The 57,671-nt window shown below is 71.4% G+C and carries 44 protein-coding genes (1 of these 44 only partly in view); 27 read left to right on the top strand and 17 right to left on the bottom strand.

Annotated features, from left to right (window positions below; genetic code table 11):
* The 5 genes from ACZ6O2_RS25210 to ligA all read left to right on the top strand — a co-directional run.
* On the top strand, positions 1-146 hold the end of the coding sequence (locus ACZ6O2_RS25210; protein WP_466024528.1) for a tryptophan 7-halogenase. It extends 1,387 nt beyond the left edge of the window; only the last 146 of its 1,533 coding nucleotides appear in the window; its start codon lies off the left edge, out of view; it ends in the stop codon at positions 144-146.
* Positions 133-1,548, top strand: coding sequence for a condensation domain-containing protein (locus ACZ6O2_RS25205; RefSeq protein WP_466024527.1), 1,416 nt, complete (start codon positions 133-135; stop codon positions 1,546-1,548). The genes ACZ6O2_RS25210 and ACZ6O2_RS25205 overlap by 14 nt, the downstream gene beginning before the upstream one ends.
* Before the next feature lie 61 nt (positions 1,549-1,609).
* The gene (locus ACZ6O2_RS25200) at positions 1,610-2,377 is read left to right on the top strand and encodes a class I SAM-dependent methyltransferase (protein WP_466024526.1); all 768 of its coding nucleotides are present in this window, start codon (positions 1,610-1,612) and stop codon (positions 2,375-2,377) included.
* Positions 2,378-2,445: 68 nt separating this feature from the next.
* A complete protein-coding gene (locus ACZ6O2_RS25195) occupies positions 2,446-3,861 on the top strand; it encodes a nucleotide disphospho-sugar-binding domain-containing protein (RefSeq protein WP_466024525.1) in 1,416 nt (471 codons plus the stop codon).
* Between the two features lie 92 nt (positions 3,862-3,953).
* A complete protein-coding gene (gene ligA, locus ACZ6O2_RS25190) occupies positions 3,954-6,101 on the top strand; it encodes an NAD-dependent DNA ligase LigA (protein WP_466024524.1) in 2,148 nt (715 codons plus the stop codon).
* Positions 6,102-6,175: 74 nt separating this feature from the next.
* On the opposite strand, the gene ACZ6O2_RS25185 is transcribed toward ligA, so the two are convergent.
* Genes ACZ6O2_RS25185 through ACZ6O2_RS25175 form a run of 3 tightly spaced genes read right to left on the bottom strand, consistent with a single transcriptional unit; the run spans position 6,176 to position 10,034 of the window.
* On the bottom strand, positions 6,176-7,714 hold the full coding sequence (locus ACZ6O2_RS25185) for a 4-hydroxyphenylacetate 3-hydroxylase family protein (RefSeq protein WP_466024523.1): 1,539 nt from the start codon (positions 7,712-7,714) through the stop codon (positions 6,176-6,178).
* A complete protein-coding gene (locus ACZ6O2_RS25180; protein WP_466024522.1) occupies positions 7,711-8,706 on the bottom strand; it encodes an NAD-dependent epimerase/dehydratase family protein in 996 nt (331 codons plus the stop codon). The genes ACZ6O2_RS25185 and ACZ6O2_RS25180 overlap by 4 nt, the downstream gene beginning before the upstream one ends.
* Positions 8,703-10,034, bottom strand: a complete 1,332-nt coding sequence (locus tag ACZ6O2_RS25175; protein ID WP_466024521.1) for a nucleotide sugar dehydrogenase — start codon at positions 10,032-10,034, stop codon at positions 8,703-8,705. The genes ACZ6O2_RS25180 and ACZ6O2_RS25175 overlap by 4 nt, the downstream gene beginning before the upstream one ends.
* 683 nt (positions 10,035-10,717) lie before the next feature.
* On the opposite strand from ACZ6O2_RS25175, the gene ACZ6O2_RS25170 reads away from it, so the two are divergent.
* Entirely contained in the window at positions 10,718-11,920 is a 1,203-nt protein-coding gene (locus tag ACZ6O2_RS25170; RefSeq protein WP_466024536.1) for a methyltransferase domain-containing protein, read from the top strand.
* 241 nt (positions 11,921-12,161) lie between these two features.
* Here ACZ6O2_RS25170 and ACZ6O2_RS25165 read toward each other — a convergent pair whose 3' ends face one another.
* The 5 genes from ACZ6O2_RS25165 to ACZ6O2_RS25145 are packed head-to-tail and all read right to left on the bottom strand — an operon-like array spanning position 12,162 to position 17,656.
* Complete coding sequence (locus ACZ6O2_RS25165; RefSeq protein ID WP_350710482.1) at positions 12,162-13,484, bottom strand: cation:proton antiporter; 1,323 nt, start codon at positions 13,482-13,484, stop codon at positions 12,162-12,164.
* On the bottom strand, positions 13,481-14,587 hold the full coding sequence (locus ACZ6O2_RS25160) for a carboxymuconolactone decarboxylase family protein (RefSeq protein WP_466024520.1): 1,107 nt from the start codon (positions 14,585-14,587) through the stop codon (positions 13,481-13,483). The genes ACZ6O2_RS25165 and ACZ6O2_RS25160 overlap by 4 nt, the downstream gene beginning before the upstream one ends.
* 32 nt (positions 14,588-14,619) lie before the next feature.
* A complete protein-coding gene (locus ACZ6O2_RS25155; protein WP_363703107.1) occupies positions 14,620-16,257 on the bottom strand; it encodes a GMC family oxidoreductase in 1,638 nt (545 codons plus the stop codon).
* Positions 16,254-16,823, bottom strand: coding sequence for a DUF5987 family protein (locus ACZ6O2_RS25150; protein WP_350710478.1), 570 nt, complete (start codon positions 16,821-16,823; stop codon positions 16,254-16,256). Before ACZ6O2_RS25150 ends, ACZ6O2_RS25155 begins: the two co-directional genes overlap by 4 nt.
* Positions 16,820-17,656 carry a TIGR03084 family metal-binding protein gene (locus ACZ6O2_RS25145; RefSeq protein ID WP_466024519.1) on the bottom strand — a complete coding sequence of 279 codons (837 nt, stop codon included), beginning with the start codon at positions 17,654-17,656 and terminating at the stop codon, positions 16,820-16,822. Before ACZ6O2_RS25145 ends, ACZ6O2_RS25150 begins: the two co-directional genes overlap by 4 nt.
* A gap of 320 nt (positions 17,657-17,976) precedes the next feature.
* Between ACZ6O2_RS25145 and ACZ6O2_RS25140 the strand changes: the two genes are divergently transcribed.
* The 6 genes from ACZ6O2_RS25140 to ACZ6O2_RS25115 all read left to right on the top strand — a co-directional run bounded on the left by ACZ6O2_RS25140 (position 17,977) and on the right by ACZ6O2_RS25115 (position 28,278).
* Positions 17,977-18,975, top strand: coding sequence for a DUF1702 family protein (locus ACZ6O2_RS25140; RefSeq protein WP_466024518.1), 999 nt, complete (start codon positions 17,977-17,979; stop codon positions 18,973-18,975).
* Positions 18,976-19,078: 103 nt separating this feature from the next.
* Positions 19,079-20,065 carry a DUF1702 family protein gene (locus ACZ6O2_RS25135; RefSeq protein ID WP_350710472.1) on the top strand — a complete coding sequence of 329 codons (987 nt, stop codon included), beginning with the start codon at positions 19,079-19,081 and terminating at the stop codon, positions 20,063-20,065.
* Between the two features lie 42 nt (positions 20,066-20,107).
* The gene (locus ACZ6O2_RS25130) at positions 20,108-25,921 is read left to right on the top strand and encodes a type I polyketide synthase (RefSeq protein WP_466024517.1); all 5,814 of its coding nucleotides are present in this window, start codon (positions 20,108-20,110) and stop codon (positions 25,919-25,921) included.
* Position 25,922: 1 nt separating this feature from the next.
* Positions 25,923-26,363: an acyl-CoA thioesterase gene (locus ACZ6O2_RS25125; protein ID WP_350710468.1), complete on the top strand. Its 441-nt coding sequence runs from the start codon at positions 25,923-25,925 to the stop codon at positions 26,361-26,363.
* The gene (locus ACZ6O2_RS25120) at positions 26,363-26,914 is read left to right on the top strand and encodes a flavin reductase family protein (protein ID WP_350710466.1); all 552 of its coding nucleotides are present in this window, start codon (positions 26,363-26,365) and stop codon (positions 26,912-26,914) included. The genes ACZ6O2_RS25125 and ACZ6O2_RS25120 overlap by 1 nt, the downstream gene beginning before the upstream one ends.
* Complete coding sequence (locus tag ACZ6O2_RS25115) at positions 26,911-28,278, top strand: cytochrome P450 (RefSeq protein WP_350710465.1); 1,368 nt, start codon at positions 26,911-26,913, stop codon at positions 28,276-28,278. Before ACZ6O2_RS25120 ends, ACZ6O2_RS25115 begins: the two co-directional genes overlap by 4 nt.
* Here the strand turns inward: ACZ6O2_RS25115 and ACZ6O2_RS25110 are convergent.
* Positions 28,191-29,009, bottom strand: a complete 819-nt coding sequence (locus ACZ6O2_RS25110; RefSeq protein WP_350710463.1) for a helix-turn-helix transcriptional regulator — start codon at positions 29,007-29,009, stop codon at positions 28,191-28,193. The genes ACZ6O2_RS25115 and ACZ6O2_RS25110 overlap by 88 nt on opposite strands.
* A 519-nt stretch (positions 29,010-29,528) precedes the next feature.
* On the opposite strand from ACZ6O2_RS25110, the gene ACZ6O2_RS25105 reads away from it, so the two are divergent.
* The 12 genes from ACZ6O2_RS25105 to ACZ6O2_RS25050 all read left to right on the top strand — a co-directional run bounded on the left by ACZ6O2_RS25105 (position 29,529) and on the right by ACZ6O2_RS25050 (position 43,228).
* Positions 29,529-30,182, top strand: coding sequence for a MerR family transcriptional regulator (locus ACZ6O2_RS25105; RefSeq protein ID WP_466024516.1), 654 nt, complete (start codon positions 29,529-29,531; stop codon positions 30,180-30,182).
* 478 nt (positions 30,183-30,660) lie between these two features.
* On the top strand, positions 30,661-32,580 hold the full coding sequence (locus ACZ6O2_RS25100) for a CRTAC1 family protein (protein WP_466024535.1): 1,920 nt from the start codon (positions 30,661-30,663) through the stop codon (positions 32,578-32,580).
* Entirely contained in the window at positions 32,577-33,587 is a 1,011-nt protein-coding gene (locus tag ACZ6O2_RS25095) for an enediyne biosynthesis protein (protein WP_466024515.1), read from the top strand. The genes ACZ6O2_RS25100 and ACZ6O2_RS25095 overlap by 4 nt, the downstream gene beginning before the upstream one ends.
* Before the next feature lie 940 nt (positions 33,588-34,527).
* Complete coding sequence (locus ACZ6O2_RS25090; RefSeq protein ID WP_350710459.1) at positions 34,528-35,316, top strand: AraC family transcriptional regulator; 789 nt, start codon at positions 34,528-34,530, stop codon at positions 35,314-35,316.
* Positions 35,317-35,545: 229 nt separating this feature from the next.
* Complete coding sequence (locus ACZ6O2_RS25085) at positions 35,546-36,724, top strand: acyl-CoA dehydrogenase family protein (RefSeq protein WP_350710457.1); 1,179 nt, start codon at positions 35,546-35,548, stop codon at positions 36,722-36,724.
* A 34-nt stretch (positions 36,725-36,758) separates the two neighbouring features.
* Positions 36,759-37,181: an SgcJ/EcaC family oxidoreductase gene (locus ACZ6O2_RS25080; protein WP_357454389.1), complete on the top strand. Its 423-nt coding sequence runs from the start codon at positions 36,759-36,761 to the stop codon at positions 37,179-37,181.
* Positions 37,182-37,811: 630 nt separating this feature from the next.
* Positions 37,812-39,071 carry an aminotransferase class V-fold PLP-dependent enzyme gene (locus ACZ6O2_RS25075; RefSeq protein ID WP_466024514.1) on the top strand — a complete coding sequence of 420 codons (1,260 nt, stop codon included), beginning with the start codon at positions 37,812-37,814 and terminating at the stop codon, positions 39,069-39,071.
* Positions 39,072-39,212: 141 nt separating this feature from the next.
* Complete coding sequence (locus ACZ6O2_RS25070) at positions 39,213-40,079, top strand: formylglycine-generating enzyme family protein (protein WP_350710452.1); 867 nt, start codon at positions 39,213-39,215, stop codon at positions 40,077-40,079.
* A gap of 14 nt (positions 40,080-40,093) precedes the next feature.
* Entirely contained in the window at positions 40,094-40,360 is a 267-nt protein-coding gene (locus ACZ6O2_RS25065; protein ID WP_350710450.1) for a MoaD/ThiS family protein, read from the top strand.
* Entirely contained in the window at positions 40,360-41,382 is a 1,023-nt protein-coding gene (locus tag ACZ6O2_RS25060; protein WP_466024513.1) for a quinone oxidoreductase family protein, read from the top strand. Before ACZ6O2_RS25065 ends, ACZ6O2_RS25060 begins: the two co-directional genes overlap by 1 nt.
* A gap of 137 nt (positions 41,383-41,519) precedes the next feature.
* Positions 41,520-42,584, top strand: a complete 1,065-nt coding sequence (locus tag ACZ6O2_RS25055; protein ID WP_350710448.1) for a glucose-1-phosphate thymidylyltransferase — start codon at positions 41,520-41,522, stop codon at positions 42,582-42,584.
* A gap of 104 nt (positions 42,585-42,688) precedes the next feature.
* Positions 42,689-43,228 (top strand): hypothetical protein, encoded by a 540-nt coding sequence (locus ACZ6O2_RS25050; protein ID WP_466024512.1) that lies wholly within the window; start codon positions 42,689-42,691, stop codon positions 43,226-43,228.
* 85 nt (positions 43,229-43,313) lie between these two features.
* Here the strand turns inward: ACZ6O2_RS25050 and ACZ6O2_RS25045 are convergent, their stop codons facing one another.
* The 8 genes from ACZ6O2_RS25045 to ACZ6O2_RS25010 all read right to left on the bottom strand — a co-directional run bounded on the left by ACZ6O2_RS25045 (position 43,314) and on the right by ACZ6O2_RS25010 (position 53,098).
* Entirely contained in the window at positions 43,314-44,543 is a 1,230-nt protein-coding gene (locus ACZ6O2_RS25045; RefSeq protein ID WP_466024511.1) for an acyltransferase family protein, read from the bottom strand.
* A gap of 156 nt (positions 44,544-44,699) precedes the next feature.
* Positions 44,700-46,043 (bottom strand): FAD-dependent oxidoreductase, encoded by a 1,344-nt coding sequence (locus tag ACZ6O2_RS25040; protein WP_466024510.1) that lies wholly within the window; start codon positions 46,041-46,043, stop codon positions 44,700-44,702.
* A 249-nt stretch (positions 46,044-46,292) separates the two neighbouring features.
* Positions 46,293-46,640: an ArsR/SmtB family transcription factor gene (locus ACZ6O2_RS25035; RefSeq protein ID WP_350710440.1), complete on the bottom strand. Its 348-nt coding sequence runs from the start codon at positions 46,638-46,640 to the stop codon at positions 46,293-46,295.
* Between the two features lie 118 nt (positions 46,641-46,758).
* On the bottom strand, positions 46,759-48,162 hold the full coding sequence (locus ACZ6O2_RS25030) for a UbiD family decarboxylase (RefSeq protein ID WP_350710438.1): 1,404 nt from the start codon (positions 48,160-48,162) through the stop codon (positions 46,759-46,761).
* Positions 48,159-49,586, bottom strand: coding sequence for an aldehyde dehydrogenase family protein (locus ACZ6O2_RS25025; RefSeq protein WP_466024509.1), 1,428 nt, complete (start codon positions 49,584-49,586; stop codon positions 48,159-48,161). Before ACZ6O2_RS25025 ends, ACZ6O2_RS25030 begins: the two co-directional genes overlap by 4 nt.
* Positions 49,583-50,383, bottom strand: coding sequence for an SDR family NAD(P)-dependent oxidoreductase (locus ACZ6O2_RS25020; protein ID WP_466024508.1), 801 nt, complete (start codon positions 50,381-50,383; stop codon positions 49,583-49,585). Before ACZ6O2_RS25020 ends, ACZ6O2_RS25025 begins: the two co-directional genes overlap by 4 nt.
* Positions 50,380-51,978, bottom strand: a complete 1,599-nt coding sequence (locus ACZ6O2_RS25015) for a class I adenylate-forming enzyme family protein (protein ID WP_466024507.1) — start codon at positions 51,976-51,978, stop codon at positions 50,380-50,382. Before ACZ6O2_RS25015 ends, ACZ6O2_RS25020 begins: the two co-directional genes overlap by 4 nt.
* Before the next feature lie 4 nt (positions 51,979-51,982).
* Complete coding sequence (locus tag ACZ6O2_RS25010) at positions 51,983-53,098, bottom strand: pyridoxal phosphate-dependent aminotransferase (RefSeq protein WP_466024506.1); 1,116 nt, start codon at positions 53,096-53,098, stop codon at positions 51,983-51,985.
* A gap of 481 nt (positions 53,099-53,579) precedes the next feature.
* On the opposite strand from ACZ6O2_RS25010, the gene ACZ6O2_RS25005 reads away from it, so the two are divergent.
* The 3 genes from ACZ6O2_RS25005 to ACZ6O2_RS24995 all read left to right on the top strand — a co-directional run bounded on the left by ACZ6O2_RS25005 (position 53,580) and on the right by ACZ6O2_RS24995 (position 57,541).
* Positions 53,580-54,764, top strand: coding sequence for an epoxide hydrolase family protein (locus tag ACZ6O2_RS25005; protein ID WP_350710428.1), 1,185 nt, complete (start codon positions 53,580-53,582; stop codon positions 54,762-54,764).
* Positions 54,765-54,873: 109 nt separating this feature from the next.
* Positions 54,874-56,436, top strand: coding sequence for an MFS transporter (locus ACZ6O2_RS25000; protein ID WP_350710426.1), 1,563 nt, complete (start codon positions 54,874-54,876; stop codon positions 56,434-56,436).
* Positions 56,437-56,524: 88 nt separating this feature from the next.
* A complete protein-coding gene (locus tag ACZ6O2_RS24995; protein WP_466024505.1) occupies positions 56,525-57,541 on the top strand; it encodes a hypothetical protein in 1,017 nt (338 codons plus the stop codon).
* The last annotated feature ends 130 nt before the right edge of the window (positions 57,542-57,671 follow it).

The following is a 57,671-nucleotide window of genomic DNA, read 5'->3' as shown; positions in this document are numbered from 1 at the left end:
AGACCCAGGCAGCCATGGGCGGCAACGTCGACGATCTGCACCCGCTCCGGCCGGGCGGCCTGATCCCGTCCGCCGACGGCATGCGGTGGCGCCGGCCGGCCGGCGACGAGGCGGCGGCCGGGGGCTCGGCCCATGCCGGCGGATGACCGCCGTCCGGCAGCGTCCCTGTGGACACTGCCGGACGGCGTCGCGCCCGCCGCGCCGGAACACGTTCCGGAGCCGGCATCCGGACCGGACGAGCCGTTCGCGCTCTCCCGGCAGCAGGAGTTCCTCCGCATGGTCGACGGAGGCGACGACGCCGGCCCGTTCGGGCCCCGGTACACCATCGTCGGTGGCTGGCGGATCACCGGACCGCTCGACGTCGCGACACTCCGGGCAGCGCTCGCGGACGTGGTCGAGCGGCACGAGTCCCTCCGCACGTCGATCCTCCGGGAGCCGGGCAACGTCCACCAGCGCGTGCGGCCCGCCCGGACACCCCGCCTCGAGGTCGAGGTCCTCCCCACCGAGCCGGCGGCCCGCGACGAACGGGCGGAGCTTCTGCTCAACGACGTGGAGTCCCGCCCGGTACGGATGGACCAGTGCCCCACGCTGCACGCCCGGCTCGGTCGCTTCGACGACCGTGACGCGGTTCTCGTGCTCGCCGCCCACCACACGGGCGTCGACGGCTGGTCGATCCAGGTGGTGCTGCGGGACCTTGCGCTCTGCTACGCCGCGCGTCGCGCCGGACGGCGACCGGACCTTCCCCCGGTGCGTCAGTACCGCGAGTACGTGCAGTGGCAGCGGCGCGTCGCCGCCTCGCCGGCGTTCGCCGCCGCCCGCCGGTACTGGGGGCAGCGGCTGCGCGGGGCGGCGGTGACGCCGGTCCGGATGGACCGACCCCGTGGGGCCCAGCGCCCGGACGTCACGTCGTGGTACCGATTCCTCTACGAGGACGATCTGCGCCGCCGGGTGCAGGCGTACGCCACCGCCCGGCGCTGCACCCCGTTCATGGTCATGGCCGCGGCCTACGTGCGGTACCTCGCCGACACCACCGGCCGCGCCGACGTGGTCATGCCGACCTTCACTCCCGGCCGGCGGCCGGCCTGGACGCTCGACATGGTCGGTTCCTTCTTCAACCTGTTGCCGCTGCGGGTACGGACCGACGGCTGCGTCGGCTTCGACGACCTGCTCGACCGGGTTCGGACGGCCTGCCTCGAGGCGTACCGCAACGAGATCCCCTTCGTGGACCTGCTGGGCGTGGCGCCGGAGCTGATGGGCGCCGCCGCCGGTGAGGAGCACGCGGCTTGCGTGTTCCAGCTGGTGCAGTCACCGTTCATGGCCGTCGGCGAGCGTGTCGGCGACCTCACCTACCAGGCGATGCGGCGCCGGTTGCGCTCGCAGCCGGTGGGCTCACAGATCCCGGACGGGGCGCTGTGGGCGGTGGAGTTCGACGTCGGAGGCGGCATCGTGGGCAGTGTCGGGTACTGCCGCGGCCAGTTCCGGGCGGAGACGGTGGCCGAGCTGGTGGCGGGCTACCGGGACACCCTCGCCCGTGCGCTGCGGACCTAGGCCGGCAGCGGGCAAACCGGAAGATGCCCGCGCAGCCGGGCCGACACGGCGATCAGTACCGGTGCGACGCGACGTCCTGGCGTCGTCGTACCGGGACGAGAAACCGGAGGTGATGATGCCTGTCGAGGCAGCACGATCCACGTTCTACGACCTTGTCCATGTCGACAGCAGCCGGGACCACGCGGTGGAGGCACAGGCTCTGCTGCGTATCGTCCGGGCCCGTCACCCGGAGTCCTCGTCGGTGCTCGACGTGGCGTGCGGCGCCGGTGAGCACCTGCGACACCTGATTCCGCACGTCGCCGTCGCCGAGGGCGTCGCCGTCGACGCTCCGATGGCGGCCGCGGCCCGCCAGGCGCTGCCGGGCACCACGATCCACGAGGCGGAGCTGCCGCACCTCGACGTGGGCCGCACGTTCGACGTCGTCACATGCCTGCACGACGCCCTGGCGCGGTTCCCGTTGTCGGGCTACCGGGCCGTCCTGCGGGCACTGGCCCGGCACCTGGCGCCTGGCGGGCTGATGATCCTCGCTCCGATCTGGATGCCGGACCAGGCGACCCGGAGGACCGCCCGCGAGGCGCTGACGCGCGCCGAGGACGGCCGTACGGTCGCACACATGGCGCGGGGGATACCCCGCGACGGCGCCCATCGCATCGAGCGGCACTTCCTCGTCGCCGACGGGGACAGCGTCCGGCACGTCGAGGACACCCGGGTGCTGCGGGCGTTCGGCCGCCGTGAGCACCTCAGTGCGCTCGCCGCGGCCGGCTGCGGCGGCGATTTCCTCTCCGTCGGCCTGGCCGGGCGGAGGCTCCTCATCGGTGTGCGGCGCTGAGCGGCGGGATCGTCCCCGCACCCGGCAACGCCCCCAGACCCTGATCCGAACGCCCGCGAGGGAGAGACATGCGCGTCCTGTTCGCCATCGACCCGTCGATCGCCCACCTGTACCCCATGGTGCCCACTGCGTGGGCACTGCAGAACGCCGGCCACGAGGTGCGCCTCGCGTCCTTCGGCGGCTTCGCCGACCGCATCGCCGCCACCGGCCTGACCCCGGTGCCGCTCGGTGACGCGTCCTGGGCCGCCCGAATCTCGGACGATCCGCTGGAGCCGCACGGCCCGGAGGAGGCCCAGCGGTACGCGGAGGCTCTCGGCCTCAACCCGGAGGAGCGCGAGTACTGGTACCTCTTCTACCAGTATCTCCTGACCCCGACCGGGGACTACCTGCGCCCCGACCGGCCCGAGCCCCACGCCCTCATCGAGTTCGCCCGGGCGTGGCGTCCCGACCTGATCATCTGGGACCTGACCCAGGCCGCCGGCGCGGTCGCGGCCCGGGTGTGCGGCGCGGCCCACGCCCGGCTCGTGTTCGCGTACGACCCGTCGGGCTGGAGCCTCGACCGCCTGGCCGCCGGCCGGGACGCCCTCGTCGCCGCGGGCCTCGACGAGAATCCGCTCGCCACCCTGGTTCGCCCGCTCGCGGAGAACTACGGCGTGGAGCTCGACGAGGAGTTGCTGGTCGGGCAGTGGACGATCGACACGGCGCCGCCCGGGCTCGGCCTGCCGACCCGCACCCGGAAGGTTCCGCTGCGGTACGTGCCCTACAACGGCGCGGAGCCGGTGCCGGACTGGTTGCGGGAGCCGCCGCGGCGACCGCGGATCTGTCTCACCCTCGGGGAGTCCTACCGGCGCTTCATCCGCGGCGACTGGAACCGGACGCCGATGCTGCTCGACGCCCTCGCCGACCTGGACGTCGAGGTCGTCGCCACGCTCAACGACGTCCAGCTCGACGGGTACACCCCGCCGGCGAACGTGCGGACGGTCGAGTACCTGCCGCTCAACCAGCTCCTGCCGACCTGCTCGGCCGTCATCCACCACGGCGGCCTCGGCACCTTCCAGGCCGCCGTGGCCAGCAAGGTGCCGCAGCTCGTCTGCGACACCCTGGAGTCCATCATGCTGCGGGTGGAGGAGGACGCGCCGGAGGCGGAGCCGGACGACGTCGGGGTCTACCGTTCCGGCGTGGAGTACGGCGTCCGGGAGGCGGAGGCGCGCGAGGAGCCCACGGTCCGTTGGGTGATGCCGGCGAAGAAGCTCGAAGCCACCCCGGTGGCGAACTATGTGGTCTCCCGGGGTGCCGGCGTGCGGCTGGACCACCAGACCCAGTCGGTGGCGGAGCTGCGGGAGGCGATCCTGGCCGTGCTCACCGAGCCGTCCTACCGGCAGGGCGCCGAGGCGATCTATGATGTCTGGCGCGCCATGCCGAGCCCCAACGATGTCGTGCCGGTCCTGAAGAGCCTCGCGTTGGACGCCCGAAATCGCCGATGACAGCTGACCGGGCAGTCGTCTCAGCCCGCCCGGACCCGAGGCCCGCCCTCGCGGGCGGGCTGACGGCCGAGTTGAGGAGGCACCCGCCCGCCATGACCGACACACAGACCGATCCGTCGCCCGAGGCCCCGGCACCGGTCGTGGACGCCGAGTTCGCCGTACCCTTCCCGGACCGGCCCGCGTACGCCGACGCCGTCGCCGCGGTTCGCGCCGCCGCCATGGCGTACCACAACGGCAGTGACCTGTTGATGGACGACGCGGCCTATGACGCGTTGCTGGCGCGGGTCGAGGCGACCGAGGCGACGCGGCCGGACTGGACGGCGGCGGACTCGCCGTCCGGGACGGTGGCCGCCGGCGTGGCGGCGCACGGCGACGTGGAGCACAGCGAACCGATGCTCGGCCTGGACAACGTCTTCGGCGAGGAGCAGCTGCGCCGGTGGGCCAACCGCCTGGAGAAACTGCTCGGTCACCCGGTGGCCGCCTTCGTGGTCGAACCGAAGATCGACGGTCTCGCGATCGCGGCCTGGTACGTCGACGGCCGGCTGGTCCGGGTCGCGACCCGTGGCGACGGACGGGCGGGGGAGGACGTGACCGGCCAGGCCCGGCGCGCGGTCGGGCTGCCGGAACAGCTCGCCCGACCGGTCACGATCGAGGTCCGCGGCGAGGTCTTCATGACCGACGCGGACTTCGTGATCGCCAACGAGATGCGCACCGGGCACGGCGAGCCTCCCTTCGCCCACCCCCGCAGCGCCGCAGCCGGCACCCTGCGGGCCGAAGGACGGGCCTACGACGCACCGCTGTCCTTCATCGCCTACGGGGTGCGCGGCGCGGTGACCGAGCCGACCGGGGAGGCGTCGCACTCGACCGAGATGGCGGCGCTGGCCGACCTGGGCGTGCGGACCACCCTTTCCGCATCCGTGCCGCTGGCGGTCTGCCCCACCCTCGACGAGGTGCTTGCCGCCGTGGAGGCGCTGCGTGCCGCCCGCAGCGCGATCGGGTTCGGTGTCGACGGCGCGGTCGTCAAGGTCGACGGCACGCGGGACCGGGAGCTGGCCGGCTCGTCGAGCCGTGCCCCCCGCTGGGGGGTGGCGTACAAGTTCCCCGCGGACACCCGGACCACGAGGCTGCTGGGCATCGAGGTGCAGATCGGTCGTACCGGCGTGGTCACCCCCGTGGCGGTGCTCGAGCCCGTGCAGATCAGCGGTGTCACCGTCACGTCGGCGACCCTGCACAACTTCGACGACCTGACCCGGCGCAACGTGCGGGTGGGAGACGTCGTCTTCGTCCGCCGGGCGGGTGACGTCATCCCGGAGATCACCGGCGCCAAGCTCGACGAACGTGACCCGGCCTCGGCGCCGTACGAGCCGCCGGGAAGCTGTCCACGCTGCGGCGGGGAGCTCGACCGGACGCAGAAGCGCTGGCGATGCGTGCGTGGACGGGCCTGCGGCGCCCACGAGGCACTGGCCTACTTCGCCACCCGGGACGCGATGGACATCGAGGGCCTCGGCGACAAGATCATCCAGATGATGGTCGCCGCCGGTCTGGTCACCGATCCGGCCGACCTCTACGATCTCGAACCGGCCGCCCTGGTCACCCTCGACAGAATGGGGAGCGTCTCGGCGGCGAAACTCGTCGCGAGCATCCAGGCGTCCAGGCAACGCCCCCTGTCCCGCGTGCTGATCGGTCTCGGTGTGCGCATGACCGGCCGGGCCCTCTCCCGCCGGATAGCCCGGCACTTCGGCTCGATGCGGGCACTGCTCGACGCGAGCGTCGAGGACCTGCAGCGGGTGGAGGGCGTCGGCCCGGACCGGGCCGCCACGATCGCCGCCGACCTCGTCGAGCTCACCCCCGTGATCGACAAGCTCGTCGCGCGTGGCGTCAACATGGTCGAGCCGGGAGCGGCGTCCCCGGCCGAGGCGGGCCCCGCCACCTCCGGGCCGGTCGCGGCGCCGCTACGCCGGCCGGACGGAGCCCCGATGCGGGTCGTCGTGACCGGTGCCGTGCCCGGGCTCAACCGCAACGAGGGCAACGAGGCGGTCGAGCGACTGGGCGGGACCGCCTCGTCGTCGGTCTCCGCCCGGACCGACCTGGTCGTGGTCGGGGAGGGCGCCGGCTCCAAGGCGGACAAGGCGGCAGCGCTGGGCGTAGGGGTCATGCCGGCGGCCCGGTTCGCGGCCCTGATCGCGGCTCACGGCGCCGGGGACGCGGAGACGGTCGCCGAGATCATGGCGGGCAGCTGACCCGGGACGAACGGCGCGTGCCGCGCCCGCGGACGGGCGCGGCACGCGCGGTGTGGCGGTCGGGGGCGTGCGGGTCAGGGCGCGTCGTGCATCGGCCACGGCCCGTCGTACGACGTCAGGTCCGGGACCCGCCAGCCGTCGAGGTCGTACTCGTCGAGGCACGCGTCGGCGAGCGCCTTGTACCGGTCCAGATCCCCGCCGGCCATCGCGCCGGCCAGCAGCTCGATCCGGGTGTTCTCGTGGTTGCCGGCGTAGTTGCGCTCGTACAGCTCGTGCCGGCCGCCGAACTCGGAGCCGACGGCGTCCCACAGCAGCTTCATCACCTTGACCCGGTCGACCGCCTCGACGCCCTGCGAACCGCGCAGGTACCGGTCGAGGTACGGTCGCAGCTCCGGGTTACGGAAGTCCTCCGTGCCGGAGTTGACGTAGATCAGGCCGCTGGCCACGTCCTGCAGGATGATCTCCCGGACCCGGGGGTAGCCGACCTGCATGAACCATCGGTATGCCATGCCGTACCGGGGATTCGGTAGGACGGCGCCGTCGTGCCAGGGCACCGGCTCGCGTGCGGCCGCCTCGGCCAGCCCGCGGAACAGGTTGCGCCACGCCAGCACCTCGCCCAGCCGGCTCTGCACGCCCCTGAAGTCCGCGGTGCCGGTCGTCTCGAGCGCCTTGGCCAGCAGACCGGCCAGGAACTCCAGCTTCACCGAGAGCCGGACAGATCCGTGGAAGGTGAACCGCTCGGTGAAGCCCGACCGTCCCGCGAACGTCTGCACCTTGGCCAGGTCACCGTAGATGAAGACGTTCTCCCACGGGATCAGGACCTGATCGAGGACGAGGATCGTGTCGTTCTCGTCCAGCCGGGACGACAACGGGTAGTCGAACGGGCTTCCCGTCACGTTCGCGGTGGCCGTGTAGGACGGGCGGCAGATCAGCTTGACCCCCGGCGCGTTGGTGGGAACGGCAGCCACCAGCGCGAATTCCCGCTTGGCCACGGGAAGGCCGTAGTGGGCGACGAAGATGTGGTCGGTCAGGGCCGAACCGGTGGCGACCACCTTGGCGCCGCTGACCACCACACCCGCGTCGGTCTCCCGCTCGACGTGCACGAACACGTCCGCCACCTCGTCCGGCCGACGCGATCGGTCCACCGGTGGGTGGACGATGGCGTGGCTCCAGTAGAGCACCTTCTCCTGCGACTGCCGGTACCACCGTCGCGCGTTGTCGCCGAAAGGCTCGTAGAAGGCGGCGTTGGCGCCCAGGGTGCCGAGGAACGACGCCTTGTAGTCGGGGCTGCGCCCCAGCCAGCCGTAACTCATCCGGGCCCAGGTGGCGATGGCACCCGCGTCGGCGACCAGGTCCTCCGCGCTGCGTGGGGTCGTGAAGAACCGGTGCGTGTAGCCGTCGCTCCCCGGAGCGTCGCAGGCCGCGGTGAGCACCGGGCGGTGCTCCTCGGCGTGCAGTGCGTCGTACAGCCGCGCCGTCATCCGGACCGGGTTGCGGAAGCCGGGATGGACCGTCACGTCACGGATCCGCTCACCGTGGAGATAGACCGCCCGACCGTCGCGCAGCGACTCGACGTACTCGTCCCCGGTGAGCGGACGTGTCCCGGCGCTCACCGGCCGGCACCGCTGTCGGGCAGGGCCAGCCACCACGGGTTGGCGCGCGCCCACTCCACGGTCCGCGTCAGGCCCTCCCGCAGCCGCGTCTCCGCGCTCCAGCCCAGGAGCGTCCTCGCTCGGGTGGCGTCGGGGATGCGCCGTGGCAGATCCTGGTACGCGGCGCCGAGCTGCTTCGCCGTGTCGGCGGCGACGGCGCTCTGCGCGGCCCCGCTCACGGCGCCCACGAGAGCGACGGCCTCGGCGATGGTGGTCTCCCGCATGCTGCCGATGTTGAACGCCTCGCCGATGCCCCGGTCGCAGGCCCCGACGAGGATGGTGCCCTCGACGGCGTCGGCGACGTACGTGAAGCTGCGGGTCTGCCGTCCCTGGTCGTAGACGATCGGCGGCCGGCCGTTCAGTGCCCGGTGGACGCTGCGGCTGATCACGTAGGCGGGCCGCTGGCGGGGACCGTAGACGTTGAAGTAGCGGACCACGGACGCGGCGAGGCCGTGCTGCTGCACGAAGCCGAAGGTGAGGTGCTCGGCGAGCCCCTTGCTGGAGGAGTAGCACCACCGCTGGGCGGTGGTCGGGCCGAGGACCCTGTCGGCGTCCTCGCTCCAGGGCACGGCAGGATTCTTGCCGAAGACCTCGCTGGTGCTGGCGACGACGACCCGCGCCCCGACCTCCGTGGCCCGCTCCAGCACCCGCATCGTCCCGACGAAGTTGGTGTCGATCACCTCCAGCGGGTCGCTCAGGTAGGTGTCCACGCCGACTGCCGCGGCGAGGTGGTAGACCAGGTCCACCCCGGGGGTGATCGCCTCCGCCAGCCGGTCCGGGTCGCGGATGTCCCCTCGGACGTGCCGGGTGTGCCGGCGCAGCAGGTCGAGGTGCGGCGCCGGGTCACCGCCGTCCAGGACGGTCACGTCCGCCCCGGCGGTGACGAGCCGCTCCGCGAGGTGACTGCCGATGAAGCCGTGTCCCCCCGTGACGACGACCCGGGGCGTGCTCATCGGCCCACCCCGCGGTAGGTGTAGCCCAGTCGTTCCAACATGGCGATCTCCTCCTTGGGCAGGTAGGCGCGACCGTCGAGGACGAGGCAGTCTTCGGCGACGGGCAACCCGGCGAAGTCGAGGGACCTGAACTCCCGATGCATGGCCAGCAGGGCGACGCAGTGCGCGTCGCGCACCGCCTCCTCGACCGTCGCCGTGACGGGTAGCCCGAAGGTCTCGCGTGCGTGGACCGGGTCGACCAACGGATCGTGGATTCGCACCCGCACGCCCGCGGCCGACAGAGCGTCGACCACGCCGCGGGTCGGCGTCGCGCGCAGGTCCCCTGTGTCGTTCTTGAAGGCCAGCCCCAGGATCGCCACCGTCGCCGCCGACGGGGCCACCCCGCGGGCCGCGAGGTCGTCCAGGACCAGCCGGGCGGCGTAGCCGGGCATCTGCTGGTTGACCTCGCGACCCACCCGCGCGGTAGCGATGTCCAGCCCGTGCCGGCGGGCGGACCGCCACACCATCCAGGGATCCTTCGTCAGGCAGGAACCGCCGACGCCGACGCTCGGTCGCAGGATGTTCACGTGTCCGTTCCCCTTCGGGATGGAGTTGGCGGCGCTGATGACGTCCAGCACGTCCACCCCGAACAGGTCGCAGAACATGGCCAGCTCGTTGGCGAGGGCGATGTTGAGGTCGATCCACCAGTTGTCGGCGAGCTTGACGACCTCGGCCGCCTCCAGGGAGTCCTGTGTGAGGACCTTGGTCCCGAGCGCACGTCCCAGAAAGTCCGCTGCCGCCCGGGTGCTGTCCGGGTCGAGGCCACCGACGACGACCGGCAGGGTCTGCAACTCGGTCATCGCGGTCCCCTCGGCCAGGCGTTCGGGCGCGAAGGCCAGGGCGAAGTCTGCCCCGGCCCGCAGCCCGTTTGCCTCCAGCAGGGGACGGACGAGGTCCCGGGTCGTTCCCGGAGGGACGGTGCTCTTGAGAATCACCAGTTGTCCCGCGCGCAGGTGCTGGGCCAATGCCGTGCAGGCGGCGCGGAGGTGGTCGTCGGCCAGCGACCCGTCGGACCGTACGGGCGTGGCGACCGTGAGGAGGACGACGTCGGCCTCCGCCGACGCGCGGTGGTCGGTCGTCGACCGGAGACGGCCGCTGCCGACCCCGGCCTGGATGCGGTCGGCGAGCCCTGGCTCCCGCAGCGGCGTGGTGCCGCTGTTCAGCCGCTCCACGAGGTCGGCGTCGGTGTCGATTCCGATGACGTGGAGACCGCGGTCGGCGATCGTCGCGGCGACGCACGACCCGACGTAGCCCATGCCGACGACGGCCACGGTGGTTTGCGTACCCACGTCAGGTCCTCTCGGCCCGGGGCGTGGAGGCCCCTGCCGTCGGGCGGTTCGGCGGACCCGGCACGCCGCCCGGTGATGTGGCCCTGGCCATGCGCGTCTCCTCATCCTCGGTACACAAGACCAACTCCCGGGCCGACGCTGTTGCCGCAGCGTCGGACCGGGAGAAACGCCGGGGGAATCGGCAGCCATCGGCCGCAGTCTCTGCAGACGGTGAACTGGGGATACGCTGCGTCCCGCCCGATGCCAACCGATCCTCGTTCCCGGGCCGAGCCGCCGGCATCTTCCCCGTTGCGGTGCCGACCGGTCGGCACCGCAACGGGCGGCCCCGGACCGGGTCCGTCGCCGCCGGCCACCGTCGCGCGGCCTCGGACCTGCGTGCCGCCGCACACGCCCAGGTCGAGCACCCTGAGAAATGCCGTGAGGTCCGCGGTGCCGCGACGATGGCGGTGCGACGGCGGAAGGGCCGCCTCCCGCACCATCGTCGGCACCTGCTCAGGGCCGCTGCCGACGCCGCGACGCCACCGCCTCTCGGACCGGCGTCGACGTGTGCCGTTGCCGTATCTGGTCATCCGCCGGTGCGGCGAGGCGGCGGCAGGCGCGGGCGACCGACGGTGTGCGACACCGTGAAGGAGCATGACGACGTGAATGGCCGCGAGCTGGTGTCAGCCGCCCCGGCATGCCGACTGTGTGCGGGGCCCGTGCGGGAGTGGGTGGATCTCGGAAGGCAGCCGGTCTCCAATGCCTTCCTCAAGCCCGAGGAAGTCGACTCCGAGACCTTCTTCCGGCTGGCGGTGGGCATCTGCGCCGACTGCACCATGGTGCAGCAACTGGAGCCGATGCCGACGGACAACATGTTCCGGGCCGACTACCCCTACCGGTCGTCCACCTCCGCCGGCCTGCGCAGCCACTTCGAGGAGGTGGCCCGCCAGCTGCGGGACACCGAGCTCACCGGCGTCGACGACCTGGTCCTGGAGATCGGCAGCAACGACGGCATCATGCTCCACACGCTCAGCGCCGCAGGCGTACGGCATCTCGGGGTCGACCCGTCCGCCGGCGCCGCCGCGGCCGCCGTCGCCAGAGGGGTCAGGGTCAGGGTCGACTTCTTCGACGAGCGCTCCGCCACCGAGATCCTCGCCACCGAGGGCCCCGCGAAGGTCATCTTCTCCGCGAACACGGTCAGCCACGTCGCCGACATCGACACGGTCTTCCGTGGGGTCGACCGGCTGCTCACGCCCGACGGGATCTTCGTGTTCGAGGACCGGTACGTCAGCGACATCGTCGAGTACGCGTACTTCGACCAGATCTATGACGAGCACTTCTACCTGTTCGCCGTACGGTCGGTGGACGCGATGGTGGCCCGGCTCGGCTTCGAACTGGTCGACGTGGAGCGTATCCCGATCCACGGCGGGTCGGTGCGCTACACCGTCGCCCGCCCCGGCTCCCGAGAGCGCCGGCCGAGTGTGGCGCGGATGGTCGAGGAGGAGGCCCGCTACGGCATCGGAGAGCACGAGACGTACCTCCGCTTCGGCCGACAGATCGAGCGCATCCGTACGGATCTTGTCGCACTCCTGACCGACCTGCGTGACGCGGGCCGGCGGGTGGTCGGCTACGGCGCCACGTCCAAGAGCGCGACCGTCACCAACTACTGCGGAATCGGGCCCGACCTGGTGCCGTTCATCTGTGACACCACACCGGAGAAGCAGGGCCGTCTGTCGCCGGGCGCACACATACCGGTACGTCCCTACGCGGCGTTCTCGGACCCCTATCCCGACTACGCCCTGCTGCTCGCCTGGAACCACGCGGAGGAGATCATGGCCAAGGAGCGCCAGTTCGTCGAGCAGGGCGGCCGGTGGATCCTCTACGTCCCCCACGTCCGCATCGTCTGAGCCAGGTTGCCATCCCGAACCGGTCCCACAGCCCCGCCTCGGCGCCGACTCGCGGGGCACCGCGAACGGAGGGCCGCGTCGGAGGGGAGTCAGCCACGCCGTGCGGCGGCCCGGATTCCGGACCGCCGCGCCCGTGCGTACGCCGTCGTCGTCCCAGGCGTGGAGGTCGTCGGCCTCGTCGGTCGCGGCCGGCAGACGGCGACGGCCGCGGACCGTGGTCCGCGGCCGTGACCGGACGTGGCTATCGAGACGCCTGCGACGCCGGCGCGGGCTCCCTGCCCTCGATACGCAGCAGCCGGCGCCGCTCCTCCGGTTCGACCCGCACCCGGCGGAGCGTCATCCGCAGCATCGGTGGCGCCATCACCGAGGTCACGATCGCGACGAGGATGACGATGGTGTACATGTCCACGTCGAAGACGCCCAGCCGCAGACCCACCATCGCCACGATCACCTCCACCACGCCGCGGGCGTTCATGCCCGCCCCGACGGCCAGTCCCTCCCAGCTCGTCAGTCCACTGAGCCGGGCACCCAGGTAGGCGCCCGCGAACTTGCCGGCAATGGCCACGGTGACCACCGCCGCCGCCGTCAGCGCGAGGCCGGGGTCGCGCAGTGCCGTCAGGTCCATTCGCAGACCGGCGCTGGCGAGGAAGATCGGCGCGAGCACGGTGAGCACGACCGTCCGTAGCGGCGCGAGCTTCGCCGGATCCGGGACGCGGATGAGCAGGCCCGCGACGAACGCCCCGAGCGCGGCCTCCATGCCCAGCCCGTGGGTCAGCCCCGCACCGATCAGCACGACGACCACGGTGGCGGCGACCGTGGGTCCCGCCTCGTCCGACCGGGCCACGCGCCGCATCACCGCTCGCACCAGGACCCGGCCGACGGTCGACACGAAGATGACGAAGCCGACCAGTGCCGCGACCGACACGGCCACCGAGCCGGCGCTCAGGCCGACCGTGGCGGCCGCGACCAGAAGTGAGAGCAGGAACCAGCACACCGCGTCGTCGACGGTGCCCGCCATGAGGATGAGCTGGCCCACGGTGCGGTGCAGCAGGCCCATGTCGGTCAGGGTCTTGGCGATGACAGGCAGCGCGGTCACTCCCATCGCCACGGCGAGGAAGAGCGCGAACAGCACCCGGTCCGCCGTCCCGTCACCCGCCGGCGCGGTCATCAGCAGCCCGAGGCCGGCCCCACCGAGCAGCGGCAGCAGCAGTCCGCACAGGCTCACCACGACCGCGGTACGCCGCTTGCTGCGCAGCATACCCAGGTCGAGGTGGGTGCCGGTGATGCCGACGAGGAGCAGCACGCCGAACTGCCCGACCGCGTCGATCAGGTGCATGTCGCCGGCTTCGGTGGGCAACAGGAGCCGGGCCGCCTGCGGGAACAGGTGCCCGAGCAGGGAGGGGCCGAGAAGCACCCCGGCGAGCAGCTCGCCGACGATGGCGGGCATGCCGACCCGGGCGGCCAGCCGCCCGAGGACCCGGGCCGTCAGTAGCAGGACGGTGACGGCGATCAGGAAGACGAGCAGGGTCTCCGGTGCCAGCGGCGGGATGACCTCCAACGTCATCCCCTCCGCTCTCTGGGCGGCACCGCGCCCGGAGCGCCCTGCCACGCGGCCTGTAGCTGCCGCCCGGCCGCCCGGGCCGCCGTCAGGCTGGCCCAGGAGACCAGCTCCAGCAGGCGGCGGTCGTCGCAGCTGCCCAGCCGGTTGCCCGCCACCATGGCGTCGGTGACCCGGTAGGAGAAGAAGGCGGCGGTCAGGGCCAGGCGCCCACCCGCCCGATCCGACTTCGGCAGGGTCTCGAGCGACGCCTCCAACCCGGCCCGGTCCGTGACCGCGCGCAGGCCCGCCGGGCCGGCCAGGAGGTCCAGCAGAAGCCCCCGAACGGATGCGGGCACGACACGTTCCGCGGCGTCGTCGACGGCGGCACTGGCCCGGGCGAAGGCGGTGGTCAGGGTGGCGTTCGGGCGGGCCCAACCGAGATCGGGCGGCAGCGGCGCCGGCGGAAGCAGGTCGAGGTCCGCTCCGGGGGCGACACCCCGGCGAGCGAGCCGGGCCATCGTCACGGCGGCGAGCCAGCGCGCGACCCGGGCCGCGCGCGGAGTCATCGCGACGGGCAGCGGGGACGGGGCCAGGAAGACGTTCACCATGCGATTGAGGTAGTGGAACAGCACCGCGACACCGATGAGTTCCGGGATCTCGGCGGGATCCACCCGTGGCGGGAGCACCGCCCCGGCGGGGGTGCCGTCGTGGCGGAACCACTCGACGATCGCCCGCAGCCGCGGCTCGGTGACCTCGGCGAGCCGGTCGTCGATCAGGGCGCGGGCGTCCGGCCCGCGCAGCAGCCCTCGCAGGGCGCTGCCGTGAACGTCCACGCAGTACGGGCAACGGTTGGCCAGGGACACCGCCGCGGCCACCGCCTCCTTCGTGTCACGCCGGACCAGACCGTCGACCAGCAGTGCCTCCCGCAGCATCAGCCAACAGGCGGCGAGCACGGGGGGAGAGGCGGCGTGCAAGGTCACCGGCGGCGCGAGCAGGCCGAACTCCCGTTCGAGCCGCCGGTAGACGTGCCGGACCGCGGCGGGCGCACCCCGCACCGGCACGGGGCTCAGGTGCTCGATGTGGCTCTGGGTGATCCCACGGGTCAGCCGGGCGAGCAGGGCGCCCATGGGCACCCCGCCGCCCTGAGTCGGGCCGCCGTTCACCTGAACCGTCGCAGGCTCGGGTCCCCTGCCCGGGTGCCGTCCGGCGACGGCGCGCCGTACGTTACCGCGATGCCGCGCTGCTGCGCGGCCCGCACCAGACCCGGCACCGCGCGTTCGGCCAGGGCCGCGATCGTCAGCGCCGGATTGACGGTCAGCGCCGCCGGCACCGCCGACCCGTCGGTGACGAAGATGCCGGGATGGTCGCGGAGCTCGTGCCGGTCGTCGAGGGCCGACGTCGCCGGGTCGTCACCGATGCGGCAGGAGGACAACGGGTGCACGGTGTACGCGCCGACCTGGTCGTTCGTCCACGGCCGCACCCGGGCCAGACCGTCGCGTTCCAGGATGTCCCGGACGTCGGCGTCGGACTCGGCCCAGCCCCGGAGCGTGTTCTCCGTCGGGTCGTAGCGCAGCGAACCACGTCCGAGCATCTGCTGCGCGATCCGCTCCGCGTTGCCGCGCGCCGGAGGGGCCCCGAAGACGCCCTCGTTGTCGTCCTCCGTCATGGCGAACACCGTCAGCCAGGAGCGCCACTGGCGCAGCATCTCCTTCTTCTCCCGGCCGAACCAGGTCGGCCCGGCGGCGCCGGGCGCCTGGGCGAGGATGGTGCCCAGACCCGGTGGGAAGTACAGCTGCTCCAGCGAGTAGCGGCTGTACTCGGGCAGCGACCCGTCGAGCTTGTCCCAGGTGGCCACGCACGGGCCCTTCCCGATCTGGTGCGCCTCGTACGCCGTGCCGTCACCGCGGTCCAGACCGAGGAGCTCGCGGGCCCGTTCGTCGTTCACGACGGCGGTGTTCAGGCGTTCCCCGTTGCCGGAGAAGTAGCGGCCGACCGCCGGTGGCATCGTGCCGAGTTCCGACTCGGAGCGCTGGAGGATGACCGGGGTGGCGCCGGCTCCGGCCGCGAGCACCACCATCTTCGCCTCGATCACCCCGCCGCCCCGGGTGACGCGGTAGTCCTCGTCGTCGATGACGTCGTAGTGGACCCGGTAGCCGCCCTCCGGGGTCCGGGACAGCCGCTGCACCTCGTGCAGCGGCCGGATCTGCGCGCCGTGCGCGAGCGCGGCGGGCAGGTAGTTCAGCAACAGGGAGCGCTTGGCGTCGAAGCGGCAGCCGGCCATCATCCAGTTGCAGTTGGTGCACCTGGGCTTGTCGATCGCCGACGGGACCGGGTTCGCGGTACGACCGGCGTGGGCGCAGGCGGCGGCGAACAGGCCGCCGGCGAACGGCACGTCGTTCCAGGACTGCTCGGTGACGGGCAGCGCCTCGCTGACGATGTCGTACCACGGGTCCAGGGTGTCGCGGTTGATCGAGGCCGGCCACATCCGCCGCCCGAGGCCGCCGGTGCGTTCGAAGACGAAGCGGGGCGCCCGCGGCATGGTGGCGAAATAGACGACGCTGCCGCCGCCGACGCAGTTGCCCGCGAGAACGCTCATGCCGTCGCCGACCGTGAAGTCGAAGATCCGGGTGTAGGACGAGCCGAGGAGGAAGTCGTGGTCGAACTCGCTGCTGTCGAGCCATGGACCTCGCTCCAGCACCACGACCCGGGCGCCACCGGCCGCGAGGTGGTACGCCGGGATCGCGCCGCCGAAGCCGCTGCCCACGACGATGACGTCGGTCTGCTCGATGCTGGTCATGCGGGGCTTCCCGTCGCCGTGGTCTGCGGATGGATGTCGGCGAGTTGCCGCTGGTAGGAGAAGTGCGGGAACCGCCAGAGGTCGTCCTCGTTCGGTTTGCTGAAGCCGAGGATGGACAGGCCGGGGTGCCCCTGGTCGAGGGCAGCCGCGGTGGACAGGTGCGGCGCGCTGTCGAACGCCATCGTGCAGAAAAGGGCAGCGCCGAACCACACCTCGCGTTCGGGGTGGGACGGGTCGGTGAGGTCCTGCACGAGGGCCGTGCGGTCGTCGAATTCGAGGGCGACGAACGCGGGCACCGCCGGGTCCAGGGTGAGTTGTCGAGCCCGAGCGTAGGCCTGCGCGTGCATGTTGAGCAGCCCGGCCATGCCGTCGAGCGCCTCGGCCAGCCCGAGGGCGGGGTGCGCGAGCAGGTCGAGGGCGCCGGCTTCCACGGCGCCGGCGTCGTCCACGACGCCCGCAATGGCCCGATCGCCGGGGAAGCGTTTCGTCCCAGGGATGATCGTGTCGGCGAACGCTTCGAGCGTCGCCGTCCGTACCGGGTCGGGCGTCGGCTGCCCGGCCGTCACGGTTGCCCGTCCAGGGTGTGCGACAGGCCGCCCGCGGTGGCCGCGGGCGGGTCGAACTGACCCGGCCGGCGTCCCGGACCAGCCGGGCCGCGGTAGGCCTGCGCGATGTCGAGCCAGCGGTCGGCGTCCGCACCGACGGCGGTCAGCGCGAGGTCGTCCCGGTGCCGTCGACGGGTGGCGAGAAGGCAGAGGTCGACGGCGGGGCCCGTGATCAGTTCGGCGTCCTCCGGTCCGTACACCCACAGCGCGCCCGAAGGGGCGGTCAGCTCGTACCGGAAACCCCGCTGGGGTGGGGTCAGGTTGCGGCTCAGGTAGCCGAAGTCCCACGTCTGCACGGCGAAGCCGACGACGTGCCGGATCCGGTCGTTGTGGTCGCGCCGTATCCCCAGGGCGTCGGCGATGTCCTGACCGTGGCCGAACAGCTCCATCATCCCGGCGGCGGCGAGCACCGGCGCCGGCAACGGGCGGACGAGCCAGGGCACCGTCTGCCCCGCCGGTACGGCGGCGAGCGCCTCGACCGCGTCGGTCCACTCCTCGCGCCACCGTCCGCGCAGCGCCGCCGAGCCGGTGTCGAGGTACCGGGACAGCGCGGCGGTCACGTTGGCGTCGAAGTCGTCGCCGAGTTGCGCCATCAGCGCCTGGAACGCCGGGGCGTCGGATGCCGCGACGGCGGCCATCCGGAAGACCGCGCACAGGTGGGCGACCTGGTGCCGCACCTGCCAGCCGGGCGCCGGTGTCGAGCGGGTCCAGTCCTCAGGACCCAGGTCGGCCAGGATCTGATCGAGATCCGCGCAGTCGTCCGCCAGATCAGCGAATACGTTCGCCTTGTCCATTCCGAATTCCTCTACGAGCTTGAGGTGGCCCCTTTTCCGCCGGCCATGCCGTCATTCGGACGACACGGGGACGGGCGCGAGTGGGGGAGGTCGCGAATTTCAGCGTGCCGAGGAGCGCGGGCCGAGTCCTCTTCCGCTGTGCGCTCCTCCCGGTGGCACGCTTCCCGGATCCACGAGCGCCGACGCCATCGGCGCGTCGCCTGGTCGCGCGGGTCGACTACGCACAGCGGGAGAAGAATCGCGCGTCCTGTTGGCTGACGATGGAACGGCCGTCCAGCGGTGACGGTTGCTCTGCAAATCACGGCAGGAAAGTGGGAACGATGCCCACCATCGTCGGTTCGCTACGTCGGTACGCGTTGGCCCCGTCATTGCGGGAGGTCGGCTTTGCCGCCCGCGGGTTCCCGGGCATCTTGTCGGAGGCGACGCGCCAACTCGAGGCGATTCCCCAGACGGTGGTGTGCGGCTTCGAGTGGGGTATGGAGTCCCGTGACCTGTGGGAGGTGGAGCGCCGCCTCGCGCTGATCGACCCGTACCAGCGCGGATTCGCCTATGAAGGCGCGACCATGGCGTTCACCATCCGGGATGCGATGGCGATGAACCGCACCCGTCGGGCGCGGGACCTGCTCGCCGGCCCAGGTCGTCCCCACACCTTCCTCAACTACATCGGCATCGGCTTCGCGATGGCGCGGTTGCCCCGGCCGCTCTGGCGCGGGGTGGTGCCGGACCTGGCCGGAACGCCGTACTACCCGACGATGAGCTGGCTCGCGGTCGACGGATACGGCTTCGACCGCGCCTACTTCGACACCGACCGGTGGGTGGGGAGGCTCGAGCGGCCCGCCTCGTACCCGTGGGAGGGCTCACCCGGCTACTTCCTGCGCGCCGTGGACCAGGGGATCGGCCGCGCGCTCTGGTTCATCCACGGCGGCCAGGTCGACGGCGTCGCCGCCGCGGTGGGGCGGTTCGCCGCCGGCCGGCGGGCCGATCTGTGGAGCGGCGTCGGACTGGCGGCCACCTTCGCCGGCGGCTGCGACCGCGCCGGGCTGGGAACGTTGCGCCGGCACGCGGGCGCGTACCGGCCGCACCTGGCACAGGGAGCGGTTTTCGCAGCCCGCGCCCGAACGTTCTCGGCCGCGGTGCCGCCGCACACCGAGGACACCGTCGCCGTGCTGACCGGGCTCTCCGTCGCCGCCGCGTCGGCGCTCGCCGACGACGTCGCCGGCAACGGATTCCCGTCCCGCGGGGAGCCGGCGTACGAGGTGTGGCGCCAGCGGGTGCGAGCCCACTTCGACGCGGAGCCGTCGGGCACGACGGCGCACTGACTGTGACGCGGCGGGGATCTCCCGCCGCAGGAAGACGTTGCCGCAAGCGAGCCGCGTGGGTACCCGGCCCGCTCGATCGGCGCTGACCACGTAAGGGGTACCAGTGGGTTTCATCGGTTCGCTGCGTCGCATCGTCCTGACGCCGGAGGTGCACAACACGTACGTGAGCGTGCGGGGCTTCCATGTGAAGTCACCACAGGCGCAGGGACTCCTGGAGACGATCGGTCGGACGTTCCTCGAGGGCTACGGCGACGCGGCCGCGGCCGGGCGGGTGGCCGAGATCGAGCCGGCCCTCGAGCGGATTCCCGAGCGGTTCCGCGGATTCGGCTACGAGGGCGCGGCGATGGCACTGGCCATCCGCGACGCCCTACCGTTCGGCGGCGGGAAACTGGAGGAGTTCCTCGCCGGCCCCGGCGACCGGCACGTCTACATGGCGTACGTCGGCATCGGGTGGGCGATGGCACGACTGCCCCGATTCCGGTGGCCCATGCTGCACACCCCGGACCCGCTGCTGCGCTGGCTCGCCCTCGACGGGTACGGATTCCACCAGGCGTACTTCCGTACCCGGCGGTACGTCTTCGAGCACTTCCAGCCGGAGCGGTTCCCGTGGCCGGTCGACGACGACACGGGCTACGCCAACCGCGCCATCGACCAGGGGATCGGCCGGGCGCTGTGGTTCGTCGGCGGCACCGACGTGCTGCAGGTCACCCGACTCGTCGACGGGTTCGCCGAGTCCCGCCGGGCCGACCTGTACAGCGGCGTCGGCCTGGCCGCCACATACGCCGGCGGCGCGGACGAGACGGAGCTGCGCGAACTCTGGCGCCGCGCCGGGGCATACCGCGCCCACCTGATCCAGGGCTCCGCGTTCGCAGCGGCGGCCCGGGTGCGCGCCGGGCTCGTGGTCCCGCACGTGGAGACCGCCACCCGCCTGTTCTGCGGGCTCCCGCCGGTCGAGGCGGCGGCGGTCACCGACCGCGCACGGCCTGGTCATTCCCTGCCCGGCGAACCACCGGCGTACGAGATCTGGCGGAGCCGCATCCGGAAGACGCTCGCCATCGGCCGGTACGACCGTGCGTCGGACACCCGCTAGCACTGCGGTCGCGACCGCGACCAGATCGGAGATTCGCTCAACATGACGAGGATCGCCATCGTCGGCATGGCATGCAGGTATCCGGATGCGACCTCCCCGAAGGAGCTGTGGGAGAACTCCGTCGCCGGCCGGCGGGCCTTCCGCCGACTGCCCGACAGCCGGATGAGGCTCGCCGACTACTGGTCGGCCGATCCCGCCGCGCCCGACCGCTTCTACGCCCGCAACGCCGCCCTACTGGAAGGCTGGGAATTCGACCGGATCGCGTTCAAGGTCGCGGGCAGTACGTTCCGCTCCACCGACCTGACGCACTGGCTGGCGCTCGACGTCGCCGCCGCGGCGTTGGCCGACGCCGGATTCCCCATGGGCGCGGGCCTACCGCACGAACGGACCGGCGTGGTTGTCGGGAACAGCCTCACCGGTGAGTTCTCCCGCGCCAACCAGCTCCGGCTGCGATGGCCCTATGTCCGCCGGGTGCTCGCCTCCGCGTTGACCGACGCGGACTGGAACGAGCAGCGCCTGGCGGACTTCCTCGACCGTGTCGAGGCCGACTACAAGCGGCCCTTTCCGCCCATCGACGAGGACACCCTCGCCGGAGCCCTCTCCAACACCATCGCCGGCCGCATCTGCAACCACTTCGACCTCCAGGGTGGCGGCTACACCGTGGACGGCGCCTGCTCCTCCTCACTGCTGTCGGTCATCACCGCCTGCCGTTCCCTGGTCGACGGCGACATCGACGTGGCACTCGCGGGCGGGGTCGACCTCTCGATCGACCCCTTCGAGATCATCGGCTTCGCCAAGACCGGAGCACTCGCCACCGGCGAGATGCGGGTGTACGACCGCGACTCGAGCGGGTTCTGGCCGGGTGAGGGCTGCGGGATGGTCGTGCTGATGCGGGAGGAGGAGGCACGGCGGGCCGGGCACCGCGTCTACGCCACCGTGGCCGGCTGGGGGATCTCCTCCGACGGCAGGGGCGGCATCACCCGACCGGAGGCCGACGGCTACCGACTCGCGTTGCAGCGGGCGTACGCGAGGGCGGGGTTCGGGCTGGACACCGTCGCGTTGTTCGAGGGGCACGGCACCGGGACGAAGGTGGGTGACACGACCGAGCTGTCCGCCCTGTCCCAGGCACGGCGGAAGGCCGCCCCGGACGCGGCTCCCGCCGTGATCAGCTCGATCAAGGCGATGATCGGCCACACCAAGGCGGCAGCCGGGCTGGCCGGCCTGATCAAGGCCACCATGGCGGTACACCATGAGGTGCTGCCTCCGGCGCTCAGCTGCCCGCAACCGCACGAGCTGCTCACCGCGCCCGACCGGGCCCTGCGGGTGCTCTCCGAGGCCGAGCCGTGGCCGGCCGACGCCCCGGTGCGCGCCGGCATCACCGCCATGGGCTTCGGCGGCATCAACACCCACGTGGTGCTGGACAAGCCGGGTGCCCGGCGGCCGCGGCACCTGGACACGCGGACGGTCGCACTCGCCGCAGGGGCACAGGACGCCGAGCTGCTCGTGCTGGACGGCATGTCCTGGACGGCACTGCGGGAGCGCGTGGAGCAGGTCGCCGGGTTCGCCGGAGCCGCGTCGTACGCCCAGCTCACCGATCTGGCCGTGGCATTGCGGAACGACCTGCGTGACCTGCCGTACCGGGCGGCCGTTGTCGTCACCGCCCCCGAGGACGCCGAACACCAGCTCCGCCGCATCCTCGACGCCATCGACGCGGGGGAGACATCCCTGACGTCGGGATTGGACCGCGCGTTCCTCGGTCGCGTCGGTGGTCGTGGCCGGATCGGCTACCTCTTCCCCGGCCAGGGATCAGGCACCGGCGTCAGCGGTGGAGCGCTGCGGCGCCGGCTCCCGGCCCTGGATGCCGTGTACCGGCTCGCGGCGCTGCCGTCCGACGGGGACACGATCGCAACCGAGGTCGCACAGCCACGCATCGTCACCGGCTCCGTCGCCGGCCTGTCCGCGCTGTCGACGTTCGGCATCGACGCCACCGTGGCGCTCGGCCACAGCCTCGGTGAGCTGACCGCGCTGCACTGGGCCGGCGTCATGGACGAGTCCACCCTGCTGCGGCTGGCCGGAGCGCGGGGCCGTGCCATGGCGCGGCACAGTGCGTCGGGCACGATGGCGGGGATCGCCGCCCCACCGGAGGTCGTCGCCCGGCTCGTCGGCGACCTCCCGGTCGTCGTCAGCGGATACAACGGCCCCGGCCAGACGGTCGTCTCCGGCGTGGCGGCCGCCGTCGAGGACGTCTGTCGCCGAGCCGTGGCCAGCGGCGTCGCGGCGGTGCCGCTCGCGGTCTCCCACGCGTTCCACTCGCCGTTGGTCGCGCCGGCCGCCGACGCGTTCGCCGCCGAGCTGATCGGTGTCGAGCTCGGCACCGTCGACCGGCGCGTCGTCTCGACCGTCACGGGCGAGCTGCTGCCCGCGTCGACGGACGTGGTGTCACATCTGCACCGGCAGATCACCGAACCGGTCAGGTTCAGCCAGGCAGTCGCCGCCGCGGCCGAGGAGGTCGACCTCTTCGTGGAGGTCGGGCCCGGCCGGGTGCTCGCCGGTCTCGCCGCTGGCGTCACCGACGTCCCGGCGGTGTCGCTCGACACCGACGACGAGTCGCTGGCGAGCCTGCTGAGAGTGGTCGCCGCGGCGTACGTCCATGGGGCCGCCGAGATCCCCGAGCGGTTGTTCGAGGACCGCCTGGCTCGGCCGATCGACATTGGCGCGCCTGCCGCCGTCCTGAGCAGCCCCTGCGAGGCCGCCCCGCTCACCGACGCCACCGGGGGCCAGGGCGCTACCGTCGTGGAGCCTTCGGGTGCCCCCGCCGCCGCGGCGTGGGCGGTGGACCCGGTGCCGACGGACCCCGCAGCCGCTCCGGCGGAGGCGACGCTGGACCTGCTGCGTCGGATGGCCGCCGCCCGGGCCGAGCTTCCGCTGGAGATGGTGCGTCCGGACAGTCGCCTCCTGGACGACCTGCACCTTAGCTCCATCACCGTCGGGCACGTCGTCAACGAGGCGGCCGAGCGGCTGGGCGTGCCGGCGGCGCGTACCCCGATGAACTTCGCGACCGCGTCGGTCCGTGAACTCGCCGAGACGCTCGACGAGCTGCGGGCGAGCGCGGGGGAGGGCGCTGCGGAGGAGGCCCCGCCGGTGGCCGGAGCGGCCAGCTGGGCCCGGGCCTGGAGCGTCGACCTCGAGCCGGCGCCGGCGCCCGACCCGGTGGAACCTGTCGGTGCCGGCCCCTGGCGCCGGTACGCCCGAGCGGACCACCCGTTCGCCGCGGCCCTCGCCGAGCGGCTGGAGAACGCCGAGGTGGGCCCCGGGGTGCTGGTCTGCCTGCCAGCGCAGTGCACGCCGGCCGACCTCGAACTCGCCCTCCACGGTGCGCAGGAGGCGCTGACCGGCGACGCGGGCACGAGGTTCGTGCTCGTGCAGCACGGCCGCGGGGCGGCGGGCCTGGCCAAGACCCTGCGGCTGGAGGCGCCCCACCTGCGGGTGACGATCGTGCACCTGCCGCCCGCCGCCGACGGGGTGGACCACGTCGTCGAGGAGGTCCGTGGCACCGACGGGTTCGTCGAGGCGTACTACGACCACGACGGGGTCCGGCGGCTGCCGACGCTGCGCGCCATGCCCGTGCGGCCCAACAGTTCCGACCCGCCCGTCGACGAGTCGGACGTGCTGCTCGTCACCGGCGGCGGCAAGGGGATCACCGCCGAGTGCGCGCTGGCGGTGGCCGTGGACACCGGGGCCCGGGTCGCACTCCTCGGCCGGTCGGATCCGGCGGAGGACGCCGAGTTGGCGGCGAACCTGGAGCGGTTGGCGCACCACGGCGTGACGGCGCACTACGTCCGGGCGGACGTCACCGACCCCGCCCAGGTCCGTGACGCGGTCGACGAGGTCCGCCGGGTGCTCGGTCCGGTGACCGCCGTCCTGCACGGGGCGGGGATCAACGAACCGGCGGCGCTGGGGAACCTCGACGTCGCCGCGCTACAGCGCGCCTTCGCCCCGAAGGTCGACGGGCTGCAGGCCGTGCTGGACGCCGTCGAGACGCGGAACCTGCGACTGTTGGTCACCCTCGGCAGCATCATCGGCCGCGCCGGCCTGCGGGGCGAGGCGCACTACGCGACGGCGAACGAGTGGCTGGCCGAGCTGACCCGTGCCTTCGGCGCGGAGCATCCCGGGTGCCGCAGCGTGTGTCTCGAATGGTCCGTCTGGTCGGGCGTGGGGATGGGCGAGCGGCTGTCGGTCGTGGAGAGCCTGGCCCGCGAGGGTGTCACGCCGATCACCCCCACGCAGGGGGTCGAGCTGCTGCGTCGCCTGCTCACGGATCCTGCCGTGCCCCCCGTCGTGGTGATCAGCGGACGCACCTCCGGGATCGACACGCTCGGCTACGAGCAGGTGCAGCTACCGCTGCTGCGGTTCCTGGAGCGGTCACTGGTCCACTACCCCGGCGTGGAGCTCGTGACGGAGGTGGAGCTGAGCCCGGGCAGCGACCTGTACCTGCCGGATCACCGTCTCGACGGCAACCTGCTCTTCCCCGCGGTCCTCGGCATGGAGGCGATGGCCCAGGTGGCGTCGGCGCTCACCGGCCGGTCGTCGGTGCCCGTCATCGAGAACGCGGAGTTCCTCCGGCCGATTGTCGTACCGCTCGACGGCACGACCCAGATCCGCGTCGCCGCGGTCGTCACGGACACCGAGGTGGTGGACGTGGTGATCCACAGCAGCGAGACCCGGTTCTCCGCCGAACACTTCCGGGCACGTCTGCGCTACGACGACCGACCTGCGCCCGACGGCCCGCCCGCTCCTGGCCCGGTCGGGCTACCGGCCGTGGCGCTGCGTCCGGCGGAGGACCTCTACGGCGACGTCCTGTTCCAGGGCGAGCGATTCCAACGGGTCCTGCGGTACCACCGGGCGGCGGCCCTCGAGGTCGACGCCGACCTCGCGATGGCGTCGGTGGACTGGTTCGCGCCCTTCCACCCGAGCACGCTGGTGCTCGGTGACCCCGGGATCCGGGACGCGCTCATGCACGGCAACCAGGTCTGCGTGCCGAACGCCACGTTGCTGCCGATCGGCGTCGACCGGATCCACCCCGCCGGCGGGCCGGTCGAGCCGGGTGAGTTCAGGTACTGCGCCATCGAACGCTGGCGTGACGGCGACACGTACGTCTACGACGTGGCGTTGCGGTCCGCGGGCGGGACCGTCGTCGAACGCTGGGAGGGGCTGCGCCTGCGCGCCGTCCGCAAGACGGACGGACGGGGGCCCTGGGTGCCCGCGCTGCTGGGCCCGTACCTGCAGCGCGCTGTCGCCGACGTGACCGGTGCCGGGATGGCTGTCGCCGTGGTGCCCGACGACGAGTCGGCCGGCGGTGACCTCCGGGCGCTGCGCCGGTCGCGTTCGGCCCGGGCGTTGGCGCACGCCGCCGGGCGGGTGATCCCGGTGCGGTACCGGAGCGACGGCCGGCCGGAGATCGACGGCGGCCAGGACGTGTCCTTCGCTCACGGGGCGGGGGTGACCGTCTGCGCGTTGGCGCCCTCGGTGGTCGCGTGCGACGTGGAGCCGGTGGCGTTTCGGTCGCCGGTCGAGTGGCGTGGCCTGCTCGGTGCGCACGCCGAGCTGCTGCCGTTGCTGACCGAACCGGAGACGGGTGAGGACCGGGACGTGGCGGCGACCCGTGTGTGGGTGGCGATGGAGTGCCTGCAGAAGGCGGGCGAACCGCCGGTCGCTGCCCTGACCGTCCTGCCGGTCGAGCAGCCCGGCTGGGTCGTCCTCAGTGCCGGGCGGTTCACCGTCGCGACCTTCGTCACGACGCTGCGCGACCGACCGGAACCGGTGGTGTTCGGCCTGTTGAGCAGGGAGGACCGATAGCATGTCGCGCTATTTCGAGTACCGGCACGTGGTCGGATTCGAGGAGACCAACCTTGTCGGCAACGTCTACTACGTCAACTACCTGCGCTGGCAGGGCAGGTGCCGGGAGTTGTTCCTCCGGGAACGGGCGCCCCAGGTGCTGGACGACCTGCAGGCCGATCTGAAGCTGTTCACCCTGCGGGTCGACTGCGAGTTCTTCGCGGAGTTGGCCCTCTTCGACGAGCTGTCCATCAGGATGCGGCTGGTCGACCTCGCGCAGACCCAGGTGGAGTTCGGATTCGACTACGTGCGCCTGGACGCCACGGGCGCCGAGACACTGGTGGCCCGGGGCATGCAGCGGGTCGCCTGTATGCGCGGACCGAACACGCGGACCGTGCCGACGCGGGTGCCGGATCCGCTCGTCCGGGCGCTGACGCCCTTCACGGCCCGGGGGGACGCGTGATGGCCGCGCCGGACGGTGACCGGGGTGGCCTGCCGACGAGGGACGGGACGGACACCCGGCGCGCGCTGCGACGCGTCTTCGGCACCTTCGCCACCGGCGTGACGGTGATGACCGTCGGCGGGGACGAGCCGCACGGGATGACCGCCAACTCGTTCACGTCGGTCTCGCTCGACCCGCCGCTGGTGCTCGTCTGTGTCGACCGGACCACGATCATGCACCGCTTCCTCGATACGGCGGCGTACTTCGGCATCTCGGTCCTCGCCGCCGGCCATGCGGGGCTCGCGCGCTACTTCGCCGACTCGCGCCGTCCGGTGGGACCGGCGGAGTTCGCGCAGGTCGCCGCGATCGCGGGAGAGCGGACCGGGGTGCCGTTGATCCCGGACGCCCTCGCCTGGTTCGAGTGTGAGCAGTGGCGGCGCTACGACGGAGGAGATCACACGATCGTGGTGGGCCGGCTGCTGTCGACGGCCCTGCCCGGAGAGGACGAGGCCCTGCTGTTCCACCGGGGACGGCTCCGACCTGTCGGCCCCGATCTGGAGGTCCCGTCATGACGCTGCTGCACGACCGGCTGCTGTCCCCGCCCGGTCCGCCCCGACGCGCCGCCCTGCGCATGCTGGCCGTCATGGCACGGGACCGGCTGGGCATGATCAGTGACGCGATCGCGCTGTACGGGGACGCGGTCCGGCTGCCCGTGGGGCACAAGAGCCTGCACATCTTCAACCGGCCCGACCACGCGAAGCACGTCCTGGCCGACAGCAGCGACAACTACCGCAAGGGGATCGGCCTGGTCCACGCGCGGCGGGCGCTGGGCGACGGCCTGCTGACCAGCGAGGGCGAGCTGTGGCGCAAGCAGCGCAAGGTGATCCAGCCGGCCTTCCATCCGCGGCGGATGGCGCGGCACGCCGACCTCATCGCCGTCGAGGCCGAGCAGTTGATGGACCGACTCCGGCAGTGGCGCGGCGACGACCCGGTCGACGTGGTGTCCGAGTTCACCGGGCTGACCCTGGGCGTGCTGGGCCGGACCCTGCTCGATGCGGACCTGAGCGCGTTCGGCTCCATCGGGGACGAGTTCGCCGCCGTGCAGGATCAGGCCATGTTCGAGCTCGCCTCGCTCGGATCGGTGCCGACCTGGCTACCGCTGCGACGCCAGTTGCGGTTCCGCCGTGCCCGCCGCGAGCTGCAACGGGTGGTCGATCAGTTGGTCGAACAACGGAAGGGCTGGGGGGACGGACATGACGACGTGCTGTCCCGGCTGGTCGCCTCCACCCGGACGGAGGCGGATCCGCGTGTGGCACGGCGCCGGCTCCGGGACGAGCTGGTGACGCTGCTCCTCGCCGGGCACGAGACCACGGCGAGCACCCTGGGCTGGACCCTGTACCTCATCGACAACGAGCCGGAGGTGCGGGAGCGGCTCCGTGAGGAGGCGGACCGGGTCCTCGGCGGCCGCCTGCCGACGTACGAGGACCTGCACCATCTCCGGTACAGCACGATGGTGGTCGAGGAGGCGATGCGGCTGTACCCACCGGTGTGGCTGCTGCCGCGCATGTCCGTGGCGGCTGACGTGGTCGGCGGCTACCACGTCCCCGCCGGGTCCGACGTCGTGATCCTGCCGTACACCCTCCACCGGCACCCGGAGTTCTGGACGCGGCCGGATCGGTTCGACCCGGAGCGGTTCGATCCGGCCCGGGTGCGTGAGCGGCCTCGGTACGCCTACATCCCCTTCGGTGCGGGACCACGCGTCTGCGTCGGCAGCAACCTCGGCATGATGGAGGCCGTGTTCGTGCTGGCCATGATCGCCCGGGAGTTTCGGCTCTCGACGCTGCCCCGTCACCAGGTCGTCCCGGAGCCGATGCTCTCGCTGAGGATCCGGGCCGGGCTGCCGATGCTGGTGAGCGGGGTGGGCGCGATGGCGTGACGACGCTCCTGTTCCTGGCGCAGCCTCAGCACCGCCTGCGGCGGCAGGTCGAGGAGCGAGAGCAGGGCCGGCGGGTCGAAGTCCCGCGGCGGGCGCACGGTCATCTCCGTCGCCTGGATGCTGCCGCCCCCGGCGATCCGGACCGGGCCGTATCGGGCCACCGCGGTGACCTGATCGATTTGGTCCGGGTCGCTCGCCGCAACGTTGCGGCCCCTCAGGGAGTGCGCGATGAGGTACCACGACCCGGGGGTGACCCCAGAGAGCTGGTACGGGCCGGGACGATCCATGACGGCCCAGCTGGCCGGCCGTCCCTCGGCGATGGCGTCGGGGAACAGCCCGATGAAGATCGGCGCGGCGAAGCGCGGGCAGAACGTCCGTACCTCGCCGGTGATGGTGGCGCCGCCCGTCCTCGCCGGGGTGGTCTGCTCCGTCGGCAGCGCCTGGGGATAGCGGTGGCGCCGGTACGCCGCAGGAGATATGCCGACACTGCGGTGGAACCGCGAGCTGAAGGTGCCGAGGCTGGTGTAGCCGACCGACGTGCTGATTGCCGCCACCGTCAGCGAGGTGCTGATGAGTAGCCGTTTGGCCTCCTGGATACGGATGGCCGCGAGGAACCGGCCCGGTGATATGCCGGTGAGTCGCCGGAAGAGCCGCGAGAAGTGATATCGGCTGAACATGGCCGCGGTCGCCAGGTCGTCGATCGTCAGGGGCTCGGCGAGCCGTTCTCGCATGGTCCACAACGCACGTCTTACGGCAATCTCGCCTATCAGCATTGCGCCCCCTTCCCAGTGTCGGGGCGCGGCGTTGTCCGACTGCGTCGACAACGCCGCCCGACAGAGTATTTGTATATTAAAAGTGACTATTTAATTTAGGGTTGTCGTTCTTGATCAAGATCTTGCCGCTAGATGTTATCGCCCGGAAATCGTCCAGGCAACCATGTGTCCGGTTTTCGGTCGGCGGAGCGTCGACGAATCGTCACTGACGGTGATGGATAGTTGCGCTATCTGCCCCACGAGACTGTTTCCGGTTAGTCGCTGCCAAAAGTGACGGAAGTGGTGCGGCTGTGCGGCCCAGGCTGCGGCGTCGGATGCCAGCAGTGGCCCGACGGGGTCGAGGGGCCGATACCGGCGGTGAGAATGGCCGTGGCGGCGGGGGAGACTGCTCAGGTGAGGGGGTGTGCCCATCATGCGGACGTAGCGGGCGAAACAGCGAATACACGCTGTTCCTATCGAGTTACGCGAAACGGACGCATGGTGGTGATGACGATGAGGATTCGGGAGTTGAGTAGTCGGTCCGGCCTGTCGGTGCCGACCATCAAATTCTATCTGCGGGAGGGGCTTCTTCCGCCGGGCCAGGCGAGCGCGGTCGGCCGGCAGCTGTACTACGGCGAGCACCATCTGTCGCGGCTGAGTCTGATCCGCATGCTGACCGTCGTCGGCCGGATGAGTCTGGCCTCGGTCCGGGAGGTCCTCCAGGCGGTCGACAATCGGGGGCTGCCCCTCGCCGGGCTCTGCGCGGTGGTCACCGAGGCACTGTTCGCCGAGGACGCCAGTCTGAACCTGGTGCCCGAGCGGCGCGGCGCCGCGGACCGTGTCGACTCCTTCGTGGACGGACTGGGCTGGCGGGTGGCCGACACGTCTCCCGGCCGGCAGACGCTGACGCGGGTGCTCACCGCTCTCGAACGGTTGAGCGGTGACGTCGAGGTGGACATCTTCGTTCCGTACGCCGAGGCCGCGGTGCGTCTGGCAGCACTGGAGGCCGCGTCCATGCCGCGGAGCCTGGACTCGGAGCGTGAAGCGGCAACCCTGGTCGCGCGGGCGGTCCTGTTGGAGGCGGCGATGGCGGCGCTGCGCCGAATGGCGCGCGAGCATCTGGTCGGGGTGGCGGGACGGCTCGGCGCCTGAGCGCGGTGTTGAGCCGGACGGTCGCCATGCCCGGGCCGCCACCGGTGCTGGCGGCGGGCGGGGACCCGCCGGCGGCGCCGCCGGCCGGCAATGGGGCGCCGCGAGCCACGACGGCATCGTGCGAGAAGACTCTGGTCGGTTTCCTCGGCCATGATGTTGTTGGTTCGGGCCCACTCCGATAATGCGGTTCGCCGATTGTCGGGCGCCCCGCCTCTTGTTTTTCCCCGGAAGGACAACCGTCCCCAGTGGAATAGGTGGACGGCTCGCCGACGATCACCGCCGACAACGCGACACGCGGAACTGATTCGGGTGGCCGTGGCGAAGGTCCTCGTGCGTCGAACGGGGCGGGCGGCGGTGGTCTCGAACCGTCGCAATTCGGCGCAGCGCGCGATGTCGTCGTACCGGCGCTGCCTATTCCGAGGGGGAGCCGTTGGCACCGCAACCGGTTGGCGTTCTGCGCCGACTAATACCCGCGCTCATGGTGCTCGTTCTGTTAGCCGGCTCGTATGCCGTCGCCCGCCTGCCTTCAGCGTCGGAGGCGGACCGGGCGAGGCTGGCGTCGCAGTTCGAGTTCACGGAGCTGCCCATCATCCTGCCGCCCGGGCTGCCCGTGCGTACTGTCCGCGCCGTCAACCCGCAGTATGACCACATCCGGTCATGGGTCTCCTCCGTCGGCGCCGCCGTCGCGATCAACGACCTGGACGGTGGCGGCGTGGCCAACGACATGTGCCTGGTCGACACCCGCAGCGACAGCGTGATCGTCACGCCCGCGCCCGGTAGCGGGAACGTCTACCAGCCCTTCGTTCTCGACCCCGCGCCGCTGCCGGTGCACTCGGCGATGGCGCCGATGGGGTGCGTACCCGGTGACTTCAACGAGGACGGCTGGGCCGACCTTCTCGTCTACTACTGGGGCCGGACCCCGGTCCTGTTCATGCACCGCGGCGGACGGGTCGCCTTGAGCCCGGGCAGCTTCCTGCCGACCGAACTCGTCGGCCAGCGTGGCAACGGCAACGGCAACGGGGAGTACGACGGGCAGCTCTGGAACACCAATGCCGTCTCCGTCGCGGACTTCGACGGGGACGGACACGTCGACCTCGGGATCTTCAACTACTTCCCCGACTCCCCGGTGCTTGACCCGGAGGGGCTGGCGGGCGTCCAGATGAACCACTCGATGTCACACGCCCGCAATGCTGGCGGCGCCCACATCCTGCGGTGGACCGCCGCCAGCGGGGGGCAGCGACCGTCGGTCACGTACGAGGAACAGAAGGCCCTGGACCCGGCGGTGGCCACCGGCTGGACGCTGGGGGCGGCCTCGGCCGACCTTGACGGCGATCTCCTGCCCGAGCTGTACCTGGCCAATGACTTCGGTAACGACCGCTTCTTCCACAATCGGTCGGTCCCCGGGCGGATCCGGTTCGAGCTCGTCGAGGGTGAGCGTGATCCCTTCACGCCGAAGTCGCTGGTCCTCGGCCACGACTCGTTCAAGGGCATGTCCATCGAGTTCGGTGACCTGGACGGCAGTGGGCGCTTCGATGCGTTCGTCAGCAACATCACGACGTCCTGGGGGCTTGAGGAGAGCACGTTCGTCTGGCGCAACACGGCCGCCAGTCCGCAGGCGGCCGGGTCGATGATGCGCGACGGCAGAGCCCCGTACGAGAACGTGGCAGCCGAACGCAACCTCGCGTGGTCGGGCTGGGGCTGGGACGCGAAGATGGCGGACTTCGACAACAACGGCGCCGTCGAGGTCGTGCAGACCAACGGCTTCGTCAAGGGCAGCCTGAACCGCTGGGCCTGGCTGCAGGAGTTGGCGATGGCCAACGACCTGATGCTGCGGGATCCCGCGATGTGGCCCAAGGCCGGACCGGGCGACGACATCGCCGGCTCCCAGCCCGTCGCGTTCTGGGTGCCCGAGGGCAACGGCCGGTACGTCAACGTCGGCAGCGAGCTCGGCATGACGGACGACACCCCGAGCCGCGGCGTCGCCGTCGCGGATGTCGACGGCAACGGCAGCCAGGACTTCGCCGTCGCACGGCAGTGGGGACCTCCCACCTTCTACCGCAACACCACCGGCGATCTCGGCGACTTCATCGGCCTGCGGCTGTACCGGCCCGCCGCCGCCGACGACGCGCTCGGCACTCCCGCCTACGGCGCCCAGGTCCGCGTCCGGACCGCGGACGGCCGGATCCGCGTGGCCCAGCTCGACGGGGGTGGCGGGCACTCCGGGAAACGTAGCTTCGAGATCGTGGTCGGACTCGGCGAGATCGGCGACCAGCCGGTCTCGGTCGAGGTGACGTGGCGAGACCTCGACGGCGTCGTCCACGCCCAGACGCAGGAGATGACCCGCGGCTGGCACAGCCTGATGCTCACGGATCAGGTGCGGGAGGTGAGTGGGCGATGAGCACGCAGTCCATCGACAGGCCCGTCGGCTCGGCGGGCCCGCGACGCACCGGCGGTGACCCGCCGCCGCCGAACCCTCCGACCGCGGCGATGGCCCGGGATCCGCGCTACATCGCACTACGCAACTTCGCGATCTCGATGACCGTCTTCAACATCCTCGGCTACACCGTCCTCGGTTTCGAACAGCCGTGGACCTGGCCCATCTTCGCGCTCCTGGTCGGCTACTCGGCGGAGATCCTGATCGAGTGGGTCACCGCTGCCGCGCACCGGCGTCGACCGGAGTTCGCCGGTGGCGGGCTGCGGGGGATGTACACGTTCCTGCTGCCGACACACATCACCGCCCTCGCCGCCAACATGCTCTTGTACGCCAACGACCGCTTCTGGCCCATCGCATTCGCGGTCCTCGTCGCGATCGGTCAGAAGGCACTGCTCCGTGCGCCCATCAACGGGCGGATGCGGCACTTCATGAATCCGTCCAACCTCGGCATCTCGGCGGCACTGCTGGTGTTCCCGTGGGTGAACGTCGCCCCGCCGTACCACTTCACGGAGCACGTCCCCGATGCGATCAGCATCGTCATCCCGCTCGTCATCATCACCTCCGGCACGGTCCTCAACGCCCTGCTGACCAAGAAGGTGCCGCTCATCCTCGGGTGGGTGGGCGGGTTCGTCATTCAGGCGCTGGTCCGGCACTGGACGCTCGACGTGGCGCTGTGGGGCGCGCTGGTGCCGATGACCGGGGTGGCCTTCGTCCTGTTCACCAACTACATGATCACCGATCCCGGCACCACGCCGACCAAGGGCTGGAACCAGTTCGCCTTCGGTTCCGGCGTCGCCGCGGTCTACGGGATCCTGATCGCCTTCAACGTCGTCTACACGCTGTTCTTCGCTGTCACCATCGTCTGTCTCGTCCGGGGCGTGATGTGGTGGATCATCTGGCTGCGTCGTTCCGCGGGCAGTCGGGCGAGTGCGGCCGGGAGCGTACCGGTGGGTGCACCTGAGAGGGCGTGACGTGACGGCCGGCGGCGGGGCCCGACCGGCCCCATCGCCTTGGCGGCTCGCGAGCGGCCGGCACCTGACGCCGGCCGCTCGTGGGTTGTCGGCCTGCGAGCTGCCAGTCGGCCTGCGGGCCGCCTGGTGGCCACGCCCGGTCGCCTCGGCGCGGGCGATCGGGCGTGGCCGTGGCGTGCCGGCCTCCTCGCTACGGCAAGGAGGGCTATGGCATTTGCCGCCGGCGTGCTGTCTAATAGGACGTTCGGCCCTCATAACGATCTGTCATCGAGCTGTGGCCGAACGTCAGTTGCGCTGAGTGGCGAGTCAGTGGCCCGTACACGTCGCGTTAACACTATCCGTCACCAGTTAACAGGCTTACGCATGCTTCGCCGTCGATTCGACTTTACGGAGCGTCCACGAGGCGCGGCCACTGTCGGTGACGATTCTCGGTCGTGTTGGCCTCGCCCATGGCGCATGCGCGGCCCCGCGGTCGGGATGCAATTACTCAAGGAATGCGCAACAGGCGTGATTCTGCGCACGGAGCCTTTCTTCAAGCGTGCGGGATTGACAGCACTTTTCAAGATGCCGCGCTCTTCCCGTCCCGAGAGGATTACCGCAATCGCAGGTCGAGGACGTGCGGAGTTCGAAGAGGGAGTGAACGTGCCAGATGGTGGTCACATGTCGACATTCGACACCGTCTCCCGGCCTGCTCTGCCTCGTTCTGGGCGGTCGGGTCGGCAGGTGAAGCTGTCCGAGGGGTAGTCATCCGCGGGGTTGGCCGGGCGGGCCGGAGGACCCGTTCCCGGTGCACCTGCGGTTGACCGCCGACGGGGTGCGGCACGTAGCCCTCGGAAACCGGGATCAGTGAATCCCGGGCCATTTATCGGAATGCGTCCGGGCGTGTTTCGCGCCCTTTTCATGATGGCGACATCGTGGCGTCGTCGGCCTGGGAGACGTGATGAACAATCATTTCGTTGATGCTGTCGAGCGTTCCATAGTCCTGATGCACGAGAACCTCGGTGAGCAGTTGACGGTGGACGACATGGCGCGTGCCGCCATGTTCAGCAAATTCCACTACACTCGGGTCTTTCAGAGGATCACCGGCGTTTCTCCGGGGCGATTCCTGTCGGCCCTGCGGCTCCAGCGTGCGAAGACGTTGCTGCTGTCGACGTCCATGAACGTGGCCGACATCAGCGTGCACGTCGGATACAACAGCGTGGGCACGTTCAGTTCCCGCTTCACCCGCAGCGTCGGCGTCTCGCCGATCGAGTACCGCCGTTGCGGAGGAGCAGTGCCTCGCCTCAGGGCGACAAAGCCCGAACTCGGCGCCGATTCCGCCGACGGCGTGGTGTCCGGCGTGATCTCGGCCTGCTCGCCGGTGGCGCTCGACGCGATCTTTCTGGGCCTCTTCAAGAGTCGGATACCCGAGGGGCAGCCGACGAGTTGCGCCATGCTGTCGGGGCCGGGGCGGTTCGTGCTCGACAGGGTTCCCGAGGGCACGTGGTACCTGCTCTGCCACGGTGTGGGGCCGGGGCGGGGCACTGGCGGCGACGATGACGACGTCTCCCAGTTCGGCAGCCACGGCCCCTTCCGGATCGGACCGGAGCAGAAGAGCCTGGATGTCGTCGTACGGCTCGGTCCCGCCCGCCTCTGCGACCCACCGATGCTGCTCGCACTTCCCGACCCCCGCACCATCGCACCGGTCCGCCGATCGGGATGGGGGGCGGCCCTCGGTCGTGCGGCCTGACGGCACGGGCACCCCGCGGGAGGCCGCGCCGTCGGTGGCGCGCCCGGTGACGGTCCCGGGGCGTCGCCGCCCGCCGCAACACGGGAGATGAGGCCCTCCGGCCGGCCGTGCGATGGTGGCGACCATGATCGAGACCTGTCGATGACTTCCTCTGCCGCTGCGGATGAGCCGCTGCGGAGCGCACCCCCTGTCCGGCTCTGCGAGCCGAAAGTCCACAAGGAGGCATGAGTTGACCAACGACCAACCCGGACGTGTCGAGGTGCTCCGTCGAGCATCCGAACTCGTCCCGACCCTGCGGAAGTTCTCGGCGTGGAACGAGGAGAACCGGCGGGTGCACGACGAGGCCGTCGCCGCCCTGACCGACGCCGGCATCTTCCGGCTGCGCACGCCGACGCGGTACGGCGGCTACGAGTGCGACACCCGTACGCTCGTCGACGTCGCCGCGACGCTTGCCCGGGGGGACGGATCGACCGCCTGGACGGCCTCGGTCTACTGGATTCCGACCTGGATGGCGTCTCACTTCCCGGACCACGTCCAGGATCAGGTTTTCGCCAGTCCCGACGCGCGCATCTGCGGAACGCTCAGCCCCAGTGCGATGGCCGCCCCGGCGGAGGGTGGGATCGTCGTCAACGGCAAGTGGGGCTTCATCACCGGCGCCCTGCACAGTCGGTGGCAGGTGATCATCGCGGTGCTGATCGCGCCGGAGGCCGAGCCCATGCCCGTCATCGCGCTGGTCCCCACCGCGGACCTGCACATTATCGACGACTGGCACACGTCGGGGCTGAAGGGCACCGGCAGCGTCAGCACGGTCGCCCAGGACCTCTTTGTGCCGCAGGACCGCTTCCTGCCGCTGGGCGCGGTGCTGCAGGGACAGGGCGCGTCGCAGGCCAACGCCGCCAGCGGGATCTACCAGGTGCCGCTGCTTCCGGTGGCCTCCGCGTCGTCGGTGGGTGTCGCGCTCGGCCTCGCCAGGGCCGCCATGGACGTGTTCACCCAGCGGCTCGACGACCGCAAGATCACCTACACCGACTACGCCAGCCAGCGCGAGGCGCCCATCACGCACCTCCAGCTCGCCGAGGCGGCCATGCTGATCGACGAGGCGGAGTTCCACGCGCACCGGCTCGCCGGAACCGTGGACCGGAAGGCGACCGAGCGGGCGGAGTGGACGATGCCGGAGCGGGTGCTGGCGCGGGCCGACATGGGCGCGGCCGTCCGACGCTCCCAGGAGGCGGTCGAGGTCCTGGCCAACGCCAGCGGCGGCTCCTCCATCCACCTCGACAACCCGATGCAGCGTATCCGCCGGGACATCCAGGCGCTGAGCCTGCACGCGCTCATGCACCCGGACACCAACGCGGAACTGTACGGCCGCCTGCTCAGCGGGCTGGGGCCGAACACCCTCTACGTCTGACCAACACTGTCCACAACAGCAGGAGGAGACCACCGTGTCCGCAACCAGCCAGAGTTTCCGTGCCAGCCCGGCCGACCACGCCGCGATCGCGGCGCTACCGAGCAGGATCGTGGCGGCGTGGGCCGAGCACGACGCCGAGGCCTTCGGGGCGGTCTTCGTCGAAGACGGCACCATGATCCTGCCGGGCCTGTTCCTGACGGGCCGCGACGCCATCGTCGCCTTCATGCGGGAGGCGTTCGCGGGCCCGTACCAGGGCACGCGAGTCACGGGCCAGCCCATCAACGTCCGCTTCCTCGACGGCGAGGTCGCCATCGTGCTCACCGAGGGTGGTGTGCTCGCGCCCGGCGAGACGACCGTCGCGAAGGAACGCGCCGTCCGCGCGTCCTGGCTGATGGTGAAGCGCGACGGCGCCTGGCTCCTGGCCGCCTATCAGAACAGCCCCAGCGAAGGCGCCTGACGGCGCTCCAGCCACAGCCACCGCGCGCTTCTCGGTCCAGGCCGGGATTCGCGTGGTGGCTGTCCGCTGCGCATCGGCGTTCGACATCGCGGTGGAGCGCAGCGGCGTTCCACGTCGGCGCGGGCCACCGCGCCGGGCTCCCGGACCGCCGTCCCGACACGCGAAGAGGGGGCGGCTGCCGCCCGCCCCCTCGTGCACCTGCCGACACCAGTCATCTACTGCCGTCAGGGCTATCTCTATTGAAGTGGATCAATTGGGCCGGTTCACCTTCCACAGTGCGGACCCCGAGCCCGTGCCGGGCGGACGTGCGCCGCGGCCGCGGCGTCGACCTCGACCGAGCGCCGAGTCCTCCGGGCACGGGGGGAGGTGTCGGCGCCGCGTCGTGATGGCAGGGTCGCCTCAGGCGCGCTGACGGTGCGACGGGCCGCGCGGTGGACCAGCCCGAGCCGTCCCACAAGCGCCGCGAGGAGACCTCGGAGGAACGATGGACGCCACGTCACGCAGAGCTGGCTCCGCCGCCTGGCGGGACGCTGACCGGTCCGACGTGACCGGCCCCAGCCGGCGCCGCGCGCGGGCAATCACCGTGCGCCTGGCCGGGCGGACCGGACGTGGGCTCCAGGAGGGCCGGCGGTGACCTCGGCGACGTACGACGTCGAGCGGGTGCGAGCCGACTTCCCGATACTGGGCCGCCAGGTCAACGGGCGCGACCTCGTCTATCTGGACTCGGCCAGCAGCTCCCAGGCGCCCAGGCAGGTGCTCGACGCGCTGCATCGGCACCACCGCGGGCACCACGCCAACGTCGGACGCGCCTCGCACACCCTGGCGGCGCAGGCCGGTGCCGCCTACGAGGCCGCCCGGGCGAAGGTGGCCGCGTTCGTGGGCGCCCGGACCGAGGAGCTCGTCTTCACCCGGAACGCGACCGAGGCGATCAACCTCGTGGCACACGCCTTCGTCCCCCGCGATTCCCGACAGCCGGGAGACCCCCGGTTCCGGCTGGGACCCGGTGACGAGGTCGTCGTCACCGAGATGGAGCACCACTCGAACCTCGTGCCGTGGCAGCTGCTGTGCCGGCGCACCGGAGCCACCCTGCGGTGGATCCCCCTGACCGGGGACGGGCACCTGGACCTGTCCTGTCTCGAGACGGTGGTCAACGCGCGGACGAGGCTGGTCTCCTGGGTGCACGTGTCGAACATCCTCGGCACCGTCAACCCGACCCGCGAGATCGTGGACCGGGCTCGTGCGGTCGGCGCGCTGACGCTGCTGGACGGGTCCCAGTCGGTCCCGCACCGCCCCGTCGACGTCGGGGCGCTCGACGTGGACTTCCTCGCCTTCACCGGGCACAAGATGTGCGGGCCGACCGGAATCGGCGCGCTGTGGGGGCGGGGAGAGCTGCTCGACGCCGTACCACCGCTGCTCGCCGGCGGCGGCATGGTGGCGGGCGTCGAGCTGACGGAGTCGACATTCCTGCCGGTCCCGGCGAGGTTCGAGGCGGGCACGCCGCCCATCGTGCAGGCGATCGGGCTCGGCGCGGCGGTGGACTACCTCGGCGCGGTCGGCATGGCAGCCGTACGTCGTCACGAGCGGGACCTCACCGCGTACGCCTTGGGTGTTCTTGACGGGGTGACGGGCCTGCGGATTCTCGGGCCAGGGAATCCGGCGGACCGTGGGGGAGTCATCTCCTTCGTTCTCGACGGCTTCGAGCCCGCCGAGGTGGGCCGGTACCTGGACCTGCATGGCATCCAGGTGCGCGTCGGCCGGCACTGCGCGGCCCCGGTCTGTCGGCGGTACGGCCTGTCGGGCACGGTCCGTGTGTCGGTTCATCTCTACAACACCCGCGCCGAGATCGACTTCCTGGCGGCCGTCCTGCTGGGCATGGGCAGCGGTCGCTGACCCCACCGGGCCCGCCGGCGGTGCCGCCGGGCCCCGCACAGCGAGAGGTGCCGGCAGCCCGAGGCCGTCGTGATGATTGATCCACGATGCGGATCCGGATTTGGTGCAGGCACCGTCCGGCGGTAGAAGGCTGGGGACGCGATGGGCGAGATGTGCCGGATACCGGGCGGTGCGTTCCGGCAGGGGAGTCCGGACTGGGTGATCGACTGGCTCGAGGCGGCCGACCAACCGCTGCCCCGGCTGTGGTTCGCCGACGAGACACCGCAGGTGACCACCGTCGTCAAGCCGTTCCGCATCGACCGGTTCCCGGTCACCGTCGGCGAATACGCCCGGTTCGTGCGGGACACCGGCTACCGGACCGAGGCGGAGCGGCGGGGCTTCGGCCTGGTCTACACGGAGCAGGGCTGGATCGAGCGCGAAGGGGTCACCTGGTGTGCTCCGGGCGGCCCGGGCACCGGAGACCCCGACTTCGACGACCATCCCGTCGTCCACGTCTCGTGGCGTGACGCGAACGAGTTCGCCCGCTGGTCCGGTCGGCGGCTGCCCACGGAGGCCGAGTGGGAGTTCGCCGCCCGGGGACCCGACTTCCGGATCTGGCCCTGGGGCGACGAGTGGGACGTCGAAGCCGCCAACACCGCGGAGCTGCACGCCGGTCCGCTGCACTCGTTGTCGGCGTGGCAGGAGTGGTGGCGGGCCGAGTGCGAACGGATCGGGCCGGTTCCCCGTACGTCCCCGGTCGGGTCCTTCCGTGGTCGTGGCGACAGCCCTTTCGGCTGTGCGGACATGGCCGGCAACGTCTACGAGTGGACCTCGACGCTGTCGCGCCTCTACGACGACAGCACCCGGTGCGACCCGACGGTGCGGATGGCGATGGGCAGGTACCGCGTCATCCGTGGCGGCTCGTGGATGAACTTCCGCTACCAGGTCAGGTGCAGCGAGCGCATGCACGGGGACCCCGATGGATGGTCCAGCTTCGCGCACGGCTTTCGCTGCGCCTCCGACGTCTAGATTCGAGGAGACACATGGTCAGAATCGTGGTGCCCGCCGTCTGGACCCCGCAGGGCCGGACCGACTTCGAGGGCACATCCGGCCCGCTGGACGACGTCGTCCGGGAGTTCGCCGCGCGTCACCCGGAGTTCGGTCGGCGGCTGCTCGACGCGGACGGCGAGCCGCTGCGCTATCTCAACATGTGCGTCGACGACGAGATGATCCCCCGGCACCAGCGGGCCGCCGCCACGGTCGGGCCCGATGCTGTCGTGACCATCATCGCGCCGATGGCGGGTGGCTGATGACGTCGTCCGCGGAAACACCTGGGCCGCCGCGGACGGGCGCGGGCACGGTCCCGCGCCGGGTGGTCATGCAGGCGTACGGCGACCCGGCGGTCCTGACCGTCCGCGATACCGACCTTCCCCAGGTGTCGGCGAGTGACGTCCTCGTCCGCGTCGCGGCCGCGGGTGTCAACGTCGTGGACCTGTACCAGCGCAGTGGCGTCTACCCGGTGTCCCTGCCCTTCACCCCTGGATTCGAGGGGAGCGGAACGGTGGTCGCGGTCGGCGCGGGCGCCACCGGTGTCGCGGTCGGGGACAGGGTCGCGTGGATGGGGCAGCCGGGTTCGTACGCGACCCACTGCCTGCTACCGGCGGCACGGCTGGTGCCCGTGCCCGACGGGTTGAGCCTCACCGACGCGGTGGCAGCCCTTGTCCACGGCATGACGGCGCATCTATTGACCACGGAGGTGTACGCGCCGTCCGAGGGCGCCGTCTGTCTGGTGCACTCGGCCGCCGGCGGCGTCGGCGGGATGCTGTGCCAGTTTGCCGCACGGCGCGGCGCGACCGTCATCGGCACGGTCTCCCGCGACGACAAGGCGCCGGCGGCGCTCGCCGCCGGCGCCCACCATGTGATCAACTACAGTCGCCCGTCGTTTCCCGCCCAGGTCCGCGAGCTCACCGCAGGACGGGGCGTCGACGTGGTGTACGACGCCGTCGGACGGGACACCTTCACCGACGGGCTCGCCTGCCTTCGGCCGGGTGGCACGTTCGTGCTCTACGGCCAGGTCAGCGGAGCGGTCGATCCGGTCGACCCGCAGCTGCTCAATTCGTACGGATCGCTGTTCCTCACCAAGGTGTCGCTCAGTCACTACGACCGCACCCCTGAGCAGACGCGCCGCCGCGCCTCGGCGGTGTTCGACGACGTGGTCGCCGGACGGCTGCGCGTACGGGTGCACGCCACCTTCCCGCTCGACGCCGCGGCCGCGGCCCACGACGAGCTGGCGTCGCGTCGTACGCGCGGCAAGATCCTGCTTCTGCCTTGACCTCGGCGTACGGGCAGGCCGGTTCGCCGGCCTGCCCTGACCCGGCCCGGCGTGCGTCGTCCCGTGGCGCCGGGGGCACGGTTCTCGTGCACCACGGCCCCCGCCGGACGACGTCGCCCGAACCGACGGGAGAAATCGTGAAGGCTCTGGTGTTGTCCGGCGGCTCGGGTACCCGGCTGCGGCCGATCAGCCACTCGCTGCCCAAACAACTGGTTCCACTGGCGAACCGGCCGTTGCTCGAGCACGTCCTACAGGGGATCCGCGACATCGGGATCACCGAGGTGGGCATGGTGGTCGGCGACCACGGATCGCAGATCAGGCAGGCGCTCGGGGGTGGATCCTGGAACGACGTCGAGATCACCTACCTGACTCAGGAGTCGCCGCGGGGACTCGCACACGCCGTGCGGGTCGCGCGGGGGTATCTCGGTGACGACGACTTCCTGCTCCACCTCGGCGACAACCTGCTTCCCGACGGCCTCGGCGGCGGTGCCGCGGAGTTCCGACGGGGCGGCGCCGGCGCGCACCTCCTCGTGCAGAAGGTCCCCGACCCACGGCCCTTCGGAGTGGTCGAACTCGATCGGGACGGCCGGGTGGTCCGTCTCGTGGAGAAGCCCCAGCGGCCCCGCAGCAACCTCGCACTCATCGGGGCCTGCTTCTTCACCCCGGCGGTCCACGTGGCCGTCGACGCCATCCGGCCCAGCCGCCGCGGCGAGCTCGAGCTCACGGACGCGGTGCAGTGGCTCGTGGACCAGGGTGTCGCCGTACGGGCCAGCGAGTACACCGGCTACTGGCAGGACGTGGCCGACAGCGACGACGTCCTGGCGGGCAACCGACGTCTGCTGGAGGGCGTCGACGCGCAGCGCGGTGGCGACGTCGATCCGTTCAGCGCCGTGGGTCCCCGGGTGTCCGTCGCGGCGGGTGCGCGGATCATCCGCAGCCATGTCGAAGGTCCGGCGATCATCGGCCCCGGCTCGGTGATCGAGGATAGCCACGTGGGCCCCTACACCTCGGTCGGCCGTGACTGCCTCATCCGGGGCAGCGAGCTGTCCGGGTCCGTCGTCATGGACGGTGCGCAGATCTCGCAGGTGACCCGGCTGACGGACTCGATCATCGGTCGCGGAGCCGAGATCGGCCGCGGTGATCGACACGCCGGCCACCGTATCGTCAGCGGTGACCACGCGCGCATCGACGTGCCGTGGTGAGCCGGCCGGCAGTCGTGTCGCGACTGCCGGCCGTGTCACCGTTCCGGGCGGTCGCGTCCCGCCGTGCCGTGCCGGTCGACGGTGCGGCTGATGTCCCGACGACCATGGCCGCGCTGTCAACGTGCGTCGAGACGGCCCTCCGCGACCTGCTCGGCGTCGAGTTGGCCGTCGCGGTGCGACCAGCCGCGGACCCCACGGCCGGGGTCGCACCCGCGGCGGCGAGCGCGTTCGTGTCCACCGGCGGTTCGCGGCACCGGGGCGCCACGACCACCGTCACGGCGACGGCAGACGGCGTGTCCCTCGAGGTGACTGGCGCCGGCCGGTTGGTTTGTGACGTCGCGGCGGTGCGGACGTCCTCCCCGGCGGAGTGGGACCGGTCGCTGGCCGAGCATGCCGCGCTGGCGCGAGAGGCGGCGGAGCTGGCGGGGGAGAGCCACGACCAGGCCGCGTGCCGTACGGGTGCCGTCCTACGGTGTCTGCGGCGGCTGCACCTGCCGACGTACGTTCCCCTGACACTCGCTCCGGCGTCGCGGCCGGGTTGGTTGGTCTATGTGTCGGGCACGCTGCGCGTGGCCACGCACGTCGTGCCTGGGCCCCGTGCGCAGCCGGTGGTCCTGGCGGTGCTGACCGACGGCTGGACCTGAGTCGTAGTTACGAGGACGGGGCCACCCGGCATGTGCCGGGTGGCCCCGTCGTCGTACCCGTGGGCATGCGCGCGTGTCGCGCTGGTCAGGAGGTCCGTTCGCCGGCGGCGCCGGGCAGCGGTCCCGTCAGACCCTCCTGCCGGTGGCCCCGCCGCCGTGGCCGGGACCACCGGCGCATGACCGGCTGTTCGACGAGCGCGTAGAGGATGGACGCGAGGACCAGGCAGACCAGGTACGTGGAGATCAGGACGAGTATTCCGGTGCCGAGGTCGAACGTCTTGCGGGTGTACATGCCGACCACGCCGTTCTCTCCGCTGTACGCCGCGTGGACCATGAACATCACGGTGACGTGGATGACGAAGAAGGCGTACATCCGGTCGCCCAGCCAGACCATCAGCTTGCCGTTGGCCAGCGTCCGGTGGCCCCGCACGTCCGCGACCGCGAAGGCGGGGATCAGCAGGGCCATCGGGATGAGCGGTACGAAGGTGTAGCCGTAGAAGACCGGCACGTCGAGGGTTGCCAGGTAGAAGCCGATGGTCAGCAGCGAGGCCGGCAGCGCCCCCAGACCGATCCACCGGCCGGTCAGGACGATGCGGGCCATGATGATACCGACCACGAATTCCAGTGCCCGAGTCAGCGGGAAGTAGAAGCCGAACCAGTGCTGGGACCAGGAGACCTCGGGCGCCACGAGGGATGGCGGCTGGTCGGGCAGGAAGGCGTTGGCGACTACCGGAACCAGCGCTGACAGGGCGGTCACGCCCACGGCCCAGCCCCACAGGTGGTTCGGTCGGATCTTCTTGACCAGGACGTACAGCAGGGGGAACGCCGCGTAGGCCAGCACGTCGATGTTGGCCGACCACATCGGACCGTTGAGGTTGTTGAACAGGAAAGACTCGGACGGGAACCAGGCGCTGACGAGCAGCAGCCCGGCCAGGGCCTCCACCGCCTTGATCGGCACCCCGGTGGGGATCCACAGCGCGATGATGATGGCGTACACGACGACGTGGTTGGGGAAGAGTTTGAAGAACCGGCGACGCCAGAACTGCCGCGCGCTGTCCTTCGATGACGCCGTCCAGGTCACCACGAAGCCGGTGAGGACGAAGAAGAAGCTCAGGCCGAACATGCCGGCGTTGGCGCCGTAGCGGACGTACTCGACCATTACGGCAGGGTCGGTGAACAGGCCCAGGGCGAGCCCGTGCGTGATGAACACCGACAGGCCGGCGACTGCCCGCAGACCGGTCAGCGACGGCAGGCGGGAACGGGTGCCGGTCCCCGCGGGGGTTTCCGGCCCCGCTCCGGGCTGTGTGATCGTCATGGATGCACCTCCGGGTGCGGGTTGCCCGTCGGCGGTGCCGACAGGATCGGGCGAGGCGACAGGGGATGAGGATGCGAGCGGCGGTGGGCGCCGACCGGGCTGGTCGGCGCCCACCGGCACCGGTGCCGGGCGGGGCGGGCGTGGGGGCGAGGTGCCTCAGACGGCGGCTTGCGGTTGCGGCCGGGAGCCGCGCAGCACACGGAGGATCATGCTGGGGCGCATCAGCGCCTCGAGCGGATCGACCAGGCCGGCGGAGCGCATGAACTGCTCGGTGACGGCGGCGTCGCGGGTGGCGGCGATCTGGACGCGGTACATGTACGCCTGCATCAGCTTGAGCATCGGAGTCCGGTTGCCCTCGACGCCGGGGAAGCTCAGGTTGATCCCTTCGGTCATGTCCCAGGCGGGGTCGATGATCCGGCCGACCTCGCGCATGAAGTCCAGCGAGCTGGGTGGGGCCCCGAGGCGCAGCCGGTCCCGCAACGCCAGAGCCTGCAGGGCGGCGAGGCTCTGCGCCTGGGCGAAGACCGGATTCGGCGTGCACACCGCGTCGCCGAGCACGATCAGTCGCTCCGGGAACCGGGACATCCGGTCGTAGCGGCGCCGCAGCGTGGTCGGGAATCGGAACAGCACCGGGTCGTCGAGGGGCTCGGCTTCGATGATCGCCTCGTGGATCTCCTTCGCCGCCAACGTCTTGACGAACGCGTTGAAGCCGTCCGGGTCGGTCGGTGGGTGGTCGCCCAGGAGGCCGTAGGCGGTCAACTCCACCAGGCCGCTGTCGGTCTTGGTGAAGATGGCGCCGCGGGGCAGGGTCGGGTTCGCCACCGCGATGATCGAGTGGTCGGTGCCGAACGGGTCGGTACGCAGCCGGTAGTGCCGGGTCACGTAGCCCAGACCGATCTTCGTGCCCTCCTCCTCGACGCGCGGGTAGCCCAGGGCTTCCAGCCACACCGGCGTGCGGGAGCCGCGGCCGGTGGCGTCGACAACCAGATCCGCCTCCAGCGTCTCCTCCGCGCCGCCGTCACGCCGCTGGACCCGGGCCCCGGTCACCCGGGACCGGTCCGGGCTGGTGGAGAGGCCGGTGATGTCGTAGCGCTCCATGAAGGTCACGTTCCCGAGGGCCTGCACCCGCTCCCGGACGTGCGCCTCCATGATCGGCCGTCGCGCGCCCACATTGGTGAGGCCAGCGCGGACCTGCTTGAGGGGCTTGCCGTTGAAGTACCACCGCACCGTGCCGGACAGGTCGGTCTGCGGGCACCCGGCGCTGATCATCTGCGCGGTGATTTCGGGGAAGAGCTCCTCCATGGCGCGGGCGCCGCGGGCCAGCAGGCCGTTGATGTGCCGTGCCTGAGGCGCGCCCCGACGCGCCTCGCGCACGCCGAGGAGTTCGTCCCGGTCGACGACGACCACCTCGCGGTAGCTTTCCGACAGGGCGCTGGTGGCGAAGAGCGACGTGATGCTGCCCCCGAGCACCACGGCACGTTCTCCGACGAATTTGCTCATTGACATTCGTCTCCCTTGGGTAATGAACGATTGCGACACGTCGACGGGAAACCGTTTCGGCGTCCGAGCGGCGTCGAATCGCCATCCGGGCCGGCTCTGTGTGGGATCGTTTCAGTCAGGGCGTTCGGCGAGCATCTTCCTGACTGCCCTAGACACCCGGTGACCTGCTGCTCGTTGCGGGGCGAGCGGCCAGGGTCGAAAATGGTGGACGCGGCACGGAGAAGGGTGCCGGGCCGACGGAATTGCGCGCTATTTGGCGGTGCGCTGCCGCGGGTCGGAAACCGGGGCGTCCCGTTTCGCGCGCGCGGCGGCAGGCGTCGCGTCCGCGTCGGCGATGATGCCCCCCAGCCATGCCGCCGCCACCTCGAGGGGCCTGGTGTCCAGTCGGCAGGGGCGCCGCTGCGCGTCCTGCCGCCGCCCGACCAGACCCGCCCGTTCGAGCACGCGCAGGTGGCGACTGACTGCGGGCATGCTCATGGCGAACGGGGCGGCCAGCTCCGTGACGCTCGCCTCGCCGGACACGAGCCGGGCGAGGATCGCCCGCCGGGTCGGATCGGCCAGGGCGGCGAGGATTCGGCTGAGATCGTCTGATGCCACAGATGGTGACCTTCCGTCTCTGGGCCGGGCGGCCGAGCCGTATGCTGCTGCGCCCGGCCGCGGGCGGCGGACCGCGCCAGCGGGTCGCGTGGGCGCGGAGTGCCGGGCCGGCTGTTGATCATGAGGAGGCGGCCTCGGCGAGGTACCGCGCGATCCGCTCCGGCCGACCTGGCCGGGTTCGCATCCGGGCATGGCGGTCGTGCCCGCCCGCCGGAACGGTGGCGTCGATGCCCAGTTTCGCGGTCACCCCGCCGACGGCGGACGGGTCGAGGCTGCTGCCGGCGGCGCGGGGAATGACGACGACGTCCCGGTCCGCCTGCACCCGCGTCGCCAGGGCCCATCCCACCTGTTCGTCGTCGTGGATGTCCACGTCGTCGTCGACCACCACCGCGTACTTGACCGCGCTGGCCCCGCCGAGGGTGGCGAGCAGGACGTTCACGGCGGACGCGGCAGCGCCGCCGCGTACGGACACCACGGCGTGCAGTCGGCAGGAGCCGGCCTCCGGCAGCCGGACGGCCACCACGTCGGGGTGCGCCTGGCGCAGCATCCGCAGCAACGCCGCCTCGCGCGGTATCCCGCCGAGGAGGAAGTGCTCGCGGCCACCGGAGAGGATCGTCTGGAAGACGGCCGCGCCGCTGTGCCAGCCGGCGGTCAGCTCGATCACGGGCGCCGGAGCGGTGGGCCCGTACGTGCGGGGGAACTCGCCGAACGGCCCCTCCGGCGCGCGCACGCCGGCACGGAAGCGTCCCGCGAGGACGAATTCAGCGTCGGCCGGCACCGGCAGACCGCTGGTCGGGCAGGCGACGACCGGAAGCGGTGTCGTGCGTAGCGCGCTGGCCACCTCGAGGTCGTCCAAGGCGCGGTCCGCCGCCGGGGCCTGGCTGGCGAGGGCCAGCAGGGGATCGACGCCCACCACGATCGCCACGTCGAGGTCGAGCCCGCGGCGTTCCGTCGCGGTCAGGATCCGGCGCAGGCGTCCCGGCAGGACGAGTGTCCGGAGGGTCCGTTCGCCGACGGCCAGCATGCGGTTGATCGACAGGTTCGTCTTTCCGGTCGCCGGATCTCTGACGACGAGGATCGCCGAGGTCAGGTAGCGGCCACCGTCGTGTTCGTGCTGCACGGTGAGGGGAAGCCGGGACAGCAGCGCGTCGCCGTCGAAGCGGTGGGTGAGCACTGCCGCGGCGGTGTCGGGCACCGGCGCGCAGGGCCGTGGTGCGGTCAGTGCGTCGAGGTAGCGGGTGGTCGTCTCGTGGGGGAGGCAGTCCATCGCCTCGGCGAGGTCGGCACGGCTGCGGACGAGGTTTCCGGCGAGGGGGAACGAGGCACCGGCCACGTCGAGGAAGAGCACCGACCGCCGCCCGTCGAGGCGCTCCAACACGGCCGAGACCTCCTGGTCCGGGTCCACCAGCGACCGTACCCGGCCGAGGCGGCCGTTCGCATCGAGCTTCGTCAGCCATGACCGTAGGTTCTGCGCCGCGGGCCAGCCCGGTGGCGTACCGGTCGACGGGGCGGGGATGGTCACGGTCGGCCACCAGGAGCGTGGACGGTGAAGTGGATGTGCTTGAGCTCGGTGAACTGTTCCAGCCCGACGGTTCCGCGGGTGCGGCCGATTCCCGAGGACTTGAAGCCTCCGCTGGGTGTCTCCGGGTACGAGTGGTTGTACCCGTTGACCCAGACGGTGCCGGCCTCGAGGCGACGGGCGATGCGCCACGCGCGGTCGAGGTCCCTGGTCCACACGCTCATCGCGAGGCCGTACGGTGTGGCGTTGGCCCGCCGCACCGCCTCCGTCTCGTCGTCGAACGGCTCGACGGTCACCACCGGGGCGAACAGTTCCCGCTGGACGACCGGCGAGTCCGGTGTCGCCCCCGTGACGACGGCCGGCCGGACGAAGTGCCCCGCCAGAGCGTCGAGGTGGACGCGCTGGCCGCCGTGCACACCGTGCCGTGCGGCGGCGTCGGCCAGTGTCGCCGCCATTCGGTCTCCGGCGGCCGGGGACACCAGCGGACCCATCTCCGTCGCGGGGTCGCCCGGGTGACCGACGCGGACGCCGTCGAGACCGGCGGTGACGGCCTGCAGCACGTCCTGGTGGATCGGGCGGGCCACCAGGACGCGGGTGCAGGCCATGCACATCTGCCCGCAGGTCACCACGACCGCTTTGACGACTGCGGCGATCGCCGCCTCCAGATCGGCGTCGGCGCAGATGACGGTGGCCGCCTTCCCGCCGAGTTCGAGCAGGTGGCGCTTCATTCCGTCGCCTGCGGAGCGCAGGATCTCCGTACCGACCCGGGTCGAGCCGGTGAACGCGACTGCCCGCACCAGGGGGTGTGCGACGCTGGCCCGACCGACGGCGGGACCGCCGACGACGAGGTGCGCGACGTCGGCGGGGAGCCCGGCCTCGCGGCCGAGCGCCAGCACCCGGCCGGTGACGAGGCTGGTCTGCGGCGCCGGCTTGACCAGCGCGGTGACGCCGGCGGCCAGCGCCGGTGCCAGGTCCCGGATGAGCAGCAGCATCGGCCAGTTCCACGGCACGATGAACGTGGTCACCCCGACCGGTTCCCGGACGACGTGCGCGACCGTGCCGTCGGGCAGCGTGCCGGCGATGCCGCCGAGGTGTCGGGCGAGTCCGGCGTTGTAGGTCAACGCGTCGACGCAGGCACGGATCTCCTGATGGGCCTCGGACCTGGTCTTGCCTGTCTCGGTCACCAGCGCGTCGGCCAGTTCGGTCGCGTGCGCGGCGAGCGCCTCGCCCCACTGATGGAGTGTGGCGGCCCGGCGTCGTGCGTCGAGCGCCCACGGGCTGCGTAGCGCCCCGTGTGCCTGCGCCGCCGCCTCGTCCAGTTCGGCGCGGGTCGTGACCGCAAGCGGCGTCAGCGGCGCGAGGGTCGTCGGATCCACCGGTCGCACGTACGCGTCCGGCTCGGCGGGCGACGGAATGTCGGGGTTCACGAGAAGACCTGCCCGCCGTCGACGATGACGGTTTGTCCGGTCACGAACGCCGAGGCCGGCGAGGCCAGCCAGAGCAGCGGGCCGACGAGGTCGTTGGCCTGCATCTGTCTGGGCAGGGAGCGCGCCCGGGCCGACGCGGTGAGGTACGACTCGGTGTTCAGTGACCTGCTGGCGTCGTTGTCGACCAGGCCGGGGGCGATGGCGTTGACCCTGATGTGCTGTCCGCCGAGTTCCCGGGCCGCGGCACGGGTCAGCCCCTCCACCGCTGCCTTGGAGGCGACGTAGTGGGCGAATCCGACCGCGCCGATCCGCCCGACCACGGAGGACACGTTGACGATGCTGCCGCCGCCGAAATCCGTCATGGTCGGCGCCACGGCTCGGATTCCCAACCAGGTGCCCCGGACGTTGACCGCGAAGACGTCGTCCCAATCCTCGACGACGAGGTCGGTCAGAGGGCGCTTCTCGCCGATCTTCCGATAGACGGCCGCGTTGTTGACGAGCACGTCCAGGGCGCCGAATTCGGCGACGGTCCGTTCCACCACGAGCCGCCAGTCGGACTCGGAGGCGACGTCGGCGGGGGCGAAGACCGCGCGGCCGGGACCGTCGCGCGTCGCGGCCCGGGTCATGGCGAGCGCCTGCCGGGCGGACCGCAGCAGGTCGACGGCCACGACGTTCGCGCCGGTCGCGGTGAACGCCCGCACGTACGCGCTGCCGATCTCGGCGGCCGCGCCGGTCACGATCACCGTGCGGCCGGCGAGGCCGGCGAGGGACGCCGCGCGCATCGGGAGGACACTCATCGTGCTGGCACCTCCGGTCCTTTGGATGGGTGCGGGCCCGACGCGGTGTCGGCGAGGGCGTCGTACCCGCCGTCGGTGAGCTGCCGACGCAGGATCTTGCCGACCGGGGAGCGCGGAATCCGGTCCACGGCGACAACTCGCTTGGGGCGCTTCAGCGACGGCAAGCCTGATGAGGTCCGGATGAAGTGCTGGACCTCCCGGACGGCTTTCTCGGGGTCGAGCCCATCCCGGGGTACGACGAATGCCGTCACCGCCTGTCCCCACCGCTCGTCGGGCAGCCCCACCACGACGTTGTCGCCGATGGCAGGGGAGGCGGCCAGCGCGGCCTCGATGTCGGCGGGGTAGATGTTCTCGCCACCCGAGATGATCATGTCGTCGACGCGGCCCTGGTACCACAGGTTTCCCTGCTCGTCGCGGATCGCCAGGTCGCCGGTGTGGTACCACCCGTTGCGGATCGCCGCCTCGTCGGCGTCGCCCCGTGCCCAGTAGCCCGAGAAGGCCTCCGGGGAGTCCATGGACGCGATGACCTGCCCCGGCTCGCCCGGAGCCACCACGTCCTCGGCGTCGGCACCGGCCCGGTTGGCGATGACACGCACGCGGGAGAACATCCCGGCGCGGCCCGCGCTGCCCGGCCGCGCCGCCACATCGGGCTCGACCGTGAACGTGTAGATCTCGGTGCTGCCGTAGTGGTTGACGAACGTGCGCGGACGGACCGTGCCGGCCAGGCGGCGCGCGAGGTCAGGGGCCATGGGCGCCCCCGCGTACCCGAGCCGCCGCAGTGACGTCAGCTCGTGCATCCGACCGGTGTTGAGCAGCGACCAGTAGATGGTGGGCACCAGGTACAGCGAGGTGACGCCCTCACGCACGACGAGTTCCGACGACTCGTCGGCGTCGAACCGGCGTTGCGGTACCCAGGTGCCGCCGACCAGGAGGCTGGCGAGGAGGGTGCGGACACCCATCGTGTGGAACAGCGGCATCACTCCGAGCGTGACGTCGCCGCTGCGGTGCCCCGACTGCAGCACGTGCGCCACGGTGGCCGCGTGCTCGGCGGCGTGCGTACGGGGAACCCCCTTGGGCCGTCCCGTCGTGCCCGAGGTGTAGAGCAGCACGCTCAGGTCACCGGAGTCGACGGTGACGGGTATCGGGCCGTCCGGCTGCGCCCCGACGAGCGGAGCCAACGCGGTCTCGCCGGCGGGCGCGTCCCGCGGGTCACCGACGTACACCCGCCTCGGCGCGTCGGGCAGGGCGACCGGGGCGGCCCGGGACTGACCGGAGGTGGTGGCGTCGGTGACGATCAGCACGGGAGCGCAGTCCTGCAGGCAGTGCCCGATCTCCGCGGGGCCGAACCGCGTCGACAGGGGCACCGCCACCGCCCCCAGCTTCTGCACCGCCAGGTAGAGACTGGCCAGTTCCGTGCCGTTGGCCAGGTGGAGCACGACGCGGTCGGCGCGCCGGACGCCGAGGTCCGCCAGCGTGCGGGCGAGCTGGTTGGTGTACGCGTCCCACTGGCGGAACGTCAGCGGCCGCCGTCCACCCACCGCCCGCTGTTCGGGGTGGCGTGCCGCGCCCCACGCCAACATCCGACCGATGTCCATGCGGTCACCCGAGATTCTCGACGGCCTGGCGGATCCGGCTCAGGCCCTCCTCGAGGACGTCGTCCGGGACGGCGTACGTGATGCGTACGTGCCCCTCGCCCCGGTCGCCGAACGCCGTGCCCGCGACCACTCCCACCGAGTACCGGTCGATCAGGTGGTCGGTGAACTGTTGGGCGGTCATTCCGGTGCCACGGATGTCCGGGAAGACGTAGAAGGAGCCGTCGGGGGCCGTGCAGTTGATGCCGGGCATCGCGTCGAGCGCCGCGACCGTCCGGTCGCGCTTGGCCCGCAGGCGGTCGCGGGTGGCGATGACGTGGTCCTGCGGCCCGGTGAGTGCCGCGAGGGCGGCGATCTGGACGAACGCGGGTACGTTGGTCACCGAGTTCTGCTGGAAGATGTCCATGGCGGTGATCAGGTCCCGGTTCGCCACGCACCAGCCGATCCGGAAGCCGGTCATGATGTAGCTCTTGCTGAACGTGTCCACCAGGAGCGTCCGCTCCGCCATGCCGTCGACGGCGGCGATGGTGCGATGTTCGGCGGGCGGGTAGACCATGTGGCTGAAGATCTCGTCCGAGATCACCATGACGTCGTGCCGCTGACACAGCGCGCTGATCTCCGCCAACCGGTCGACGGTCATCCCGTTGGGTCGCTGCGGGGTGTTGATGATCAGAACCTTGGTGCGGCCGTTCATCAGGCGGGCCAGTTGATCGATGTCGAAGTGGAAGTCCGGTTCGACCAGCGGGGCGTAGACCACCCGCCCGCCGGCATAGGTGATCCAGAACTCGTCCGGCGGATAGCCGGGGTTGGGGAAGATGACCTCGTCGCCGTTGTCGACCAGCGTGAGCAGGCTCTGCGTCAGCGCGTGCTTGGCACCCATGGTGACCAGGACCTCCTCGCGGGCGGTCGGGCGTCCCCGACGCGTCGCCTCCTCCGCGATCGCGTCCCGCAGTTCCGGTAGGCCGGGACCGGGCACGTAGCGCACGTGCCCGTCGTGCACCGCCTTGGCGCAGGCCTCGAGGATGTGTGGTGCCGGGCGGAACTCCTCGCCCTGGAAGTCGCCCTTTTCCAGGTGGATGACCCGGTTCCCGGTTTCCCGTTCGAGTTGCTCGGCCCGGCGCATCGACGCCCATTGCTTCGGCAGGACGAAATGGCTCGTCCGGCTCGAGAGGGGGCTTCTCGCGGTCCGCGCAGGGATGTTCGGCGTGGTCACCGGTAATCACACTCCTCGTGTTCGACAGGGGGAGGGCGCCCATCGGCTGGGCCGATGACGCCGCGGCTCACGATTCCAACTGCCGCCGTACGCCGGCATCTCTGTGCGTGCGCTCGTCGTCGCTGGCTGTCGCGGTGTCGTGTCGGCGGTCCGGACGTCTCGGGGTCCGACGCCGGCGGACCGCGATCGTTCCCGCGGCCCCGCTGAAGTCCCAGGTGACCGGCCTGCGCCGCATTCCAGGAGATGCGCGGGCCGTCGGCCTGGTGCCACGGTCATGGTCGGCATCGACGGGTTCGTTGCTGTCGGAGCGTCGTTCCGGGGCGTGTGACGAGTGACCGCCGGGCCGTGCTCCGGGTGAGCTGATCGGCGCCACTGACGAGGAGAGGGACAAGTGCAGCCATTCCAGATCAACATCCGGCAGACCGAACTCGACGACCTGCGCCGTCGCCTGGCACAGACCCGGTGGTCGCCGGACCTTCCGGAGACGGGCTGGGCGCGCGGCGTGCCGTTGGCGTACCTCAAGGAACTGGTCGCCCACTGGCTGACCAGTTACGACTGGCGCCAGGCCGAGTCGCGGCTCAACCGCCTGCCGCAGTTCACCACGTCCATCGACGGCACCACCGTGCACTTCATGCACGTACGTTCGCCCGAGCCGGACGCACTGCCGTTGATCATGACTCACGGGTGGCCCGGTTCGGTGGCGGAGTTCCTCGACGTGGTGGGCCCGCTGACCAATCCCGCCGCGTACGGCGGCGACCGGTCCGACGCGTTCCACCTGGTCATTCCGTCGATTCCCGGCTTCGGCTTCTCCGGCCCGCTGCCCGCGGCCGGGTGGACCGTCGACCGCATCGCGGCGGCGTGGGTTGAGCTCATGCGTCGCCTCGGCTACGAGCGCTACGGCGCCCAGGGCGGAGACTTCGGTTCACCGATCTCCCTCGCGGTGGGTCGACTCGACCCCGAGCACGTCGTCGGCGTGCACAGCAACATGCTCACCGTGTTCCCCTCCGGTGATCCGGCAGAACTGGACGGCCTCAGCGAGCAGGACATGGCCCGGTTGGGCCGGCTGGCGCGCTTCGACGCCGACGGCTCCGGATACCGAAAGCTGCTCTCGACCCGTCCGCAGACGGTCTCCTACGCCCTGAACGACTCGCCGGCCGGCCAACTGGCCTGGATCGTCGAGCGGTTCAAGGAGTGGACCGACGCCGAGCTGCCCGACGACGTGATCGACCGTGACCTGCTGCTGACCAACGTGATGATCTACTGGCTGACCAACACGGCGGGATCGTCGGCCCAGTTGTACTGCGAGATCACCGAGCAGCAGCGCAAGGCGACCGAGGACCCGAACGGGGACATGCTGGCCGGCTACCGCGAGCAGCCGCTGACGGTGCCGCTCGGCGTGGCCGTCTTCCCGGAGGACTGCATCGTCCCGATCCGTCGCTTCGCCGACCGGGACTTCTCCACCATCACGCACTGGACCGAGTTCGACCGGGGCGGGCACTTCCCGGCGATGGAGGTGCCGGAGCTGCTGGTCGGCGATGTCCGGACCTTCTTCCGGTCGCTGCGGACCGCAGCCTGACCGGCGGTGTGCTGCTACCGGCCGCCCCGCGCGGAGCGACGTCATCCGTCCGACCGCACGTACACGTCCATGTCCGAAAGGCGATACCGATCGATGGAGGGACAGCAAGGTGACGACAGTTGACATGGGACCCCGGGCGGGCCGCCGCGAATGGCTCGCGCTCGCCGTGCTGTGCCTGCCCACCCTGCTCACCACGGTGGACATCAGCGTCCTGATCCTCGCCCTGCCCCGGCTCGCCACCGATCTCGGGGCCAACAGCACCCAGCAGTTGTGGGTGACCGACATCTACGGATTCATGATCGCCGGATTCCTGGTCCTCATGGGGACCCTCGGCGACCGGACCGGCCACCGCAACGTGCTGCTCGGTGGCGCCGCCGGCTTCATGGTCGCATCACTGCTCGCGGCCTATTCGACCTCGATCGAGATGCTCCTGGTCTCCCGCGCCCTGCTCGGGATCGCGGCGGCGACGGTGATGCCCTCCGTGCTCGCCCTGATCAGTCAGCTCTTTCCGAACCCGATGCAGATGGGCGCCGCGATGGGCATCTGGGGGACCTCCATCATGCTCGGCGTGATCCTCGGCCCGGTGGTCGGTGGCCTCCTGCTCGACTCGTTCTGGTGGGGCTCGATCTTCCTGATGGGCGTTCCCGTCATGGCGCTGCTGCTGGTGGTCGGACCAGGGCTGCTGCCGGGCGCCCGCAACCCGCACCCCGGGCGACTCGATCCGCTCAGCGCGGTGCTCTCGCTCGCCGCGCTCCTGCCGGTCGTCTACGGGCTCAAGGAGATCGCACGGGCCGGTTGGCAGCCGACGCCCATCGGCGCCGTCATCGTCGGGCTCGCCTTCGCGCTGATGTTCGTCGCCCGCCAGCGGCATCTCACCCACCCGATGCTGGACCTCGGGCTCTTCCGCAACCCGGTAGTGAGCACGATCGTGCTGCTCGGCCTCGCGTTCGGCTTCATCACCGCGGGGGCCGGCCTCGTGTCGACCCTCTACATGCAGCTGGTGGAGGGAATGTCTCCACTCAAGGTCGCGCTCTGGATGCTGATTCCGGCCGGCGCGATGATCGTCGGCGGCAACATCGGACCGGCCGTCGCCCGTACCGTGCGGCCGGCCTACGTCCTCGCGGCCGGGATGGTCCTCGCGGCGGTCGGTGCCCTGGTCATCACCCAGGTCAGCGTTTCCGGCGGCCTGGCGACCCTGATCGTCGGCCTGGTCATCATGTACGTGGGTGGCAGCCCGAGCGCCACGCTGGCCAACGCCGTGCTGATGGGCGCGACGCCACCGGAGAAGGCGGGAGCCGCCGGCTCGTTGTCCTCCACGGGCGGGGAACTCGGGGTGGCGCTCGGCGTCGCGATCCTCGGCAGCGTCGCCGGGGCTGTCTACGGTTCCGCGGTCGAGGTGCCGTCGGCCGTGCCGCCCGAGGCCGCCATGGCCGCGGGGGAGAGCATCGTCGGTGCCGCGGCCGTCGCGGACACCCTGCCGCAACCTGTCGCGGCGGAACTGCTCGACTCCGCCCGGGAGGCGTTCACGCAGGCGCTGCACGGCGCCAGCCTGATCAACCTCGTCCTCTTCCTCGCGGTCGCGGCGCTCCTCGTCGTCCGGCTCCGGGCCGTGCCGCCCACCGGCGCGGGGCATCCCGGCATGCCCCCGGAGGCCGGACAGACCGTTCAGTGATCCCGTCGTGCGGACCGTCGGTGGTCCGCCCAGCGCCCGACCGCAACCGGGCGTCCCTGGTCCCTCATCTCCCAAGAAGGAAGGCGTCATGCCCCGTCGAAGAATCCGCACCGTCGCCGTGGCGGCGGCGGCCGCGCTGGCTGCGCTCGCGCTCGTCGTCGCCCTCACCCCGAATCCCGTCTCGGCCCGCGGTCCGCGGGTGGCGGTCTGTGTCGCACCGACCGTGAAGAGTGGCGTCGAGTTCAACGCCACGGTGCCGAAGAAGGCCGCCGACGTCCTCGTCCGCCGCACCGCCTCGTACCTCGGGGTCTGCGCCTCCTATGGGCAGTCGTCGAGGATGGGGAACGGCACGATCCGTGCGTTCTCGCAGTCCCGCAACGGGGTGCCGCACACCATCGGCCTGGTCATGGGCGTGAACGCGCTCGACGGTCTGCCGAGCCACCCGCCGACAGCGGGCCTGTGGTGCTACGACGTCAACGGCGACGGCGTGACCGACCAGCACACGGAGTGCACGGGCGGGTACGAGCATCCGCTGCGACTCAGCGACGAGTTCCGCTCGCGGGTGAACACACCGTTCCAGTACGTCCTGATGAACTGGAACCCGGCCGGCCATCTGCCCGAACACATCTACGACCGCCCGCACTTCGACGTGCACTTCTACATGAACTCCAACGAGGAGCGGCTGGCCATCCGCCCGGGGCCGTGCGGGATGCTCGTCAACTGCGACGACTGGGAGGTGGGTCGCCAGCCCGTCCCCGCGAAGTACATGCCTGCCGACTACAGCGACTTCGGGGCCGTCGAGCCGGGTATGGGCAACCACCTGATCGACCTGAACGGGCCTGAGCTGAACGGCCAGCCCTTCACGCACACCTTCATCTACGGCTCCTACGCGGGACGCCTGACGTTCTACGAGCCCATGGTCACCCAGGACTGGTACCAGAAGCTCGCCTCGGGCGCCGTGTCGGACGGCTGCTTCCCGATCAAGCAGCCGCAGGCGTGGCAGACGGCCGGCTGGTACCCGACCAAGTACTGCCTGCGCCACCGCGAGAACAGGTCCGAGATCGTCACCACGCTGGAGGGTTTCGTCCTGCGGTCGGCGGGATAGCCGTTCGCCCACGGGGTGGGGGGGGGGGGGGGGGGGGGGGGAAAAAAACCCCCCCCCCCCCCCCCACCACACCCCCCCCCCCCCCCCCAACACCCCCCCCCCCCCCCACCACTGGGATCTCCCCCTCCGC

It is taken from the genome of Micromonospora sp. NPDC048040 (genome assembly GCF_055587185.1).
The sequence above is the reverse complement of the archived record's forward strand: the minus strand, read 5'-3'. Positions and strand labels throughout refer to the sequence as shown.

Bases quoted from the DNA above. Each gene is read 5' to 3' on its own strand.
- ACZ6O2_RS25010 (WP_466024506.1), bottom strand. From the start codon at position 53,098: ATGCGCCGGGCCGAGCAACTCGAACGGGAAACCGGGAACCGGGTCATC.
- ACZ6O2_RS25195 (WP_466024525.1), top strand. From the start codon at position 2,446: ATGCGCGTCCTGTTCGCCATCGACCCGTCGATCGCCCACCTGTACCCC.
- ACZ6O2_RS25155 (WP_363703107.1), bottom strand. From the start codon at position 16,257: ATGACCAGCATCGAGCAGACCGACGTCATCGTCGTGGGCAGCGGCTTC.
- ACZ6O2_RS25160 (WP_466024520.1), bottom strand. From the start codon at position 14,587: ATGGGCGCCCTGCTCGCCCGGCTGACCCGTGGGATCACCCAGAGCCAC.
- ACZ6O2_RS25145 (WP_466024519.1), bottom strand. From the start codon at position 17,656: ATGGACAAGGCGAACGTATTCGCTGATCTGGCGGACGACTGCGCGGAT.
- ACZ6O2_RS25040 (WP_466024510.1), bottom strand. From the start codon at position 46,043: ATGAGCAAATTCGTCGGAGAACGTGCCGTGGTGCTCGGGGGCAGCATC.
- ACZ6O2_RS25015 (WP_466024507.1), bottom strand. From the start codon at position 51,978: ATGGACATCGGTCGGATGTTGGCGTGGGGCGCGGCACGCCACCCCGAA.
- ACZ6O2_RS25090 (WP_350710459.1), top strand. From the start codon at position 34,528: ATGAACAATCATTTCGTTGATGCTGTCGAGCGTTCCATAGTCCTGATG.
- ACZ6O2_RS25045 (WP_466024511.1), bottom strand. From the start codon at position 44,543: ATGACGATCACACAGCCCGGAGCGGGGCCGGAAACCCCCGCGGGGACC.
- ACZ6O2_RS25125 (WP_350710468.1), top strand. From the start codon at position 25,923: ATGTCGCGCTATTTCGAGTACCGGCACGTGGTCGGATTCGAGGAGACC.
- ligA (WP_466024524.1), top strand. From the start codon at position 3,954: ATGACCGACACACAGACCGATCCGTCGCCCGAGGCCCCGGCACCGGTC.
- ACZ6O2_RS24995 (WP_466024505.1), top strand. From the start codon at position 56,525: ATGCCCCGTCGAAGAATCCGCACCGTCGCCGTGGCGGCGGCGGCCGCG.
- ACZ6O2_RS25050 (WP_466024512.1), top strand. From the start codon at position 42,689: ATGGCCGCGCTGTCAACGTGCGTCGAGACGGCCCTCCGCGACCTGCTC.
- ACZ6O2_RS25060 (WP_466024513.1), top strand. From the start codon at position 40,360: ATGACGTCGTCCGCGGAAACACCTGGGCCGCCGCGGACGGGCGCGGGC.
- ACZ6O2_RS25205 (WP_466024527.1), top strand. From the start codon at position 133: ATGCCGGCGGATGACCGCCGTCCGGCAGCGTCCCTGTGGACACTGCCG.
- ACZ6O2_RS25120 (WP_350710466.1), top strand. From the start codon at position 26,363: ATGGCCGCGCCGGACGGTGACCGGGGTGGCCTGCCGACGAGGGACGGG.
- ACZ6O2_RS25165 (WP_350710482.1), bottom strand. From the start codon at position 13,484: ATGACGTTGGAGGTCATCCCGCCGCTGGCACCGGAGACCCTGCTCGTC.
- ACZ6O2_RS25130 (WP_466024517.1), top strand. From the start codon at position 20,108: ATGACGAGGATCGCCATCGTCGGCATGGCATGCAGGTATCCGGATGCG.
- ACZ6O2_RS25180 (WP_466024522.1), bottom strand. From the start codon at position 8,706: ATGAGCACGCCCCGGGTCGTCGTCACGGGGGGACACGGCTTCATCGGC.
- ACZ6O2_RS25105 (WP_466024516.1), top strand. From the start codon at position 29,529: ATGGTGGTGATGACGATGAGGATTCGGGAGTTGAGTAGTCGGTCCGGC.
- ACZ6O2_RS25070 (WP_350710452.1), top strand. From the start codon at position 39,213: ATGGGCGAGATGTGCCGGATACCGGGCGGTGCGTTCCGGCAGGGGAGT.
- ACZ6O2_RS25020 (WP_466024508.1), bottom strand. From the start codon at position 50,383: ATGAGTGTCCTCCCGATGCGCGCGGCGTCCCTCGCCGGCCTCGCCGGC.
- ACZ6O2_RS25095 (WP_466024515.1), top strand. From the start codon at position 32,577: ATGAGCACGCAGTCCATCGACAGGCCCGTCGGCTCGGCGGGCCCGCGA.
- ACZ6O2_RS25100 (WP_466024535.1), top strand. From the start codon at position 30,661: ATGGTGCTCGTTCTGTTAGCCGGCTCGTATGCCGTCGCCCGCCTGCCT.
- ACZ6O2_RS25110 (WP_350710463.1), bottom strand. From the start codon at position 29,009: ATGCGAGAACGGCTCGCCGAGCCCCTGACGATCGACGACCTGGCGACC.
- ACZ6O2_RS25115 (WP_350710465.1), top strand. From the start codon at position 26,911: ATGACGCTGCTGCACGACCGGCTGCTGTCCCCGCCCGGTCCGCCCCGA.
- ACZ6O2_RS25065 (WP_350710450.1), top strand. From the start codon at position 40,094: ATGGTCAGAATCGTGGTGCCCGCCGTCTGGACCCCGCAGGGCCGGACC.
- ACZ6O2_RS25140 (WP_466024518.1), top strand. From the start codon at position 17,977: ATGCCCACCATCGTCGGTTCGCTACGTCGGTACGCGTTGGCCCCGTCA.